At 69.9% G+C, this 54,941-nt stretch carries 59 protein-coding genes, 1 tRNA gene, 1 pseudogene and 1 riboswitch (1 of these 62 running past the window's edge); of the genes and pseudogenes, 32 read left to right on the forward strand and 29 right to left on the reverse strand.

Features of this window, described 5'->3' with window-relative positions:
• Positions 1-45 precede the first annotated feature (45 nt).
• The 4 genes from ACIBX3_RS55300 to ACIBX3_RS55315 form a co-directional block, all read right to left on the reverse strand.
• Positions 46-642 carry a hypothetical protein gene (locus tag ACIBX3_RS55300; RefSeq protein WP_397128873.1) on the reverse strand — a complete coding sequence of 199 codons (597 nt, stop codon included), beginning with the start codon at positions 640-642 and terminating at the stop codon, positions 46-48.
• Positions 643-677: 35 nt separating this feature from the next.
• The gene (locus tag ACIBX3_RS55305; protein ID WP_397128874.1) at positions 678-1,013 is read right to left on the reverse strand and encodes a hypothetical protein; all 336 of its coding nucleotides are present in this window, start codon (positions 1,011-1,013) and stop codon (positions 678-680) included.
• A 107-nt stretch (positions 1,014-1,120) separates the two neighbouring features.
• On the reverse strand, positions 1,121-1,531 hold the full coding sequence (locus ACIBX3_RS55310) for a hypothetical protein (protein WP_397128875.1): 411 nt from the start codon (positions 1,529-1,531) through the stop codon (positions 1,121-1,123).
• Positions 1,515-2,684 carry a hypothetical protein gene (locus ACIBX3_RS55315; protein WP_397128876.1) on the reverse strand — a complete coding sequence of 390 codons (1,170 nt, stop codon included), beginning with the start codon at positions 2,682-2,684 and terminating at the stop codon, positions 1,515-1,517. Before ACIBX3_RS55315 ends, ACIBX3_RS55310 begins: the two co-directional genes overlap by 17 nt.
• 417 nt (positions 2,685-3,101) lie before the next feature.
• Here ACIBX3_RS55315 and ACIBX3_RS55320 point away from each other — a divergent pair, with 417 nt between their 5' ends.
• The 4 genes from ACIBX3_RS55320 (at position 3,102) to ACIBX3_RS55335 (ending at position 6,074) form a co-directional block, all read left to right on the forward strand.
• A complete protein-coding gene (locus tag ACIBX3_RS55320) occupies positions 3,102-3,395 on the forward strand; it encodes a hypothetical protein (RefSeq protein ID WP_397128877.1) in 294 nt (97 codons plus the stop codon).
• Positions 3,396-3,755: 360 nt separating this feature from the next.
• A complete protein-coding gene (locus ACIBX3_RS55325) occupies positions 3,756-4,826 on the forward strand; it encodes a zinc ribbon domain-containing protein (protein WP_397128878.1) in 1,071 nt (356 codons plus the stop codon).
• Between the two features lie 18 nt (positions 4,827-4,844).
• Positions 4,845-5,546, forward strand: coding sequence for an HAD-IA family hydrolase (locus ACIBX3_RS55330; RefSeq protein WP_397128879.1), 702 nt, complete (start codon positions 4,845-4,847; stop codon positions 5,544-5,546).
• 42 nt (positions 5,547-5,588) lie between these two features.
• A complete protein-coding gene (locus ACIBX3_RS55335) occupies positions 5,589-6,074 on the forward strand; it encodes a chorismate mutase (RefSeq protein WP_397128880.1) in 486 nt (161 codons plus the stop codon).
• A gap of 149 nt (positions 6,075-6,223) precedes the next feature.
• Here the strand turns inward: ACIBX3_RS55335 and ACIBX3_RS55340 are convergent, their stop codons facing one another.
• Both ACIBX3_RS55340 and ACIBX3_RS55345 read right to left on the reverse strand, forming a co-directional pair.
• A complete protein-coding gene (locus ACIBX3_RS55340) occupies positions 6,224-6,457 on the reverse strand; it encodes a hypothetical protein (RefSeq protein ID WP_397128881.1) in 234 nt (77 codons plus the stop codon).
• Positions 6,458-6,550: 93 nt separating this feature from the next.
• Entirely contained in the window at positions 6,551-8,716 is a 2,166-nt protein-coding gene (locus tag ACIBX3_RS55345; RefSeq protein WP_397128882.1) for an MMPL family transporter, read from the reverse strand.
• A gap of 75 nt (positions 8,717-8,791) precedes the next feature.
• Between ACIBX3_RS55345 and ACIBX3_RS55350 the strand changes: the two genes are divergently transcribed.
• From ACIBX3_RS55350 to ACIBX3_RS55375, 6 genes are all read left to right on the forward strand, one after another.
• The gene (locus ACIBX3_RS55350; protein ID WP_397128883.1) at positions 8,792-9,460 is read left to right on the forward strand and encodes a response regulator transcription factor; all 669 of its coding nucleotides are present in this window, start codon (positions 8,792-8,794) and stop codon (positions 9,458-9,460) included.
• A 5-nt stretch (positions 9,461-9,465) separates the two neighbouring features.
• Positions 9,466-10,860: a sensor histidine kinase gene (locus ACIBX3_RS55355; RefSeq protein WP_397128970.1), complete on the forward strand. Its 1,395-nt coding sequence runs from the start codon at positions 9,466-9,468 to the stop codon at positions 10,858-10,860.
• A gap of 235 nt (positions 10,861-11,095) precedes the next feature.
• Positions 11,096-12,553, forward strand: coding sequence for an MDR family MFS transporter (locus ACIBX3_RS55360; protein WP_397128885.1), 1,458 nt, complete (start codon positions 11,096-11,098; stop codon positions 12,551-12,553).
• 197 nt (positions 12,554-12,750) lie between these two features.
• On the forward strand, positions 12,751-14,136 hold the full coding sequence (locus tag ACIBX3_RS55365) for a hypothetical protein (protein ID WP_397128886.1): 1,386 nt from the start codon (positions 12,751-12,753) through the stop codon (positions 14,134-14,136).
• A 78-nt stretch (positions 14,137-14,214) separates the two neighbouring features.
• Positions 14,215-15,474 carry an AAA family ATPase gene (locus ACIBX3_RS55370; protein WP_397128887.1) on the forward strand — a complete coding sequence of 420 codons (1,260 nt, stop codon included), beginning with the start codon at positions 14,215-14,217 and terminating at the stop codon, positions 15,472-15,474.
• Positions 15,471-16,712, forward strand: a complete 1,242-nt coding sequence (locus ACIBX3_RS55375) for a VWA-like domain-containing protein (protein ID WP_397128888.1) — start codon at positions 15,471-15,473, stop codon at positions 16,710-16,712. The genes ACIBX3_RS55370 and ACIBX3_RS55375 overlap by 4 nt, the downstream gene beginning before the upstream one ends.
• 24 nt (positions 16,713-16,736) lie before the next feature.
• Here the strand turns inward: ACIBX3_RS55375 and ACIBX3_RS55380 are convergent, their stop codons facing one another.
• Positions 16,737-16,928, reverse strand: coding sequence for a hypothetical protein (locus ACIBX3_RS55380; RefSeq protein WP_397128889.1), 192 nt, complete (start codon positions 16,926-16,928; stop codon positions 16,737-16,739).
• 114 nt (positions 16,929-17,042) lie between these two features.
• Positions 17,043-17,633 (reverse strand): TetR/AcrR family transcriptional regulator, encoded by a 591-nt coding sequence (locus ACIBX3_RS55385; protein WP_397128890.1) that lies wholly within the window; start codon positions 17,631-17,633, stop codon positions 17,043-17,045.
• Positions 17,634-17,771: 138 nt separating this feature from the next.
• Between ACIBX3_RS55385 and ACIBX3_RS55390 the strand changes: the two genes are divergently transcribed.
• The 3 genes from ACIBX3_RS55390 to ACIBX3_RS55400 are packed head-to-tail and all read left to right on the forward strand — an operon-like array spanning position 17,772 to position 19,383.
• Entirely contained in the window at positions 17,772-19,013 is a 1,242-nt protein-coding gene (locus ACIBX3_RS55390; protein ID WP_397128891.1) for a cytochrome P450, read from the forward strand.
• 14 nt (positions 19,014-19,027) lie between these two features.
• Complete coding sequence (locus ACIBX3_RS55395) at positions 19,028-19,225, forward strand: ferredoxin (RefSeq protein ID WP_397128892.1); 198 nt, start codon at positions 19,028-19,030, stop codon at positions 19,223-19,225.
• Entirely contained in the window at positions 19,222-19,383 is a 162-nt protein-coding gene (locus ACIBX3_RS55400; RefSeq protein WP_397128893.1) for an FAD-dependent oxidoreductase, read from the forward strand. Before ACIBX3_RS55395 ends, ACIBX3_RS55400 begins: the two co-directional genes overlap by 4 nt.
• Positions 19,384-19,454: 71 nt before the next feature.
• Here ACIBX3_RS55400 and ACIBX3_RS55405 read toward each other — a convergent pair whose 3' ends face one another.
• Positions 19,455-19,994 carry a hypothetical protein gene (locus ACIBX3_RS55405; protein ID WP_397128894.1) on the reverse strand — a complete coding sequence of 180 codons (540 nt, stop codon included), beginning with the start codon at positions 19,992-19,994 and terminating at the stop codon, positions 19,455-19,457.
• Positions 19,995-20,541: 547 nt separating this feature from the next.
• Here ACIBX3_RS55405 and ACIBX3_RS55410 point away from each other — a divergent pair.
• Both ACIBX3_RS55410 and ACIBX3_RS55415 read left to right on the forward strand, forming a co-directional pair.
• Positions 20,542-21,309: a PAS domain S-box protein gene (locus ACIBX3_RS55410; protein WP_397128895.1), complete on the forward strand. Its 768-nt coding sequence runs from the start codon at positions 20,542-20,544 to the stop codon at positions 21,307-21,309.
• On the forward strand, positions 21,293-21,754 hold the full coding sequence (locus tag ACIBX3_RS55415; protein ID WP_397128896.1) for a hypothetical protein: 462 nt from the start codon (positions 21,293-21,295) through the stop codon (positions 21,752-21,754). The genes ACIBX3_RS55410 and ACIBX3_RS55415 overlap by 17 nt, the downstream gene beginning before the upstream one ends.
• Positions 21,755-21,810: 56 nt before the next feature.
• Here ACIBX3_RS55415 and ACIBX3_RS55420 read toward each other — a convergent pair whose 3' ends face one another.
• From ACIBX3_RS55420 to ACIBX3_RS55430, 3 genes are all read right to left on the reverse strand, one after another.
• Positions 21,811-22,791 (reverse strand): LLM class flavin-dependent oxidoreductase, encoded by a 981-nt coding sequence (locus ACIBX3_RS55420; protein ID WP_397128897.1) that lies wholly within the window; start codon positions 22,789-22,791, stop codon positions 21,811-21,813.
• 108 nt (positions 22,792-22,899) lie between these two features.
• The gene (locus ACIBX3_RS55425) at positions 22,900-24,186 is read right to left on the reverse strand and encodes a glycoside hydrolase family 6 protein (protein ID WP_397128898.1); all 1,287 of its coding nucleotides are present in this window, start codon (positions 24,184-24,186) and stop codon (positions 22,900-22,902) included.
• Positions 24,187-24,324: 138 nt separating this feature from the next.
• On the reverse strand, positions 24,325-24,882 hold the full coding sequence (locus tag ACIBX3_RS55430) for a TetR/AcrR family transcriptional regulator (RefSeq protein WP_397128899.1): 558 nt from the start codon (positions 24,880-24,882) through the stop codon (positions 24,325-24,327).
• Positions 24,883-24,981: 99 nt separating this feature from the next.
• On the opposite strand from ACIBX3_RS55430, the gene ACIBX3_RS55435 reads away from it, so the two are divergent.
• From ACIBX3_RS55435 to ACIBX3_RS55455, 5 genes are all read left to right on the forward strand, one after another.
• On the forward strand, positions 24,982-26,787 hold the full coding sequence (locus ACIBX3_RS55435) for an MDR family MFS transporter (protein WP_397128900.1): 1,806 nt from the start codon (positions 24,982-24,984) through the stop codon (positions 26,785-26,787).
• Entirely contained in the window at positions 26,784-27,185 is a 402-nt protein-coding gene (locus ACIBX3_RS55440) for a hypothetical protein (protein ID WP_397128901.1), read from the forward strand. The genes ACIBX3_RS55435 and ACIBX3_RS55440 overlap by 4 nt, the downstream gene beginning before the upstream one ends.
• Complete coding sequence (locus ACIBX3_RS55445) at positions 27,182-27,418, forward strand: hypothetical protein (protein ID WP_397128902.1); 237 nt, start codon at positions 27,182-27,184, stop codon at positions 27,416-27,418. The genes ACIBX3_RS55440 and ACIBX3_RS55445 overlap by 4 nt, the downstream gene beginning before the upstream one ends.
• 93 nt (positions 27,419-27,511) lie before the next feature.
• Positions 27,512-28,231, forward strand: coding sequence for a M15 family metallopeptidase (locus ACIBX3_RS55450; protein WP_397128903.1), 720 nt, complete (start codon positions 27,512-27,514; stop codon positions 28,229-28,231).
• A gap of 12 nt (positions 28,232-28,243) precedes the next feature.
• Complete coding sequence (locus tag ACIBX3_RS55455) at positions 28,244-29,086, forward strand: NUDIX domain-containing protein (protein WP_397128904.1); 843 nt, start codon at positions 28,244-28,246, stop codon at positions 29,084-29,086.
• On the opposite strand, the gene ACIBX3_RS55460 is transcribed toward ACIBX3_RS55455, so the two are convergent.
• Positions 29,072-29,398 carry an STAS domain-containing protein gene (locus ACIBX3_RS55460; RefSeq protein WP_397128905.1) on the reverse strand — a complete coding sequence of 109 codons (327 nt, stop codon included), beginning with the start codon at positions 29,396-29,398 and terminating at the stop codon, positions 29,072-29,074. The genes ACIBX3_RS55455 and ACIBX3_RS55460 overlap by 15 nt on opposite strands.
• 50 nt (positions 29,399-29,448) lie before the next feature.
• Between ACIBX3_RS55460 and ACIBX3_RS55465 the strand changes: the two genes are divergently transcribed.
• Both ACIBX3_RS55465 and ACIBX3_RS55470 read left to right on the forward strand, forming a co-directional pair.
• A tRNA-Ser gene (locus ACIBX3_RS55465) sits at positions 29,449-29,538 on the forward strand.
• A gap of 202 nt (positions 29,539-29,740) precedes the next feature.
• Positions 29,741-30,202 carry a calmodulin-binding protein gene (locus ACIBX3_RS55470; protein WP_397128907.1) on the forward strand — a complete coding sequence of 154 codons (462 nt, stop codon included), beginning with the start codon at positions 29,741-29,743 and terminating at the stop codon, positions 30,200-30,202.
• Positions 30,203-30,226: 24 nt separating this feature from the next.
• Here ACIBX3_RS55470 and ACIBX3_RS55475 read toward each other — a convergent pair whose 3' ends face one another.
• Positions 30,227-32,107, reverse strand: coding sequence for an AAA family ATPase (locus ACIBX3_RS55475; RefSeq protein WP_397128909.1), 1,881 nt, complete (start codon positions 32,105-32,107; stop codon positions 30,227-30,229).
• A 114-nt stretch (positions 32,108-32,221) separates the two neighbouring features.
• On the opposite strand from ACIBX3_RS55475, the gene ACIBX3_RS55480 reads away from it, so the two are divergent.
• Both ACIBX3_RS55480 and ACIBX3_RS55485 read left to right on the forward strand, forming a co-directional pair.
• The gene (locus ACIBX3_RS55480) at positions 32,222-33,178 is read left to right on the forward strand and encodes an NAD(P)H-quinone oxidoreductase (protein ID WP_397128910.1); all 957 of its coding nucleotides are present in this window, start codon (positions 32,222-32,224) and stop codon (positions 33,176-33,178) included.
• A gap of 5 nt (positions 33,179-33,183) precedes the next feature.
• Positions 33,184-33,702, forward strand: coding sequence for a bacterial proteasome activator family protein (locus ACIBX3_RS55485; RefSeq protein ID WP_397128911.1), 519 nt, complete (start codon positions 33,184-33,186; stop codon positions 33,700-33,702).
• Here ACIBX3_RS55485 and ACIBX3_RS55490 read toward each other — a convergent pair.
• On the reverse strand, positions 33,699-34,544 hold the full coding sequence (locus ACIBX3_RS55490; protein ID WP_397128912.1) for an HAD family hydrolase: 846 nt from the start codon (positions 34,542-34,544) through the stop codon (positions 33,699-33,701). The genes ACIBX3_RS55485 and ACIBX3_RS55490 overlap by 4 nt on opposite strands.
• Before the next feature lie 175 nt (positions 34,545-34,719).
• On the opposite strand from ACIBX3_RS55490, the gene ACIBX3_RS55495 reads away from it, so the two are divergent.
• Positions 34,720-34,923 (forward strand): cold-shock protein, encoded by a 204-nt coding sequence (locus ACIBX3_RS55495; RefSeq protein ID WP_020542378.1) that lies wholly within the window; start codon positions 34,720-34,722, stop codon positions 34,921-34,923.
• A gap of 165 nt (positions 34,924-35,088) precedes the next feature.
• The gene (locus tag ACIBX3_RS55500; RefSeq protein ID WP_397128913.1) at positions 35,089-36,450 is read left to right on the forward strand and encodes a hypothetical protein; all 1,362 of its coding nucleotides are present in this window, start codon (positions 35,089-35,091) and stop codon (positions 36,448-36,450) included.
• Between the two features lies 1 nt (position 36,451).
• Here ACIBX3_RS55500 and serS read toward each other — a convergent pair whose 3' ends face one another.
• The 4 genes from serS to ACIBX3_RS55520 form a co-directional block, all read right to left on the reverse strand.
• A complete protein-coding gene (serS, locus tag ACIBX3_RS55505) occupies positions 36,452-37,711 on the reverse strand; it encodes a serine--tRNA ligase (protein ID WP_397128914.1) in 1,260 nt (419 codons plus the stop codon).
• A gap of 276 nt (positions 37,712-37,987) precedes the next feature.
• On the reverse strand, positions 37,988-38,908 hold the full coding sequence (pheA, locus tag ACIBX3_RS55510) for a prephenate dehydratase (protein ID WP_397128915.1): 921 nt from the start codon (positions 38,906-38,908) through the stop codon (positions 37,988-37,990).
• Between the two features lie 137 nt (positions 38,909-39,045).
• Positions 39,046-39,465 carry a DUF4446 family protein gene (locus ACIBX3_RS55515; protein ID WP_397128916.1) on the reverse strand — a complete coding sequence of 140 codons (420 nt, stop codon included), beginning with the start codon at positions 39,463-39,465 and terminating at the stop codon, positions 39,046-39,048.
• A gap of 22 nt (positions 39,466-39,487) precedes the next feature.
• On the reverse strand, positions 39,488-40,678 hold the full coding sequence (locus ACIBX3_RS55520) for a glycosyltransferase 87 family protein (RefSeq protein ID WP_397128917.1): 1,191 nt from the start codon (positions 40,676-40,678) through the stop codon (positions 39,488-39,490).
• A gap of 176 nt (positions 40,679-40,854) precedes the next feature.
• Between ACIBX3_RS55520 and ACIBX3_RS55525 the strand changes: the two genes are divergently transcribed.
• Positions 40,855-43,209 carry a hypothetical protein gene (locus tag ACIBX3_RS55525; protein ID WP_397128918.1) on the forward strand — a complete coding sequence of 785 codons (2,355 nt, stop codon included), beginning with the start codon at positions 40,855-40,857 and terminating at the stop codon, positions 43,207-43,209.
• A 259-nt stretch (positions 43,210-43,468) separates the two neighbouring features.
• Here ACIBX3_RS55525 and mptB read toward each other — a convergent pair.
• The 3 genes and pseudogenes from mptB to ACIBX3_RS55540 form a co-directional block, all read right to left on the reverse strand.
• Positions 43,469-44,572, reverse strand: a pseudogene (gene mptB / locus ACIBX3_RS55530) (polyprenol phosphomannose-dependent alpha 1,6 mannosyltransferase MptB); the annotation flags it as partial.
• 415 nt (positions 44,573-44,987) lie between these two features.
• On the reverse strand, positions 44,988-45,716 hold the full coding sequence (locus tag ACIBX3_RS55535) for a glycosyltransferase family 2 protein (RefSeq protein WP_397128919.1): 729 nt from the start codon (positions 45,714-45,716) through the stop codon (positions 44,988-44,990).
• 37 nt (positions 45,717-45,753) lie between these two features.
• Entirely contained in the window at positions 45,754-46,101 is a 348-nt protein-coding gene (locus ACIBX3_RS55540; protein WP_397128920.1) for an STAS domain-containing protein, read from the reverse strand.
• 310 nt (positions 46,102-46,411) lie between these two features.
• Between ACIBX3_RS55540 and ACIBX3_RS55545 the strand changes: the two genes are divergently transcribed.
• Positions 46,412-46,702 carry a hypothetical protein gene (locus ACIBX3_RS55545; RefSeq protein ID WP_397128921.1) on the forward strand — a complete coding sequence of 97 codons (291 nt, stop codon included), beginning with the start codon at positions 46,412-46,414 and terminating at the stop codon, positions 46,700-46,702.
• Here ACIBX3_RS55545 and ACIBX3_RS55550 read toward each other — a convergent pair.
• Both ACIBX3_RS55550 and ACIBX3_RS55555 read right to left on the reverse strand, forming a co-directional pair.
• Positions 46,692-47,810, reverse strand: a complete 1,119-nt coding sequence (locus ACIBX3_RS55550) for a sensor histidine kinase (RefSeq protein ID WP_397128922.1) — start codon at positions 47,808-47,810, stop codon at positions 46,692-46,694. The genes ACIBX3_RS55545 and ACIBX3_RS55550 overlap by 11 nt on opposite strands.
• Positions 47,810-48,508 carry a response regulator transcription factor gene (locus tag ACIBX3_RS55555; protein WP_397128923.1) on the reverse strand — a complete coding sequence of 233 codons (699 nt, stop codon included), beginning with the start codon at positions 48,506-48,508 and terminating at the stop codon, positions 47,810-47,812. The genes ACIBX3_RS55550 and ACIBX3_RS55555 overlap by 1 nt, the downstream gene beginning before the upstream one ends.
• 93 nt (positions 48,509-48,601) lie before the next feature.
• On the opposite strand from ACIBX3_RS55555, the gene ACIBX3_RS55560 reads away from it, so the two are divergent.
• The 3 genes from ACIBX3_RS55560 to ACIBX3_RS55570 all read left to right on the forward strand — a co-directional run bounded on the left by ACIBX3_RS55560 (position 48,602) and on the right by ACIBX3_RS55570 (position 49,691).
• On the forward strand, positions 48,602-48,775 hold the full coding sequence (locus ACIBX3_RS55560) for a hypothetical protein (RefSeq protein WP_397128924.1): 174 nt from the start codon (positions 48,602-48,604) through the stop codon (positions 48,773-48,775).
• Positions 48,772-48,972 carry a DUF6412 domain-containing protein gene (locus tag ACIBX3_RS55565; RefSeq protein WP_397128925.1) on the forward strand — a complete coding sequence of 67 codons (201 nt, stop codon included), beginning with the start codon at positions 48,772-48,774 and terminating at the stop codon, positions 48,970-48,972. The genes ACIBX3_RS55560 and ACIBX3_RS55565 overlap by 4 nt, the downstream gene beginning before the upstream one ends.
• A gap of 77 nt (positions 48,973-49,049) precedes the next feature.
• Positions 49,050-49,691 carry a YidC/Oxa1 family membrane protein insertase gene (locus ACIBX3_RS55570; RefSeq protein WP_397128926.1) on the forward strand — a complete coding sequence of 214 codons (642 nt, stop codon included), beginning with the start codon at positions 49,050-49,052 and terminating at the stop codon, positions 49,689-49,691.
• Here the strand turns inward: ACIBX3_RS55570 and ACIBX3_RS55575 are convergent.
• Together ACIBX3_RS55575 and ACIBX3_RS55580 are read right to left on the reverse strand one after the other, a co-directional pair.
• A complete protein-coding gene (locus ACIBX3_RS55575; protein WP_397128927.1) occupies positions 49,675-50,106 on the reverse strand; it encodes an ATP-binding protein in 432 nt (143 codons plus the stop codon). The two genes, ACIBX3_RS55570 and ACIBX3_RS55575, sit on opposite strands and share 17 nt — an antisense overlap.
• A gap of 142 nt (positions 50,107-50,248) precedes the next feature.
• Complete coding sequence (locus ACIBX3_RS55580; RefSeq protein ID WP_397128929.1) at positions 50,249-52,117, reverse strand: ATP-binding protein; 1,869 nt, start codon at positions 52,115-52,117, stop codon at positions 50,249-50,251.
• A 100-nt stretch (positions 52,118-52,217) separates the two neighbouring features.
• Here ACIBX3_RS55580 and ACIBX3_RS55585 point away from each other — a divergent pair, with 100 nt between their 5' ends.
• Positions 52,218-52,793, forward strand: a complete 576-nt coding sequence (locus ACIBX3_RS55585) for a methylated-DNA--[protein]-cysteine S-methyltransferase (RefSeq protein ID WP_397128930.1) — start codon at positions 52,218-52,220, stop codon at positions 52,791-52,793.
• Here ACIBX3_RS55585 and ACIBX3_RS55590 read toward each other — a convergent pair.
• The 3 genes from ACIBX3_RS55590 to ACIBX3_RS55600 form a co-directional block, all read right to left on the reverse strand.
• Complete coding sequence (locus ACIBX3_RS55590) at positions 52,756-54,090, reverse strand: purine-cytosine permease family protein (protein ID WP_397128931.1); 1,335 nt, start codon at positions 54,088-54,090, stop codon at positions 52,756-52,758. The two genes, ACIBX3_RS55585 and ACIBX3_RS55590, sit on opposite strands and share 38 nt — an antisense overlap.
• Positions 54,081-54,194, reverse strand: a riboswitch (TPP riboswitch). It overlaps the preceding gene by 10 nt.
• Before the next feature lie 59 nt (positions 54,195-54,253).
• A complete protein-coding gene (locus tag ACIBX3_RS55595; RefSeq protein ID WP_397128932.1) occupies positions 54,254-54,577 on the reverse strand; it encodes a rhodanese-like domain-containing protein in 324 nt (107 codons plus the stop codon).
• Positions 54,578-54,610: 33 nt separating this feature from the next.
• A protein-coding gene (locus tag ACIBX3_RS55600) for a winged helix-turn-helix transcriptional regulator (protein WP_397128933.1) crosses the window boundary here: on the reverse strand, positions 54,611-54,941 show its 3' portion. It continues 107 nt past the right edge of the window; 331 of the gene's 438 nt are visible here — the last part of the coding sequence; its start codon lies beyond the right edge, outside the window; its stop codon occupies positions 54,611-54,613.

Here is a 54,941-nt window from a genome sequence, read left to right on the forward strand (position 1 = left end):
CGTCCTCCAGGTCGATCTCCGTCGATGCCTGGATCACAGTACTCATCAGGTGCGTTCTCCTTGATCAGGAGTTACACCGAAGACCGTACAGTCCCCGTAACGGCTCCAAGGGCTTCCGGCAGCTGCGGCGTGGCGCGTGGTGGCTTGAGGGGTGTAGCCGAGCATCTTCGCGACGACTGGAGCTGGGGCTTGGAGCACGAGTTGGCGCAGGGCGGCTTCCCGGGCGGCGCCGCTGGAGAAGCCGAGTAACCGGAGTTGCTCTCGAATGGTGGCTGCGTTGAGGGGTTCTCGGACACTCTGACCGGGGAAGAGCCAGCGGGCGTCGGGGTTGGCTGCGGTGTTCATGTTCGTCCGGGCCTCGGCGAGTTGGAGAAGCAGGGTGGCGAAGGGCTCGGGAACCGGGCTGGGCGGGTTGCCGAGTCGGAGCCGCACTTCGGTGTCGGTGATGCTGATGTCGTCGAGGGTCAGGCGCATGATGCGTGTGATGGGCTGGGCATAGAGGAATACCAGGCATGCGGTGACCCGGACACGTAGCGGAATCTGATCATCGGTGGCGGCCCGGCGGATCAGCTCCAGGCGGCGGCGCTGGCTCAACGGCGCAGAGTTGCCGTGCGGCGGGACGGGCAGGTCGAGACGGCGCATGTGGCGGTTGGCGATGGCCCAGGTCAGGAAGGCTTTCAGTGCGGCGCTATGGGACTTGGGTGAGTGGCGTGCCAGGAGTCCAGGTCAGCCTGGCCGCACTGTCGTAGATCAAGGTCATGCTCGTCGAGCCAGGCTAGGAAAGCCTGGGCGTAGGTGAACTGTTCGCCGGCGAACCGGCGGGCGCTGGCGGGGAGGGGCTGGCGGGCGGCGCGAGCGCGCAGGGTGGGCAGGAGGTGCCAGGTGGCGAAGCGGCGCAGGAGCGGCTCGTGTGCGTGGCCGTCGAGATCGGCAAGGCGGTGGGTGAGCCAGGTCTCGGTGTGCAGGAGCTCGATCGACGTCGTGAGACAGGCACTGTCCAGCGAGGTGTTCACCGCGACCCTGCGCGGCGACGGCAGAGGGCCGGCTTCCCCCTCCGCTTGAGCCGGTGGCGGGACGCCAGATGTCGCTGATCTTGTCTCGATGGAAGGGTCGGAACTGCTCAGCGAGGTGGTCGCAGCGGTCTGACGGCGGAGGATTGGCTCTTGTCGAGTTCCTTGCGCAGGTTGTCGTTCTCCACCGTGAGGACGTGCAGGGCGCGGGCGAAGACATCACTGGCAGCACGGTAGCCGTCTCGTTCGGCACGCAACGCGGCGATCCTGTCGTTCAAGCTGGTGATCTGGATACGGAGCTTGCGCTCCCGGTCGGGGACGCCCCCGTGTGCCTTGGCCTGGGCATAGAACTGGTCCTTGAGGTCGGTGTGCTTCTGGGTGAGCTTGTTGCGTTTCAGCCCGGCCTCGGCCGCCAGGGTGACGATGTCGAGGTTGCCGGACGAGCGCAACGGGGTACCGGCCAGCAGCCGGTTCATCGCCGCGGCGATGGCGGCTCGCTCGTGCTCATCTGTCTGGCTCACGCGCGCCCTTCCTGGTGTCCTCCCGCGAGACCGTCACGATCCGCATCTGCTGGTGCCGGTCCACGATCGCGTTCAGCGCGCCGACCCGCTGCTTGAGACGTTCGCGCAGCGGGGTGGGCGTGAGCCGGTCGGCGATCTCCGCCTCCAGGCGCGCGATCTCCTGCTGCAGGGCGGCGACATGAGTGTCAGTGCGGGCGATGTTGGCGCAGGCCGGGTCGCACCGGTCGATGGACGGTGGCAGGTTCCGCTTGGCCCGGCCGGCCCGCTCGGGATGGCACAACGCCTTGGACGGGTCGTTATTGCACGTCAGGAACGCTTCAGGGTTGTCGTAGACGTGGAACTGCGGCTCATCCAGGAGCGCCTCGGCTTGCTTGGGCGTCAGGAACATGCTCTCGAAGCGGACGGAGGCGTCTCGGGCTGCTTTGATCATCCGGTGGGCGGCAGGCCCCGAGACTCCTTCACCGCCGGCGAGGCGTTCGGCCAGGCCGTCCAGATAGTCGGCCATGGCCCGGACGGTCTCGATGTCCAGCACTCGGCGCAGTCCCTGACGGGCTCGGCTGCTGTAGCCGTCGGTGATGCCGGAGGCGCGCAGGTGCCCGTATTGGGTGGCCAGCGCGATGCGGCCGGCGGGCAGGCGAGCGATGTGCCAGGCGATCGTGCGACGGAACCGGCCCACCACGATGTTGCCGTCGGGGTCGTCCGGGACGCGTTCGGCTGCCAGATCGAGGTCGTCGCCCAGCTGATTGACCCCGGAGATGAAATCGGCGATGCGCACATTGGCTTCGCGCGCGGTGAGCAAGCCTCCGGTACGGAACCTGCGTTCGCTCCGGCCGGGATGCCATGCGGTCCTGGCCGGGAACAACCAGCGTCCTTCCGCCAGGCGCTCCAAAATGCGGATGGCGGACACGACCGGGGGGATCACCGCCCACGGCAGAGCGCGGGGCGTGCCACCGGGGATGGTCTGGCCGCCTGCGTCACGGGCGCCTTTGAAGGTGTTGCCGTAGATCTTGTAGCGGATGGGGCCGCTGCCGCTGTCGCCGGGATCGGGACAGCAGCCGACCTGGAGCTCGAGACATTCGGCGATCCGCATCCCGCTGAGATAGAAGATCACGATCATCGCGGCAGTCGCCAGCCGCCGGACAAGATTGTGCACGTCGTAGTAGTCGATGGCGGCTCGCCAGGGGCGCGCGTGAACGCGTGCCTGGACAGCGATGTCCAGGGGCGTGCCCAGGGTGAGCGTGAAGTCTGCGCCACCTCGTTGCGCTTTGGCGAGCGCGTTTCTGACCTGGCCGGCAGCGGCCTGGGCCAGGCCCGCCAGATAGCGGTAGGCGGGTGTGGGCCGGCCGTAGAAGATGTAGCCGGGAAGTGGGCGCCCAGCCGCGGCGTAGGAGGCGATGAGCCTCTTGGCGCGCTGATGTCCCTCTGGTGTGTACCGGGGTGTGAGCTGCTGCCGAGCTCGAACTCACCCGCATACCAGCGGCGCAGATGCTCCCGATTGGCGCGGATGCGCACCAAGGCGGTGTTGAAGACCGCGGCCGCCTGGGCGCGGATGTCTTCCAGCTCCTGGTAGGTGAACGCGCTCGCCAGCGCAGGTGCCCTGACCGGGGCGGGCGGAACACTCCAGTTGATTGCCTGGACCTCCTACCTCCAGAAGGCCATCCCCACCGAGCAACTCAGCCGCATCGTGGCCATGAACGCCCTGATCGCCACTCTGCTGGTGCCCGTCGCGTACGCAGTCGCCGGCCCGGCCGCCGAGCTGATCGGCGTGCGGGTCGTCCTCGGAGGCTGCGCCGTGATCGTGCTCGGTGGTGCCATGATCGCCGCTTGCTCGCGTGACGTTCGGCAGTTGGTCACTGGCACATAGCCCATGCGACTGGCCTCGCACATGACGCTCCGCCGTGGACACCATGGGCGCGTACAACTGGGTGACACCCATGCCCGACCCCCCCGGGGACCAAGGTCCGACCAGCCGAAGACTGTGGGCGGGAGAAACCGCAACAGCGGCCGGACGCTCAATCCCTCCCGGGCGGGCTACGGGATGTGTTGCAGGGTGGAACCGTTCCAATAGAAGTGGGGGGCCTGGGTCCATGCCGCCGGGTAGTGAGGCAGTGGGATAGCCCCGGGAATGGTGGGACCAAGCAAGGGCGCGCCCGTTTGGCCGTTGATCCAGGTGGTGGCCACCGGCGTAGGCGTCCAGCTCGGCGTGGACTGAGGCCTGAACACCATGCTGTCGGCCGGAGCAGTTCGCCTGCATGAAGACGGCCGGATCACCGCCCTCGGCGCCGGCGCCCAGTTCCGCGCCGCCGGAGTGCTGGCCAAACAACACCGCCTCCGCAGACTTGGCGAGCATCTGCACGCCAAGACCGGCCGCTACCAGCGCCTGCTCGACGGGTGTGCACCCCATCCGGCCCTGGAGGCCAAGCAAGCACGGCTGGCCGAAGAATCCCGCCGCCTGTCGGCACGCCGCTCCCACCTCAACGACGCGCTGGCGTGGGCGGCCGCCCGCTGGGTGGTCGATCAGGCCATCGCCGCCAAAGCGACGGTCGTCTACATGGAAGATTTGCGCTCGCTGGAAGCGCGCGGGATGGGCCGCACCCTGAACACCCGCCTGTCGCAGCAGGTACGCGGCAAGATCGCCGGCCACATCCGGCACCTGGCCGCCGAGAGCGGCATCGCGGTGGTGGCCGTCCCGGCGCGCAACACCTCCAAGCATTGCCCGCACTGCCTGAGCGTGCTGCGGCACCGCAAGGCGCCGGACAGGCCCACGGTCGCGGGCTGGAAGTGGGCCTGGTGCCCGGGCTGTGGCTGGCAGGGCGATCGTGACCAGGGCGCCTGGCGCCGGATCGCCGCCCGCGGCCTGACCCACCAGGCCACGACCGTCACCGACCGGGCCAGCGGCGCCATGGCGATCGGCTCTGTCGTGGACCAGCTTGAAGCCCGGGCGGTCATCACCCCGCCCACCCCGAAGACCCGCCGGACGGATCGGTCGAAGACCGGACCCACCCGGCGCCGCACTCCACGCCCCGCGCCCAGGCGACGCAGGGCACCCTCCCCCACCCGGCCCACACGCCGGGCGGGCCAGCGTCCGGAGGGACACGCTCACACGGGCCGGACCGGGCTGCCCCGCGCCGCCCACCGGAACCAGGGCGTGACGACGATCAGCACACCCACCAAACGGCACCGGCCACGCGGGGCGGCGTTAGGCGCGGGTTTCCACCTGCACGCTCACGCCACCCCGCCACGGTGGGCACCACCCACGCCAGGCGCTACGCCTGACATGGGATCGCTAAACTGATCAGAGACGCTCTGATCCATGGCGATCAAGGCACTGCTGTTCGATGTCGATGGGGTGTTACTCGACTCCAGCGCAACGCACCGACGAATCTGGGATGCCTGGTCGGACATGCGCGGACTGGATAGAGACCTGGTGTGGAACCTCACCCACGCCCGCCGGCCTGAAGACACCGTCCGCGACGTCGCCCCTGGCCTCGATCCCGTCGCCGAGCGGAAGGTGTTGAACGAGCTGATGGCCAGGGAAGGCGATGCCTTCCCCGCAGCGCCTGGGGCTTCGAGCCTGCTGGGCAGGCTGGACAGACGTCCTTGGGCATTGGTTACTTCAGGCAGTCGAGCCCCCGTTCACCGGCGCTTCCGGCTTGCCTCGCTTCCGCTGCCCAGCGTGCAAGTCTTTGGGGAGGACGTTGAACAATCAAAGCCGCACCCAGAGGGCTATCTCAAGGCGGCCGAACTTCTCTTGGTCGATCCTGCCGACTGCATTGTGATCGAGGATGCGCCCCATGGAATCACGGCAGGGAAGGCAGCGGGATGCACAGTGATCGCTGTAACTACGACGCACGCACCTGACGACCTGTCCAATGCGGATGCCTGCTTCCCATCACTTGAGGAAGCAACTCCATATCTCCTGGAGGCGATCAGCGACGCAAGACGTGATCACAGCCTCGATGGTTGCAGTGCATTGAACGATCTGGAACGGCCAGAAAGGGATCTTTATTCGTAGCTTCCGGGTTCAAGGTCTAGGTGCCCGACCACTCTCCAGGAAGTGTCCCGCCTGCTCCCTCACGACGGCAAGCGCAGGAGCTACGTATCGCTTAATGAAACGATGGTAAGATCGCTCCTTCAAAGTTGCGACGGAATGAAATGGGAATATTTTATGGAAAACATCCATGGGCGGACCCGGGAATCCGGTGAAGCCGCAGCCGAAGATCTGTCTCTTCCGGACACGTTCGCCCGAAAAGAGCTCCAGCGGCTCCGCGGCAGCATTGATAACCTCGATGCCGCCCTGGTCCACCTTCTTGCAGAACGATTCAAGTGCACCAAGGAAGTCGGCCGCCTCAAAGCGGAATACCGGCTGCCGCCGGCGGATCCCGAGCGCGAGACGCAGCAGATACGGCGGTTGCGCAAACTCGCGGAGGAGTCGAAACTTGACCCGGTTTTCGCGGAAAGATTTTTGGGTTTCATCATTGAAGAGGTGGTTCGCCATCACGAGTTGATCGCCGACAGCATGTCGGCGGCTCACGAAGATTAGCCATCGACTCAGACGATGGGAGCCACCTCGGGAGCCACCCGAGCGAACGGTCACGAACTCCGGCAGACAGACCTGGACGAGACCAGTCCGCGTGACCTGCGCGCTGAAGGCTTTCGAACTCCGTCCACGGGCTCGCCCCTCGCTGAGATCTAGGCACGAGGCCCGGTGTGCAAGACAACGAACAGCCCCCGCGCGCGGGTGCCATCCGGCATGCGCCAGGAGCCGGCGACGTGGCCGGTCGCTCCCGGTGGAAGGAGAGAGCCGCCGGCCTCGGCCAATTCTGGTTCGGCCGCGCCGCCGAGGTGCCACGGCCGGGAGGGCAGCCAGGAAGTGAGCAGTTCCAGCTTGGTCGGCTTGAGGGCGGTGTGGTGGATGACGGCCATGCCGAGGATTCTCTTTTCCTACAGCGGGTACGACCTTCACATCTTCACACCTGGATCTTGCCAACAGGTGGCTCCCGCCTGCCGCGCCCCGGCCTACTCGGAGATCCGGTCAACCTCGGCCCGCGGTCCAGGCCTACGAACCGGGACTGGAACGTCCGGCCTTCGACCGGCGGGCACCCGTACGAGCAGGGCCAGCCAGCCGGGCAGCCACCAGTTCCATCGGCCCATCACTGCGACGAACGCCGGCAGCAGCAGCGCCCTGATCACGGTCGCGTCCAGGAGCACGCCCAGCCCGAGCCCCGTCGCGAACATCTTGATCTCCGGCTGCGGGGCCGCCGCCAGCGACCCGAACGCCAGGAACAGAATCAGCGCCGCGCTGGTGACAAGCCGTCCGGTCCGCCCCAGGCCCTCGACGACCGCCTCGACGGTGGAGCCGGTCCGGTCGTACGCCTCCCGCATCCTGGCCAGGATGAACACCTCGTAGTCCATCGACAGGCCATACAGGAACGCGAAGATCATGGCCGGGATGAACTCGGCGATGGAGCCCGTACCGGCCAGCCCCCAGATCGGCTCGGAGCCGTAGCCGTACTGCCAGACCAGCACCACCGCGCCCAGGGTGGCACCGAGGGAGAGCAAGTTGAGCACGATGGCCTTGACCGCCAGCAGCAGCGAGCGGAAAGCTCGTACGAGCAGCAGGAACGTCAGGACGGCGATGAGCGCGAGCATGGCGGGGAAGCCACCGTAGACCGCGGACACGAAGTCGAGGCTCTGCGGACCCTCGCCCGAGACCTGGGCACCTGCGGGCACGGCCGCGCGGACCCGGGCGATCGTGGCCCGGCCCGCCTCCGTGCCCGTCTCGTCCGTGGGGATGACGGTGATCAGCGACGTTCCGCCGCTCCGCCAGCCCTGCGGGGCCACCGCCGTGCGCACGCCGGGCAGCTCTGCCAGGCGCGCCGCCTCCGCGGCGGGATCGGCGCCGTGGGGAAGGATCACGTCGAGCGGGGTGAGCACCCCAGAGGGAATGCCCGCCCGCCGCAGCTCGGACAGCCCTTCGTAGGCGGGGCCGCTACGGGGCAGGGAGTCGCTTACCGGCTGGCCGAGCTGAAGCGAGAACGCCGCGCAGCCGAGCGCCGCGAGCAGCGCGCCGGACGCGACCAGCCCGGCCCAGCGGAACCGGACCACGCCCCGTGCCCAGGCCGACCACCGGCCGGGTCCGGCGGGGAGGCGGCGGCGTGGCCAGTCCAGCCGCGGCCCGCCCTTGGCCAGCAGGACCGGCAGCAGAGTCAGTACGGCGAGCACGCTGACGAGCGGCACGAGGATGCCGCCGTACCCGACACTGCGCAGGAACGGCACCGGGATGACCACCATGGCCAGCAGGCCGATGCCCACGGTGGCCCCGCTGACCACCACGGAGCGGCCCGCCGTCGCCATGGCGCGCTCGACGGCCGCCTCGCCCTCGTACCCGAGCGCGCGCTCCTCCCGCCAGCGGGTGATGAGCAGCAGCGAGTAGTCGATGGCCACGCCCAGCCCTACAAGGGAGACGATGAACTGCACGATCGTGTGCACGTCCGTCACGGCGGTCAGACCGTATACCGCCAGGAAAGTGACGGGGATCGACACGGCCGCCACCAGGATGGGCACCAGCGCGAGCACCGAGCCGAACACGAATCCGAGCACGATCAGCGCCCCCAGCCCGCCGATGAGCGTCTCCGCGAGCACGTCGAGGCCCTTCGCCTCGGCATCGGCCAGGGCCTCCATACCGGTGACGCGCAGCGTCGCGCCCCGCATCAACGCCGGTTGCAACGCCTTCTTGAGCGGCACGCTGAGGTCGGCGTTCATGCCGCGGGTGGGTTCGGTGAACACCAGCCCGTACGTGGTCCGCCCGCCGTCGCCGACGAACCGCGGGTCTGCCGTGTCGGCGTACGACACGACGCGCACGTCCATGGCCGAGGCGGCGGCCGAGAACAGTCTGCCGATCTCCGCGCGCTGTTGGGCCGCCGTGCTGCCCGGCGGCAACGTGACGACGACGACAAGGGGCGGATCGTCACCGCCGGTCCCGTAGAGCCGGTGAATGGCCTGGTTGGCCTCGTACCCGGGCTGCCCGGGCTGGGCGAAGTCCTCCGTCAGCCGCTCGTCCACAGCGACGGTCGCGAACGCCCCCGCCACCGCGACGGCCAGCCAGGCCAGCACCACCACCAGCTTGTGCCGCAGCACGAACCGTCCGAGCCGCGCGGTGAACCGGTCACCTTGATGAGTCATACGCCCAGTGCAGCAGCGCGTCCTTCAGTACCTCTGTGACAGGAATTCTTAAGAACTCCACGGCAGACTGGCCATGTGAGCGCTCGCATCCTGGTCGTGGATGACGACCCCCATCTCGCCGACCTCGTGGTCATGGCCATGCGTTACGAGGGCTTCGAAGCGGAGGCCGCGGGATCGGGGAGCGAGGCGATCGCCCGGGTGACCGGACACGCGCCGGACCTGCTCGTCCTGGACATCAGGTTGCCCGACGGCTCCGGGCTGGAGACCTGCCGGCGGCTGCGGCGGCTGGGGCATCGGTTCCCGATCATCTTCCTGACCGCGATGGGCCGTACCGAGGACAAGATCGCCGGTCTCCGGTCGGGCGGGGACGACTACCTGACCAAGCCGTTCAGCCTGGAGGAGCTGATCGCGCGGACCCACGTCGTCCTGCGCCGCACCATGCCCGCCGACCGGCTCTCCTACGCCGACCTGAAGATCGACGACGGCTCCCGCGAGGTCCGCCGCGACGGACGGCTGATCGAGCTGAGCCTGAAGGAGTACACGTTGCTGCGCTACCTGCTGGCCAACGCGGGGCGCGTGCTCACCAAACAGCAGATCCTCGACCATGTCTGGGAGTCCGGGGACGGGGGCAGCGAGGGCCTCGTCCACACGTACGTGAGCTACCTGCGCAGGAAGATCAGCGACCCGCCGCTCATCCACACCGTCCCCCGCGTCGGCTACGTGCTGCGTCTGCCGCGGCCGTGATCCGCATGCGGTCGCTGCGGGCACGCCTGACCCTCGCCGTGCTCGCCCTGTTGGTGACAGGGCTCGTGGGGGTGCCGCTGGTGACCTGGGGCATCACCAGAGATGCCGGCGCGCAACGCGCCCGCGGCCAACTCGACCGCTTCGCCGCGGCCGTCACTCCGCTCCTCGCCGAGGGCCGCTGGCCGGATGGGGAGACGGCCCGGTTGTTCTCCGCCGCGGCGAGCCCGTCCTTCCTCCAGGTATGGGACGCCCGCGGCAACGTGATCCGGACCGTTCTCCCCGCTGACGTGCACGCCGGCGGCACCTCGCCGCGCCGCCCGACCGCCGCCGACCCGTACGGGGTCGTCTACGTACGCGAGGACGCCGCTCCCGACCTGGGCGGCCCTTTCGCGAGCGAGGACCAGTGGTGGCTGCGCTACTCCTGGCTCCCCGACGGCCGGATCCTGGTCAGCGGCATCCGCACGGCCGAGTACGACGCCACCGCCAAGCGGCTGGCCGGCGTCTTCGCGGCCATCACCCTGCTCGCGCTCTGCGTGCTCGCCCTCGTCGCCTTCCGCGCGATCCGTCATGCGCTGCGCCCCCTCGACGACATCGCCGAGACCGCCCAGGCCATCGGCGGCGGCGATCTCACCAAGCGGGTCGAGCCGGCCGAGCCGCACACCGAGCCGGGCAGGCTCGGGCTGGCGCTGAACGCGATGCTCGGCCAGATCGAGGCCGCCTTCCGCGAGCGCACCGCCTCGGAGGAACGGCTGCGCCGCTTCATCGCCGACGCCTCGCATGAGCTGCGCACGCCCGTGGCCTCCATACGGGGGTACGCGGAGCTGTTCCGCCGCGGCGCCGCGAACCGCCCTGGCGACCTGGCCAAGACCATGGCCAGGATCGAGGCCGAGGCCGAGCACATGGGCGTCCTCGTTCACGAGCTCCTCCTGCTGGCCGACCTCGACGAGCGGCGCCCGCTCGAACGCAAGCCAGTCGACCTGGCAGATCTCGCCGCCGAGGCCGTCGCCGCCTCCGCGGCCGTGGACCTCGGCCGTTCTTTGACCCTCCAAGCGGCCGAACCCGTCCTCGTCCTGGGCGACCGCACGCGCCTGCGCCAGGCTCTGGACAACCTGCTGGCCAACGTACGCACGCACACCCCTGCGGGCACGGCGGCGACAGTGACCGTCCGGGTAGAGGGCGATGACGCGGTCGTCGAGGTGCGCGACGAAGGTCCCGGGCTGAGCACTGTGCAGGCAGCGCGGGCCTTCGAACGCTTCTATCGCGCCGACCCCACCCGCCGCTCCGGAACCGGCCTCGGGCTCGCCATCGTCGCGGCTGTCGCCGCCGCCCACGATGGGCACGCCCGCGCCCTGCCGTCCAGCTCGGGCGCCGCGTTCGAGCTGCGGCTGCCGCGCGGGTGACCACCGGCGTGGGGTGGCACGTACCCTGGTCATGCTCCTGTGCACGACCTGGAGATCGTCCGCCGCCGGTGAAAATCGGGTGACATTTCGCATCTCTTTCCGGAATGTTGGGCACGGTCGATGAGTTTTGTCGGTGGCGCAAGTCAGTCTTTGCATGACGACAACTTCTTCTGAGACCCAAGGCTGGGACGCCAGCCATGACCATGCCATGTCCGACAAACCCGATCGAGGTGCCGTGTCCAGCCCACAGCTCGACTCACCCGCCAAACCCGCGACCGCCGTTTCAGGTCGCACCCCGGCCGTGATCCGGCTGCTGGTGCTCGCCACATTCGTGGTCATTCTCAACGAGACGATCATGATCAACGCGATCCCGCGGCTGATGGGCGCGCTGCACATCACCGAGCAGACCGCGCAGTGGCTCTCGACCGCCTTCATGCTGACCATGGCCGCTGTCATCCCGATCACCGGATGGTTCCTGCAGCGGGTGTCCACCCGCAGCGCGTACTCCACCGCGATGGGTTTGTTCCTGCTCGGCACGGCGCTGGCCATTGTCGCCCCGTCGTTCGAGGTGCTGCTGGGCGCCCGCATCATCCAGGCGTCCGGCACGGCCGTGATGATGCCGCTGCTGATGACCACGCTGATGCAGGTGGTGCCCGAGGAAGACCGGGGCCGGGTGATGGGCAACGTCACCCTGGCCATCTCGGTCGCGCCCGCGATGGGCCCGACGGTCTCGGGTGTGATCCTCCAATTCGGGTCCTGGCGGCTGCTGTTCGCCGTGGTGCTCCCCATCGCCGCCCTGATCACATGGCGCGGCCTGAAGCAGCTCAAGAACGTGGGAGAGCCCCAGTTCAGCACCATCGACTGGTTGAGCGTGATGACCGCGGCCGCGGGTTTCGGCGGCCTGGTCTACGGGCTCAGCCTGTTCGAGGGCGGCGACGTCCGCGTCGCGGCCGCGATCGTGGCGGCCGGCCTGCTCGCCATCGTCGTCTTCGTCGTCCGCCAGCTGTCGTTGCAGAAGCGCGGCGTGCCGCTGTTGGACCTGCGTACCTTCCGCCACCGCACGTACACGGTCGCGCTGATCCTGATGTCGGTGTCCTTCATGGCGATGCTCGGCTCGATGATCTTGCTGCCGCTGTACCTCCAGAACGTCCGCGGGCTCACCGCTCTGGAGACCGGACTCCTCGTGATGCCGGGCGGCCTCGCGATGGGGCTGCTCGGTCCGACCGTCGGCCGCCTGTTCGACCGGTTCGGCGGCCGGGTTCTGGTCATCCCCGGCGCGATCGGGATCATGCTCGCGCTCGCCGGCTTCACCCAGGTCACGATGACCATGCCGTTCTGGCAGCTCCTCGGTCTGCACGCGCTGCTGATGGTGAGCCTGGCCGCGACCTTCACCCCGGTGTTCACTCTTGGGCTCGGAGCGGTTCCCCCGCATCTCTACTCCCACGGCAGCTCGATCCTGAGCACGCTGCAGCAGGTCGCCGCGGCCTTCGGCACCGCGCTCGTGATCACCGTGATGAGCGCGCGAGCCGATGTCCTGAGATCCGCGGGGGTCACGGAGCAGCTCGCCAACCTCGAGGGCATGCGGCTGGCCTTCATCATCGGCGCGGTGCTGTCCGTGGTCGTGGTCGTCACCGCTCTGCTCCTGCCGGCCCGAGCGGACAGCGCCGCCGAGCTCGAGGAAGCCGACCGATGAAACCGGCGTGACTGCGGTGGAGTGGACACTCTGATCCACAGCTTCCCGGGCAGTGCCTGCCCGGCAAGCTGTGGCTCCGAGTGCATCCGCAGCCACAGCGGAACTGCGTGGCGGATGCACTGGCGAAGTTGTACTCTGATCAAGATGAATACCTCATTCAGAAGATTGGGGGTCCTGTTCGCACAAGGTGAGTGCTGATGCACCACGCGACTGCGAACGGCGATTCCCGCCTTTCCCTCTGGCTGCACGCGCGCGAGTTCGCCGTGCCGCCCCCCATGATCAAGTCTGCGACCGCCCGCCGTGCCAACGGAGATTGGGCGGGGGCGTGTGCTGCGGCACACGTCGACGTCGATCTCAATCTGCGCCACGCGGCTCACGCCTACGGCCAGGAGTTCACCGCCCACCTCCGGGCCGATCTCCGCCATCTGGCTCCTGACCTGCTGCGCTGGCACATGCCGAGGATCGCGCCGGACGGGCTGATGCGTCCGGGCCTGACCGTCTCGCTAGCCCGGTACGACCCGGTGGGGCATGGCGGCGGCAACACGGTGCACCTCGTGGCCCGGACGCCGCCGGCCTGGGCGGATGCGGGTCAGCGGATCAGCCTGGCTCTGTGGGACGGGTCCCGATTCGGCGCCGGTCGACATCCGCATCCCCGTCCTCATCGGCGCTTCCGCCTCGATCTGCACCGCCATCTGTGGGATGTCCGCAGGGTCGGTGAGCTCCGGGTCCGTTCTGGGGCGGACCGGCCACCCGACGACGGACGTTCCGCTCCGAACCTGGATGTGCCGCTGGCACGTGGCTGCGCCGTGGACCGGTGGGCGGCCGAGGCGTGGCTGCTGCTCCGCGCGGAAGGGCGAACCGATGGTGCGGTCGCCGTGCGACTCGGGGGGCGGCGTCAACTGGTAGTGGATCTGGCTGCGGACGGGGACACCTCCGGACTCCCGGCGCTCCAGATCAGGACGGCTCCTTCGAGGGGTGACGCGTCCGCGCTGCCGGTGTTGCCCGATGCGGCGACGTGGGTGCTGCCCGACCTGGCGTTGCTTCGCGCCGGGCTGATCGAGGCCGACCGGCTGCACCCGCTCGTCGTACCAGCGCTCGTACCGGGCCATTCGCCGCCCGGCACACCGCGGAGCCCTGAAGGGGAAGGCGGTCCGCGCCTGGTCGAGTGCCGTGGCGCCCAGCACCGGATCGATCTCGTGAACGGGGTGCTGGTCCCGCTGGACCACGACCCGGCCGAGATCCGCCGCGAAGGGTTGCTGGCCGCGCTGACCGGCACCCCGTTGCCCTGCCTGCAGGTGATTGACGAGGACCACCGTGCCCCGGAGTGTCTCATCGACGTCCGCGCACGCCTGGACCACGGCGACACCGCCGGCGCTCTGGCCGCCGTCGAAGGTCTCCTCGGACCTGGTGCGCCGCTGCCCAGGGGCGCCCTGCGGGACGAATTGGAGACGGCGGCGCAGCGGCGCATCGACCACGGGCTGTTCCGGGCCGGCCTGACCGGCCTCGGGCAGGGCCCGGCCCCCCGGCCAGGCCACCGCTCCCGCGGCTACCGGGCGCGCCCGCGCAAGGCGACCTTCCGCTGACGCGGCAAGCCTCATTCTCCTCGCACTGTCCCACCACTTTCCTGTCCCGGCACAACCAGACCTCAAAGGTGATCCAGCATGCCCGCATCTTCTTCGTCCACCATCGGCGCGTCTTCCGGTCCGGCTCACGACTCCCGGCTGGACGTCGCCGCCGACCTCCTCGCCCTGCTCCACGACACCGCCACAGAGCCCCGCGTCGACACGCAGCTGGAGGCCCTGACCCTGGCCGTGGCGGCCGACCTGCCGGTGCTGCTGTGGGGAGAGCCGGGGATCGGCAAGACCGCGGCTCTGAAGCAGCTCGCCGCAGCCCTTGACCTGCCGCTGACCACGGTGATCGCCAGCGTGCACGAGCCGTCCGACTTCTCCGGCCTGCCCGTGGTCGGTGACGACCCAGCGGCGCAGGGCGTCCCGATGGCTCCGCCGGACTGGGCCGTGCGCCTGGCCCGGGCCGGCCGGGGGCTGCTCTTCCTGGACGAGTTGTCCACGGCGCCACCGGCCGTCCAGGCCGCTCTGCTCCGCCTCGTGCTGGAACGGCGGGTCGGCGCCCTGCGGCTACCGGCCGGCGTCCGGATCGTTGCGGCCGCCAATCCGCGGTCCTCCGCGGCCGACGGCTGGGAGCTGAGTCCGCCCTTGGCGAACCGGTTCGTTCATCTCCAGTGGATGCATGACCACGAGGTGGTGGTACGCGGACTCGGCGGGACCTGGCCGCGGGCGTCGCTGCCACGGCTCGACCCGGAGCGGCTGTCAGAGGCTGTAACGTTCGCCCGACGCGCGGTGTGCGGGCTCCTCGCCGCCCGCCCCGCCCTTGTGCATCGGCTGCCGAGCAACGAAGCCCGCCGGGGCGGTCCATGGCCGTCGCCCCGCAGCTGGGAGATGGCGCTGTGTCTGACGGCCTTCGCCACCGCGGCGAACACGCCCAAGGACGTGCTGTCCATGCTGGTCCGGGGCACGGTAGGGGACGGTCCAGGGCTGGAGCTGCTGGCCGCCATGGACCGGATGGACCTCCCGGACCCTGAGGCGCTGCTGGCCGACCCGTCGGCCGCCGACCTGCCCGAGCGGGGCGACCTGCGCCAGGCCGTGCTCGACGGCGTGGTCGAGGCGGTCCGGAGGCGGCCGGACAAGGCCCGCTGGGACGCGGCGTGGGCACTACTGGTGCGGGCGTTGGAGACCGGGGCCCCGGACCTGGTGGTCGTACCCGCGTCCACGCTCGCCGCGCTGCGCCGCGCGGATTGGGACGTCCCGGCGTCGATCGAGCAGCTCGCCGGGGCGGTGTCCTTGAGCAGGCAGGCGGACGAGGCCGCGGCGCGGGTCGCGGCCGGCGCGGGGACGAGCCGATGACACCCGGCGTAGCGGGGACACTGGACCTCGAGAAGCTCTTCGCCGCCCGGCTGCACGCCGCCCGGGTCCGGCCCTACCTGGCGACGGCGCTGTTCGCGCTGCACACGGTGGAGTCGCGGTTCGTGCCGACGATGGCCGTGGACCGGCACTGGCGGTGCTACGTCTCGCCGGCGTTCGTCGCCAGGACCCCCGTGGAGGAGCTGGCGGGGGTGTGGGTGCACGAGGTCTCCCACCTGCTGCGTGACCATCACGGCCGGAGCGACCGGGTCGCGTCGGAGCGGGGGCTGACCGGGCGGGGTGACCGGCTGCGGATGAACATCGCCGCGGACTGCGAGATCAACGACGACGTGTTCGGGGACGGGCTGTCCCGGCCCGAGGGCGCCGTCGAGCCGAGGACGCTGGGGCTGCCCGAGGGGGAGCTCATGGAGGACTACCTGCGCCAGTTCCGGCTCGGGCCGTACACGCAGGGGCTGGTCTGGCTTGACTGCGGCAGCGGCGCCGACGGACTGGACCGGGAGTGGGACCTCGGGCCGGAAGGTGCGAACGGGCTCAGCGCGCAGGAACGAGACGCGGTCCGATTCCGGGTCGCGCAGGGCATCACCGCCCGCCCCGGGGACGTCCCGAAGGGGTGGCGGCGGTGGGCGGAGGAGGCGTTCCATCCGCCACAGCCGTGGCGGGAACTGCTCGGCGCGGCGGTCCGCTCGGCGGCGTCCGGCCCCGGCGCGGGTGAGGACTACACCTACGGCCGGCCGTCGCGGCGCTCCGTCTGCCTGCCCGGCGTCATCCTGCCGAGCCTGCGGCGCAGGCCGCCTCGGGTCTCCGTGGTCATCGACACGTCCGGGTCGGTCAGCGACGCCGAACTGGGCAGCGCGCTTCTCGAGGTAGCCGCGATCGTCCGCGCCGTGGGCGGCCGGCGCGACCTGGTCAGCGTGCTGTCGTGCGATGCGGCGGCCCGCGTCGTGCAACCGCTGTGCCGCGCCGAGGGAATCGCGCTGGTGGGCGGTGGCGGGACGGACCTGCGTACGGGCTTCGCCAAGGCGCTGCGAGCAAGGACGCGGCCAGACGTCATCGTGATCCTGACCGACGGGCAGACCCCCTGGCCGGACGCGCGGCCATCGTGCCGGACAGTGGTGGGGTTGTTCGCACGGAGGAGGGCGGCCCGGTCGTGGGACGAGGACAATCCCGACTACGTGCCGGACGCGCCGCCCGAATGGGCGCGGGTGGTCGACATCGGCTGATCAGCCATCAGGCGGACATAGCCGTTACGGCGTGCTGGTGAGGCCGCCGAGCACCTGGTTGAGCTGCTCCTGGGTCAGCGGGCCGACAGGAAGTGGGTGGGCGGCTTCGGTACACAGGCCGTCCAGTATCAAGGCGACGCCGCGGCGCGCCGTCACGATGCGCTGAAGCCGGTCATCGTAGAACGCGAACCGCTCTGAGTTTCGTGGAAATGCCAACGGTCCCAGGGCAGGCACGACGGTGGTTTCGAGGCGGGCGAGCCGGCGTGCCCGCCGGCTCCGACGCCGAACTCGCGCGGGTGGTGACCACCGTCCCGTCGGCCATGTCCTGATTCAGGATCGCGTGGGGCGTCGTGGCGGGCGGAGCCCCAGGGCGCGCCGACCGGCTTCGACGAGTTGCGTGCGCAGGGCGTCCTCGTCGTTGCAGAGCAACGGCCCGGCCGCGGCGGCGATGCCGGCCAGCACCATGGCGGCGGTGACGCGCCCACCCTGGCCGGGGGCGACGTCGGCGAGTAGCGCGAACTGGCGGTCGACCAGCCGGCTGATGTCGGGCTGGGCGCGCAGCATCTCGATCGCTCCGGCATCGGTGGCCAGGACGGCGGTCACGGCTCGGTGCTCGACGGCGAGGTCGGCATAGCCGGTGAGCATGTGCTCGGCCCGCGCGTGGGGAGTGCGTTTGGTCTCGGCGGCTTCGATGACGACCCGCAATTGGGCGACCACCGGCTCGACCACCGCGGTGAGCAGCTCCTCACGAGTGCGGAAGTGGTGGTAGACGGCCGCCTTCGTGATGCCCAGCTCGTCGGCGATCATCTGCAGCGACGTGCCCGCGAAGCTGTGCCGGGTGAACAGGCGCACCGCGGCGTCGATGAGACGCTGCCGGGTATCGGGCGCGCTGGGCGCCTTCTGGACGGTTTTGGCCGCCACATCCACTCCTTCCTGCCGCATCCCTGCAGCATCGGGTCTCTCGATCTGACCACCCTAGCTTGCCGATCGGCAAGCACCAAACTAGCCGATCGGCAAGGCGGCGCACGTCGCCATCCGACACCGCAGCGAGGGAGACACATGGCCGACACACTGACCGACGCCACAGAGGAAGCGGCATCGCCGGTTCCCGGCTACCCCATGCCCAGGGACGCCGGCTGCCCGTTCCACCCGCCGGCGACCGTGCGGAAGCTGACGGCCGAAGAGCCCATCTCGAAGGTGCGGATCTGGGACGGCAGCACGCCCTGGTTCATCACCCGCCACGCCGACCAGCGGGCCCTGCTCACTGACCCGCGCATCAGCATCGACGAGACGCGGCCCGGGTTCCCGCACATGACCCGAGGCCGGGCGGAGGTGGCCAAGGTCACCCCGAAACTGATCACCAACACGGACGCACCAGAGCACACCCGGCTGCGCCGGATGGTCAACAGTCCGTTCACCGTCAAGCGCATCGAAGCCCTGCGGCCCGCGATCCAGAAGATCACCGACGATCTGATCGACGCCATGCTGGCCGGTCCGAAACCGGCCGACCTCGTCACCGCGCTGGGTCTGCCCGTGCCGACGCTGGTGATCAGCGAACTGCTCGGCGTACCGTACGCCGACCACGAGTTCTTCCACCACAACAGCACCGTCGCGCTGAGTCACGACTCCTCGGCGGAACAGGCGATGCGGGCCGGCGCCGCGCTGTCGGAGTACCTCGACGGCCTGATCGGCAAGAAGCTGGCCGATCCCGCCGACGACATGCTGTCGCAGCTGGCCGCCCGGATCAAGGCCGGCGAGATGACCCGCGCCGAGGCCGCCACCATGGGCGTGGCCGTGCTGATCGCCGGGCACGAGACGAGCGCGAGCATGATCCCCCTCGGCACGCTCGTGTTGCTCCAGAACCCCGACCAGCTCGCTCTGCTGCGCGACGCCGACGACCCGAAGGTTGTCGCCGCCGCGGTCGAAGAGCTCCTGCGCTACCTGACGATCGTGCACACCGGCGTCCGCCGGATCGCCGCCGAGGACATCGAGATCGGCGGCCAGACCATCCGGGCCGGAGACGGCATCATCTTCGACCTGTCCGCCGCGAACTGGGACGCCGGCATGTTCCCCGAACCCGACCGGGTCGACCTGGGCCGGGCCGCCCGTCAGCACCAGGCCTTCGGGTACGGCCCCCACCAGTGCCTCGGCCAGAACCTCGCCCGCGTCGAGCTCCAGGTCGTCTACAGCACCCTCTACCGCCGCATCCCGACCCTCCGCCTGGCCGTCCCCATGGACGAGATCCAGTTCGCCTTCGAAGGCATTGCCTACAGCCTCCGTTCTCTGCCCGTCACCTGGTGAAAGGAGCGACTCCCATGCGTGTAGAACTCGACGAGCCCAAGTGCGTCGCCTCCGGCCAGTGCGTCCTGGCCGCCCCGGAGGTGTTCGACCAGCGGGAGGATGACGGCGTCGCGATCCTGCTGGACGAGACGCCCGCCACCGACCTCCACGACCACGTGCGGGAGGCCGCGGCGATCTGCCCGGCCGCGGCCATCCGGCTGGTGGCCGGATGAGGCGGATCGTGGTCGTCGGCGCCTCGGCCGCCGGGCTCGCCGCGGCCGAGACCCTGCGCCGCGAGGGCTTCGACGGCACGATCGCCCTCATCGGCGACGAGCCACACCTCCCGTACGACCGGCCACCGCTGTCCAAGCAGCTCCTGGCCGCGCAGTAGGAGCCCGACCGGCTGATGCTGCGCGCGCCGGACGCCCTGAACGCACTCGGCTCCACTGCTCGGGTACTCGGTCAAGGAGTGCGGATGCGAGCGTACGAGAGCTCGAAGTCGACGTTCCAGGTCTCGCCGTTCTCCGACATCTCCCAGCGGGCCTCCATGGTGTCGCCGTCCTCGCTCAGTGTGCCGGTGAAACGCTGGTTGAAGCCCGGCGCGTCACGCCAGATCCGCCACTCGCCGTCCGCGAACGTCATCTGGTAGACGCGGTGCACGCCGCGGGCGTCGGCGTACAGCATCGTGAACTCGCCGGAGGCGTCGTCCAGGCCGATCACAGCGGTGGTGGAGGACGGGGTGTTCGCCTGCCAGTCCTTCGGTGCGGTGTCGCGGATGGGGTCCATGCCGAAGATCTGGCGCAGGTACGCACCTCCGTCCTGCCAGCTGAACTCCGTCCACCCGCTGCCCACGCCGGGCACCTTCGGTTGCACGGTCCAGCGGCCGACGAGTACGTCGAGGCGGGCGAGTGCGGGATGCCGTCGGCCATGTCCGCGTCCTTTCTCGTTTCCGGTGGTCGTGTCGTGCTCACCGTCCCAGCGGGCATATCTGACAAGATCCATGCCGTCAAGTGACGGGCCCGCTCCCAACCGGTCGCGCATATCCCTCGTGATCGCGTGCGGGGCGGTGGCATACTCCCCCGCGTGCCAGCCTGTGTCCCCCGCGAGGATGCCCGATATGTCGGCGGTGTGATACCGACGCTCCTCCTCTACTCGGCCGAACCCGTGGTGCAACTTCCCAGGTTCCGGATGGTTTCCGGCAGGCCGTCGACCTGTTCCGGCTGGGAGTTCATCCCTGGTGTGACCTTTTCCCTGCTGCAAGGGCCGGGGCGGTTCCGACTCATGGTGGAAGGGATCACTCACCGGGACGAGGCCGATGAGCGGTTCGCATGGTTGAGCGCCGTGGATCATGCGGGCGGGGCGGTTGTGGTGGTGGCCGACTCCTGCAGCGGCACATGTGAGTGGGTGGCGCTGGCCGATAGCGGGCGGGCACGCGGTGGGTACATGCCTGTCGTCCGGCATTCCGGATGATCATGAGTGACGTCCGCGTCTCCCGGCAAGCCAGGATTTACCCAACTCAAGGCTAACTATATGCATTAGTCTAAACACCGTGGGTAACGACGTCGTAGCACGGGCGACCCGCCGCATCGGGCGGCGGGGCGCGTCACTCGCATTCGTCGGGCTGCTCAGCCTGGTCGTCGCCGCTTCCTTGGCGTTCGCACCGGCCGACCAGCGCGCCACCCCCGGCTACACCATGCTGGCCTCGGTCGCCCCACTGACGGTCTGGGCGTTCGCCTGGTGCGTCATCGGCGGCCTGTGCCTGGTGCAGACGTTCATGCGATCCGACCGGATCGCCTTCGCCGCCGCCACGGCCCTGCTCCTGCTGTACGGCTTGGTCTACCTGGTCTCGACCTTCACCGGCGACAACCCGCGCGGCTGGGTCGGCGGGGCGGTCTGGCTGGCGTTCGGCGGCTGGATCGCGCTGATCGCCACCTGGCCGGAGGCCGTGAGCGTGGACCGGCTGCCGGGCACCGGGTCGGCGGCCGTCGTCGTCGCCGACGCGTCGGGGACCATCCTGTCGTGGAATCCCCAGGCCGCGACCTTGTTCGGCTGGAGCACGGACGAGGCAGTCGGGCGGCCGCTGACGGTACTGATGCCGGCCCGGTTCCGCGATCAGCACACCGCCGGGCTGGCCCGGGTGCGCTCCACCAGCGAATCGGAGCTGGCCGGGCGGATCATCCCGCTGGTGGGGCTGCGCCGCGACGGCAGCGAGTTCCCCATCGCGCTGACCGTCAACGCCTGGCACAGCGACGAAGGCATCACGTACACCGGCGTGATCCGGCCCATGGGAGGAGGCGGTGTTGTCCGGGCTGAGTGACATCCTCATCCAGCTCGCCGTGGGCGTGGTCCCCCTCGGCGTGGCGTACCTGGCCTTCAGGTCCGCCACCGACGCCAACAAGAAGACCCAGCAGACCGCGCTGATGCAGGCCGAGCGTCAGGCCGAGATAGAACGTTCCAAAGTGGACGCCGAGGCGTTCCTCCGGGCGAAGACGATCTACGAGGACGCGCTGAGCCAGATGGAGACGCATATGGGGCGGCTGCAGAGCCATTCCGCCCAGCTCAGCACCGACCTGACCAACGAGCAGAGCACCTCGACCGCGATGCGCGACCACATCAGGCGCCTCCAGGCGCAGATCCGGGCGCTGGAGCGGACGGTGATCGCCCTACGCACCCAGCTCGTCGCGGCCGGGCTCGCCCCGGCGCCGGTTTCGGAGACCACCGGTCCCTATGCGGTCGGCGGGCGGAGTGACGACACCCGGTAGACACCTCCCGAGCTGCGCACAACGGGGGCGCTCTCATCGGCCCGCTCCGTGCGTGACTAGAGCCCGTACGCCCGGGCCAGCAGCTCGGCCGAGCGCAGCCACACCTTCCGGTCGGGCGCGGAGAACACGACGATGAGCTCGTCGGCCTGGGCGTGCTCGGCGAACCGGTCGACGTACTCCTTGACCTCGCCCGGATCCCCGACGGCCGAGTACTTCGTCATCTGCAGGATCTGCTGCCCGGCCGGCGACTCGAGGATCAGGTCGGCCTCCTCCGGCGTGAACGTGCGCCCGCGCCCGAGGAACCTGCTCACTCTGAACCGCTTGGCCGCCAGGAACTGCTCCTGCGCCTCCTCCGCCGTGTCCGCCGCGATCACGTTGAGCGCGGCCATCACGTACGGCCGCTCCAGCTGCGCCGACGGCCGGAACTCGCGCCGGTAGAGCGCGACGGCCTCCTCCAGGGCGGTGGGGGCGAAGTGGGACGCGAACGCGTACGGCAGTCCGAGTGCGGCGGCCAACTGGGCCCCGAACAGGGAGGACCCGAGAATGTACAGCGGCACGTCGGTTCCTTTGCCGGGGGTCGCGTTCACGCCCGGGATCCGCGTCTCGCCCGTCAGGTAGCCCTGCAGTTCCAGCACGTCCTCCGGGAACGTGTCCGCGGCGGCCGGGCTGCGGCGCAGGGCCCGCATGGTCTGCTGGTCGCTGCCCGGCGCCCGGCCGAGCCCGAGGTCGATGCGCCCGGGATGGAGGGTTTCCAGGGTGCCGAACTGCTCGGCGATCGTCAGCGGGGAGTGGTTCGGGAGCATGACGCCGCCTGCTCCGAGGCGGATCGTCCGGGTATGGGCGGCCACGTGCGCGATGAGCACGCTGGTGGCCGAGGACGCGATGCTGTCCATGTTGTGGTGCTCGGCGTACCAGATGCGCTCATATCCGAGCTCCTCCGCGCGCTGGGCGAGGGCCACGCTGTGGGTGAAGCTGTCCCTCGCCGTCTCGCCCTCGCCGATGTGCGCCAGATCAAGGATGGACAGCGGCAGAGCCATGGGTACGCGCCTTTCGCAGAGCGGGCATTTGTGACCTGGCTCTTGGCAACAGCGGTGACGGCGCGGTTATTTCGCTCGGGCCCCCGGGCCGGGGCCCGAGCGAGGACATCAGGAGGCGGTGCAGGTCACCGGGGACGGGGTGCCGTTCTGGCCGCTCCAGTTGCCGGTGAAGCCGAACGTGGTGCTCGCGCCGGCGGCCAGGGCGCCGTTGTGCGTGACGTTCGTGACGGTGACGGACCCGCTGCCGGAGACGGTGCCGTTCCAGAGGTGGGAGATCGTCTGCCCGTTCGGGAACGTCCAGGCGACCTTCCATCCGGAGATGGACGACGAGCCGGCCTTCACGCTGACCTCGCCCTGGAAGCCACCCTGCCACTGGCCCGTCACCTTGTAGGTGGCGGTGCAACCGGCGGGACCAGCGGTCGGGGTGCTGGTACCCGTGGGCTGCGGGGCGGCGATGGCCAGGTCGTACGCCCGCTGCGGCACGAACTGGCCGGCCCCGGCGATGCACCCGTCCGCCTCGCCCGGCGGCTTCACCCAGAGAAAGGCGTCGATGGCCGCGTCACCGGTGTTCGTGGTGCTCCAGGTGCCGGTGGCGCGGCCGGGCGGGTCGCACCACTCGCTGCCCGACGGGCCGTTGCCGTTGCGGCTGGTGTCGATGACGGCCTTGAGCCTGGACACGCCGGTTGCCGCGATCACGCTCTTCGCGTACGACACCAGCCCCGGCGTCGAGCGGTAGTTGGAGGTGTTGACCGCGATGCCGTCGGCGCTGTTGACCACGTCCGCGCCGGTCAGCCTGGAGGCGGCCTCCGAGGCCGACAGCCAGGCGTCGTGCCCGATGTCGAAGTAGACCTTGGCCTGCGATCGGAGCTTCTTGCCCGCGTACGCCATGGAGGCCTTGACCTCGGCCTGCTCGGCGGCGTTCATGCAGTTGGACATGATCGCGAGGGCGTCCGGCTCCAGGATGATCGAGGCGGGCCGGCCGGCCAGGCCGAGCGCGATCTGGTCGATCCAGGCGCGATAGGACGCGTGGTCCGGGGCGCCACCGGCGCTCGGGCCGCCGCAGTCGCGGTTGGGCATGGCGTACACGACCATGATCGGAATCTTGCCGGCCGCCGCGGCGGCGCCGACGTACGCGTCGACCTGGCCGCGCACGGTGGAGGGGTTGTACGTGGCGAACCACCGGCCCTGCGGCACGGCGGCGATCCTGTCCCTGATCACGGGGGTGCGGCTGTCGTTGGGGTTCGCGGCCACCCACTTGGCGGCGTTGGTCTGGGGATCCACGTAGAAAGCGGAGTCAGCGGCCTGGGCGGTGGACGAGGAGAGGACGACCGCCCCCGCCGCGGCCGTGGCGGCCGCCGTGAGGAGCACCGCCAACATGGGCCTTCTGCGAGACATGCAATCACTCCGTAGGTCATGTGGGAGCGCTCCCACCAGCACTCCGGATGGTAGGGAGCCGGCACTGCCCGCTCAAAGACATCCGATCGCTGGCGGCCGCCTGTCCCCAGGTCGGGGCGGCCTCCAGCGGTGAAACTTTCACTCGGCCAGGCACGCCTCGAAGACCGCGGTCAGCCGGTCGATGTCGGCCGGCGTCGGCGTCTCCGGACCGAGACGGCGACGCATGGCGCCGACGCCGAGGAAGACCGCCGTCGCCATGCGGGCCCTGGCACGCGCCTCCGGGCCGCCGCCGAGCTGCGCCTCCAGCGGCTGGAGCACGGCCCCGATCAGGCGCTCGCGGGCCACCTCCCTGACCTCCGGGTGCTGGGCCGAGCGCTCCAGCGCACGGAGGATGGGGCTGTCCGGCGGATGTTTCATCCTCTCGGCGGCGTACTCGGCCAGTCGCCGCGGCAACCCCTCCCTGCCGCCCTCGAACAGCGCGCTGATGGTCGGCTCGCCCTCCAGCACCGCGCCGAAGAGCCCGGCCTTCGAGCCGAAATAGCGGCCGACCAGCGCGATGTTGGCGTCCGCCGCGGCGGCGATCATCCGGATGGTCACCTGTTCGTAGCCGTGCTCGCCGAACAGCGTGCGGGCGGCCTGCAGGATCCGCTCGCGGGTGGCCTCCTTGCCGCGGAGCCGGGTCACCTGGGCGTCCATGCCCCGAACTCTACTCAAGGCGCCCTCTACTTGCCGTGCGGCTAGTAAACATGCGTATACTCAAGTCGGATAAAGTTACACGAAGGGGATGATGGTGTCTTGGTAGCCCAGGCTCAGACCGCCTCCCCCGCGAAGCGGACCTACACCCACCGCGAAATCCTCGAGGTCATGTCCGGGCTGATGCTCGCGATGCTCACGTCGATGATCTCGACCTCGGTGGTGAGCACGGCTCTGCCGACGATCGTGGGAGAGCTCGGCGGTCAGGACCAGTACTCATGGGTGGCGTCGGCCACGATGCTGACGATGACGGTGTCCACGCCGTTGTGGGGCAAGCTGTCCGACCTGTTCGGGCGCAAGTTGCTCTTCCAGGCGGCGCTGGGATTGTTCGTCGCGGCCTCGCTGGTGGCCGGTCTGTCGCAGAACATGGGGCAGCTCATCGCGGCGCGAGCCGTACAGGGCCTGGGTGCGGGTGGTTTGTCGGCACTGTCACAGGTGATCCTGGGGGACATCGTCTCGCCCCGCGAGCGCGGCCGGTACTCCGGCTACATGGGCGCCGTCTTCGGGATCTCCACGGTCGCGGGACCGCTGCTCGGCGGGTTCATCGTGGACACCGACTGGCTCGGCTGGCGGTGGTGCTTCTACGTCGTGGTGCCGTTCGCGGTGGTGGCGTCCCTCGTGGTCCAGAAGGTGCTGCGGCTGCCGAGCGTCAAGCGGAACACCTCGATCGACATCTGGGGCGCGACGACGATCACGGCCAGCGCGAGCGCGCTGATGCTGCTGCTGACGCTGGGCGGCAACGAGTTCGAGTGGAACTCGTTCTGGACCTACTTCCTGGCCGCCGTCAGCCTGCTCACGCTGGCCCTCGCGGTGGTGGCCGAGCGGACCGCGGGCAACCCGATCCTGCCGCCGCGGCTGTTCCGCAACCGTACGTTCGTGCTGACCAGCATCGCCTCGCTGTTCGTCGGCATGGCGTTGTTCGGCGCGATGATCTACCTGCCGCAGTACCTGCAGATCGTCAAAGGCCTCAGCCCGACGGAATCCGGCCTGATGACGCTGCCCATGGTGGTGGCGCTGTTCCTGGCCGGCGTGATCTCCGGCAAGATCGTCACCAGGACCGGCCGGTGGAAGATCTTCCCCGTCGCGGGCCTGCTGATCGTGGCCGTCGGACTGTTCCTGCTGTCACGGCTGCATGTCGACTCCAGCGAGTGGCTCATCGGCTTCGACGTGGCCGTCCTCGGCCTCGGACTGGGCCTGTCCATGCAGTTGCTCATCCTGGCCGCCCAGAACGGCTCCGATGTACGCGACATGGCCTCCACCACGGCAGGCGTGTCGTTCTTCCGCTCACTCGGCGGCGCCGTCGGCGTGGCGGCCTTCGGCGCGATCCTCACGAACCGGCTCAAGGACGAGATGGCCGAGATGCTCAGGGCCGCGGGCATCACGCTGCCGGGCGGCTCGGACGTCCGGCTCGGCAGCCCGAGCGACATCCAGCAGTTGCCCGGGCCGATCAAGCACATCGTGCTGGAGTCGTTCACGCGCGGTCTCGAGACCGTTTTCATGGTGGGCGTGCCGGTCGCGGTCATCGGCTTCGTGGCCGCGATCCTCCTCAAGGAGCTGCCGCTGCGCGGCTCCACGGTGACCCCGCCGGCGGCCAAGCCGCTCGGCAAGGACGACCTCGTCCTGGCCGGGCTGCTGCTGGAGCTCGTGGCCCAGCGCGTCGAGCGGGCGGACGGCGAGAGGTCCGCGCTGCTCACGGCGGTCGCCAGGATGGCACCGCCGGACGACCGCTCCGAGCGCGAGCGCGCCAGATCGGTCGCGCGTACCGTGCTGCGGCCCGCCTCGCGTGCCCTGATCGCGCAGGCCGCGCCACCGCAGAAGGACCTCGTGACAAGAGGAGTCTCGCAATGATTCGTAAATTCGTGGGCGCCGTCGCGGCGGCACTGGCGACGCTGGCCGGGCTGTGGCTGATGATCGCACCCCTCGCCCTCGGGACCCAGCCCGAGAACGCCGGCTGGACCGACGCCACCACGTCGGAGTTCTTCACCGGCCTCGGCGTGGCCGTCGTGGGGCTCGTGGGCCTGGTCGCGTTCGCACTGGCCCTTCACGAGGAGCTGGTGTCGCGGGGCCTGGTAGCCGTACGGCGGCGGGCCGAGCCGGAGCCCGAGCCCGTGCCGGCCGCGCCCCAGACGTCGTCCGCCGAGCTGGCGGCCCTGCTGGCCCCGCTGGTCGAGGCGCTGCGTGAGGACCTGAACAACGACACGGGCGAGCACCGCCGCAACGGCAAGGCGATTCAGGAGATCAGATGAAAGGCAAGCTGGGCGTGTCCGCCCTGATCCTGCTGTTCCTCGGCGGCCTGTGGCTGATCGCCGCCCCCTTCGCCGTCGGCTACCAGCCCCGGGGCGCCGCGTATGTCGACGCGACGGTCAACGACCTGTGGCTCGGCGGCTCGATCGCCGCACTCTCGTTCGTCTCCCTCGTGATCTACGCCGCCGACGCCCTGCGCGAGCTGGCCAGGCGCGGCAGGCACTCGGACGGCTGAACGTGCCGTGCTCGGAGGTGGCACGGAACCACGGGCTCGCCGTACTGCGCGAATAGCCCCCTGACCTGGCGAGACCTCGCATATGGTGGCTAGATGAAACGTACTGCCGCCATGGCGTTCGTGGTGCTCGCGTCCGTTTCGTGCGGCACGGCGGAGCCGGCTCCGCCCGCCCGCGGGCCCGTGACGTCCGCTCCCGTATACGAGAAGCCCGATTCACCGACGGCCGCGCCGAGCACGACGGCGCCGCCCGCGTTCAAGGCCAAGGTCTCGAACGTCTCCCGCGACCGGCTGCCGTACTCGTGGCGGCCCGGTTGCCCGGTCCACTACCGGGACCTGCGGCTGGTCACGCTGTCGTACTGGGGGTTCGACGGCAAGCAGCACACCGGTGAGCTGGTCGTGCGGGAGACGGTGACCGACGACATCGTCACCGTGTTCAGGAAGTTGTACGGGTGGCGTTGGCCGGTCAAGCAGATGAAGCTGGTGGACGCGTACAAAGCAGACGACTTCGCCTCGATCGAAGCGAACAACACCTCGGCCTTCAACTGCCGCCGGGCGACCGGGTCAAGTAGCTGGTCGAAGCACGCGTACGGGGAAGCGATTGACATCAATCCCCGCGAGAACCCATATGTCACCGCAAGTGGCAGCACAGCACACCAAAATGCCAAGAAGTTCACCAAGCGCCCGATGAAGGGCAAAGGTGTCATTAATCCTGGCGACAAGGTGGTGAAAGCCTTCGCCCAGGTGGACTGGGAGTGGGGCGGCTACTGGTCCGGCGCCAAGGACTACCAGCATTTCTCCAAGAGCGGAGGCTGAGACAATCCTCCCATGGCGGTAATGGACGGTGACGGCTGGACCGAGTGCGCCCAAGGCCACCGGCATTGGGGGCTGCATGGAGCGTCGGGGCTCCTCCTCGTCCACCACGACGAGCTCGGGGTGCCATATGTGCTCATGCAGAAACGGGTCTGGTGGAGTCACCACGGCGGCACCTGGGGGCTGCCCGGCGGCGCGCGCGACAGCCACGAGGACGCTGTCAGCAGCGCGCTGCGCGAGGCCCACGAGGAGGCCGCGCTCGATGGCGATGGTCTGCGGGTGCAGGGCGTCTACGTCGACGACCACGGCGGGTGGACGTTCGAGACGGTGATCGCCGAGTCGGCCGAGCTGCTGGCCGCGGCGCCGGCCAACCTCGAGAGCACCGAGCTGCGCTGGCTGGCCCTGCCCGAGGTGGGAGACCGGAAGCTGCATCCGGGCTTCGCCGCGACGTGGGGCGAGGTCCAGCGGGCGCTCAGGCCGGAGACGATCGTGCTGGACGTGGCCAACATCGTCGGCGCGCGGGCCGAGCACGGCTGGTGGCGCGACCGGCTGGCGGCCGCGACCCGGCTGCTCGAGGACGTGGCGGGGCTCAGGCTCGAGCATCCGATCCTGGCGCAGTGGTTCCCGAGGGTGGTCGCGGTCGTGGAGGGCGCGGCCAAGGGCGTGCCCTCCGTTCCCGGCATCGAGGTGGTCGCGGCCACGGGCAGCGGTGACGACACGATCGTCGCGGTGGTGCGCGCGGCCAGGCCGTGGGAGCGGGTCGTCGTGGTGACCGCGGACCGGGCGCTGCGGGGACGGGTCAGCGAGCTGGGAGCCGAGACCGTGGGCCCGAGGTGGCTGCTGTCACAACTCCGCTAGGGCCACGCCGTCGAAGGCCGCCTTGAGCCCCGTCACGTCGAGCACCCGCTGCAGCACGCCGTGCACACCGACCAGGCGGAGTGAACCGGAGTGCGCGGCCACCCGCCGCTGATGCGTCACCAGCACCCACAGACCGCTCGAATCGCAGAACTCCAGCCGTGTCGCGTCCACGACGATCTCCACGAGCCCCTTGGCGAAGAGCTTCGCCAGGGCTTCCGCGAGCAACGGCGCGGTGATCTTGTCGAGGTCACCCGCGAGGCGCACGAGCGTGCCCGGGTCTCCGCGCTCAACGTCGACGTCGAGATCCGCCACCTCCTGAACGTACACCGCCGTCACCGCAGCCGCTATCGTGGTTTCCGCATGGAGGGTTCGCATAGTGGACGAGTGCAGCCGCCTTGAAAGCGGCCAGGTCAGCGATGGCCTCATGGGTTCGAATCCCATACCCTCCGCCAAGCTTCAGGGCGTCTGAGCGGCCCTGCGTAAAAGCCTTGTTCCAGCCGGCACCTGCGGCCCGCCGTGCTGGGCTCCCAGCACGTGGGTGCCGGCCCAGGCGAACGGATTCGTGGCCAGCGCGCCAGTCTCACAATGAGTGGTTATTCGACTACCCTCCGTATCGATGAGTGACGTATCTCCATCGACACACCGGAGGCAACCATGCCAGGCATCGCCCGCAAGATCGGCATTTCACTCGCCGCGACGGCGCTCGCCATCGTGACGGCGGCCGCTCCAGCCACGGCTACGAGATCGGGCAGCACCGCACGGCAGGCCGCGCCGGTGGCGTACTTCACGATGACCGACATAACGAGGCAGCAGTTCGTCATCGAGCTCACCGACCCGGCCAAGATCCAGCACGCCCGGGCTCTGATCCGCGGCGAAACCCCGTCGCGGCCCCACGTCGTCGGCAGGATCCAGAAGAGCCCCGCCCCGTACAACCCGGGCTGGAGTTACCACTACCGGCCCGAGACCATCGACTTCTTCGACGTGGCCATCGAGGTGTGCGACGCCACCATCCCGTACGTCGAGGACCACCTGGACGAAGCGGGCGGCGCGTTCCTGCCCGGGCTCGTGTGGTGCCCCTGGACCTCCCGGCTGGTGAGTGAAGTGTCCGGGTCGTAACCGGTACGACCCCCTACCCTCCGCTCATTCCCGGATGCCCGCGAACCCGTCGCCCACGCAGGCGGCGAGCTGGAGGTAGGCGTCCCTGGTGGTCTCCTGCAGCCGGTCCAGGTCGATCTCCGCGCCCTCCTCCAGATGCGGGTCGTACGGCACCCGGATCACGGCGCGGCATCTGGCGGCGAAGTGGGCCTCCAGCTTCTTGATGTCGACCGCCGACTTCGACCGCGGCCGGACGCTGCACAGCACCACGGTCGCGTTCTTCACCAGGTCGCCGTAGTGGTGGGCCTCCAGCCAGTCGAGCGTGGCCGAGGCCGCCCTGGCACCGTCCACGGATGCGGAGCTGACCAGGACGATCTGGTCGGCGAGCCCCAGCACGCCGCCCATGGCCGAGTGGAGCAGGCCGGTGCCGCAGTCGGTGATGCAGATCGAGTAGAAGTTCTCCAGCACCTGGGAGACGGCCTGGTAGTCGGAGCCGCTGAACGCCTCGGAGACCGACGGGTCGCGGTCGGAGGCCAGCACCTCCAGCCGTGAGGGCGCCTGCGAGGTGAACGCCCTGATGTCGACGTACCGCTTGACCTGTTCGCGCTCGTTGAGCAGGTCGCGCACGGTGGCCGAGGTCTCCAGGACCAGCTTGTCGGACAGGGTGCCGCGATCGGGGTTGGCGTCCACGGCGATGACCCGGTCACCGCGCATCTGGGCGAGCGTGGCGCCGAGCCCGACCGTGGTGGTGGTCTTGCCCACGCCGCCCTTCAGACTCAGCACGGCCACGCGGTGGTGTCCCGTGGTCACCGGGGTGCGGGCCCTGGCCACGAGTTCGCGGCGGCGGCGCACCTCCGGCGGCTCGCCCGGCTTGATCCAGCCGCCCGACGCCTTGTAGACCAGGCGGCGCCAGCCCTTGGAAGGGGCGTTACGCCGTCCGCGCAGCAGAGACTCCGGGTCGAGGCTGTCGGCGGTCGGCCGGCCCGTCGCCGGCGGCCGCGGCGGGGCCGTGAACACGGGCACGGGGGCCGGGCGGCGGCGCGGCCGGGGAGGCGGCGTGGGGATCTCGCGCTCGGCGGGCCGCCATTCCTGCTGCTCCGTCCACTGGGGGCGGTCCTGCTTCTGCGGCTGGGGGCGGTCCTGCTTCTGCGGAGGCTGCGGCGGCTCGGGGCGCCGCTCGACCGGCTCCGCCCGCTGCTCGACCGGCTGGGGCCGCTGCTGGACCGGCTCGGGGCGCTGGGTGGGCTCGTCCTCAGGAGGCGATTCGGCCCACTTCGGGCGCTCGTTCCTGGGGAGGGTGTCTTCCCAGGCCTCCCGGTGGTCTTCTTCGGGAGCGGGGTCCTCGGCGCGGGCTTGCTCAGGGGCGCCCGGGGCCTTCTCGGCCGCCCAGGACGGAACCTCCTCGGCAGGCTTCGACCAGTCGGACGACGGCTCCTTGACCGGCCTTGTCCAGTCGGACGGCGGCCACGCGGTGTCCTCTTCCCGAGCCTGCTCGGGCGTGTCCGTCTCGGCCGGCGGCGGCGTGAACGACAGCGAATAGCTGTCGGTGTCGTCGGGGCGCGGCAGCGGCTTGAGCGGGGCGTGGAACGGGTCGTCCGCTCTGGGGCCGGGCGGCGGGCTCTTGGGCTCTTCCCTGGTGGCCGCCGTGCCGAGCCACTCCGCGGCCTCGCTCTCGGCCTCAGGGAGGTCCTCGGCCGCCGCGGGACCGTACACCGAGTCGACGGCCGCGCGGAACAGCGGCGGCGTCGGCGTGTCATGCTGCGTCGGGACGAGCTGCCATGGGTCCTTGGGGTACGGCGAGGAGACCGGCTCATCGGCAGAAGCAGTCGAGGCGCTGACGGAGACCGGAGCCTCTTCCGTCTCCTTGATCGCATCCAGCCAGGCCAGCTGCTCCTCGAGAGATTCTTCTCGATCGTGTCTTGCCACCGTGTTCCCCCTTGGGTGGGTCTAAAGGGGTAGCAAATACCTTGCAGGTTAACGCCCCAGGTTCCCGTGCAGCCCGGCAACCCACAACTTCTTTGCCCGGCTACCGTGGTTCGCATGCGAGCCATTGAGATCGCCGAGCCCGGCGGACCAGAGGTGCTGGAGTGGCGCGAGGTGCCGGAGCCGCGTGTCGAGCGCGGAGACGTGCTCATCGACGTGGCCGCCTCCGCGGTGAATCGTGCCGATGTCCTGCAACGCAACGGATTCTACGACCCGCCGCCCGGCACGCCGGCGTATCCGGGGCTGGAGGTGTCCGGCGTGGTGGCCTCGGTCGGCGCGGACGTCGAGCACTTCAAGGCGGGCGACGAGGTGTGCGCGCTGCTCGCCGGCGGCGGTTACGCTGAGCGCGTAGCCGTGCCGTGGCAGCAGGTGATGCCGGTGCCGGACGGGATGTCGCTGCCCATCGCGGCGGCACTGCCGGAGGCGGTCTGCACGGTCTGGTCCAACGTCTTCATGGTCGGGCGGCTGCGCAGAGGCGAGACGCTGCTGGTGCACGGCGGCGCCAGCGGGATCGGAACGTTCGCCGTCCAGCTCGCCAAGGCCCTCGGCTCGTACGTGGTCGCGACCGTCGGCACGGCGGAGAAGGCCGAGCGCGTCCGGCAACTCGGCGCCGACGAGGTCGTCAACTACCGCGAGGAGGACTTCGCCGAGAAGGTCAAGGCCGACGTCATCCTCGACATCATGGGCGCCAGATATCTGGCGGGCAACGTCCGGGCCCTCCGCCCCGGCGGCCGGCTCGTGGTCATCGGGCTGCAGGGCGGCCGCAAGGCCGAGCTCGACCTCGGCGCGCTGCTCACCAAGCGTGCCTCCGTCCACGGCACCACGCTGCGGGCGCGGCCGGTGGAGGAGAAGGGCGTCATCGTCCGCAGCGTCGTCGACAATGTGTGGCCGCTGGTCACCGCGGGTGCGGTCCGTCCCGTGGTGTACGCCGAAGTCCCCATGGCGGAGGCGGCCGAAGCACACCGTATGTTGGATTCCGGGGAGCACGTCGGCAAGATCCTGCTAGTACGGTGAGTGTTATGAATGCTGAGGACAACAACACCCCCCACATCGTGGTGGTGGGCCCCGACTTCCAAGGAGGTCAGGGCGATAACGGCGAAGAGGACCGCTCGGTCACCAACCTGGTCGAGCAGCCCGCCAAGGTGATGCGTATCGGCAGCATGATCAGGCAGCTCTTGGAGGAGGTGCGCGCGGCTCCTCTCGACGAGGCCAGCCGTAAGCGGTTGAAGGAGATCCACGCGTCCTCCATCAAGGAGCTCGAGGACGGCCTGGCACCTGAGCTGGTCGATGAGCTGGAGCGGTTGTCTCTCCCGTTCACCGAGGACAACGGCGCGCCACCGAGCGAGGCCGAGCTGCGCATCGCGCATGCCCAGCTGGTCGGCTGGCTGGAGGGGTTGTTCCACGGCATCCAGACCACGCTGTTCGCGCAGCAGATGGCCGCGCGTGCCCAGCTGGAGCAGATGCGCAGGGCGCTGCCGGGTGTGCCGCACGGCGACGAGCACCAGCGGCCGCCGGGCGGCTCGGGGCCCTACCTCTAAAAGAGCTTCTCCAGGACCTGCGCGACGCCGTCGTCGTTGTTCGCGGCGGTCACGTGATCGACCGCCGCCAGCACGTCGGGGTGCGCGTTCGCGACCGCGTACGACGTGCCTGCCCAGCTCAGCATGGGCAGGTCGTTCGGCATGTCACCGAACGCGATCGCCTGCGCGGGCTTGATCTCGTGCTGCGCCGCGAACGCCGCCAGGGCGGTCGCCTTCGTCACGCCCTGCGCGCTCATCTCGATCAGGCCCCTGCCGCTGGAGTGCGTGGCGGTCACCAGGTGGCCGACGAGCTCGTGCACGATGGGCTGGAGTTCGTCCGCGCGCATGCGCGGGTGCAGGGCCAGCAGCTTGGCGCATGGGCGTCCTGTCACCGAGTCGACACATACCGCTCCCGCACCCTTACGGTCCAGGCCACCGAGCAGGAAATCGGACTCATGCGCAAAACCAGCTTCATACTCGACCGAAAATACGAGACCGGACACGTTCGCTCTTAGCTGAGCGACGACTTCCTCTAGTACGTCGACCGCGATGAGGTGAGATTCCACTATCCGTTCGGTATGCAGGTCGTAGGTCAGTGCGCCATTCGCACAGATCGCAAGCCCATGGTGACGTACCGCACTCGCCACCCCGCCCATCCACCGCGGCGGCCGCCCTGTCACGAACACGAGCAAGGCGCCCGATTGCTCCACTCTCGCGAAGGCCGCGACCGTACGGGGCGAGACGGTTCCGTCCATGCGCAGCGCGGTGCCGTCGAGGTCGGTGGCCACTAGACGGGGCGCGGGAAGGCTCTGCATAACAGGTTCCAGTTTGCCCGGTGATGCCTCCTGACAGAAATCTTCCATGCGACGGGAACACCAACGCGCCAGAATGGTGTTAGATGTGGAAGCGTTGTATTAGCTGATCCCGTAGTGAAAACCAGCATGACTTTGTCTGAGCCACCCCGGGTGCTTGCTGTACGACACACCGGGACCCACGAGGTGTGGGTCCCATAGATTCACATCCTGAGGGAGAGCTTTTATGGCTCAGGGAACCGTCAAGTGGTTCAACGCCGAGAAGGGCTTCGGCTTCATCGCCCCGGACGGCGGTGCGCCGGACGTGTTCGTTCACTTCTCCGAGATCGTCGGCAGTGGCTACCGGAGCCTCGAAGACGGCCAGCGGGTCGAGTTCGAGATCACGCAGGGCCAGAAGGGGCCGCAGGCCTCTCAGGTCCGCTCCATCTGACCTGTAGTTAGCAAGGAAGACCGGGGTTCGTTTCCAGCGGGCCTCGGTCTTTTGCATGTGTCGGGTTGGTCACGGGGTGGGCCCGTCCCGAACCTCCGGCCGCTCCATCCCGTCGACCTCTACATGAGGTACGCGTGGTTATGTCATCCCGTGACCGTTGCCGGGGTGATCGTGCTCTTGGTCAACGACCACCTGCTCAAGCAGGCCTGGCCCGGGTTCGTGACGGGCAAGCTCAGCGACGTGGCCGGCCTCGTCGTGGCGCCCGCGCTGCTGGCCCTCCTCTTCTGGCGGCGGGCCGACCTGGCCGCCACGGTGCTCACGGGAGTGCTGTTCGCGCTCGTGAAAACGACGGAGACGGGCGCTGAGGCCGCCTCCCAAGCCTGGACCCTCGTGGCGGGCCCGTCGCGCGTCCTGGCCGATCCCACGGACCTGCTGGCCCTGCCCGCGCTCGCCCTGGCGTGGTGGGTACGGCAGCGCACCCTCACTTCCCGATCCACTCGATGGCGGATCATCGTCACCATGCCGCTGGCCGTCCTGGCGGTGACCGCCACCGCCGCCGCCCCTCCGCCGCCCTCGGCCGCCTCCGTCCGGGCGGAGGGTGACTGGGTCATCGTTTACACCGACGACCTCACCATGTGGAAGTCCGGGGACGGCGGGGCCACCTGGTCGGAGGGCGGTCTTCCCTTCGAGAACATCCCGTCAGACGTTCGGGCCGAGGTCGAGAAGATCCAACCGCCACTGTCCGCCGCGTGCGTGCCCTATGAGGCGACGCGTTGCTACCGGCTGGTGCCCGGCCGGATGGCCGTGGACCAGTCCGACGACGGCGGCAAGACCTGGCGTTCCTCGTGGTCGCCGTCCGAGGACGATCTCGAACGCATCGAACGGCAGCACGGCGACGCGTCTGGACTGCGCTCGACGGCTCTGGACGTGCAGGACCGGCCCGTCGGGCACGTCGTGGTCGTGGCGAACGGCGTGGACGGCATCCTGGTCCGCGACGAGTCGGGGACGTGGCGGCGCGTGGGCTGGCCGAACCAGGCCGGGGCCAAGGAGGTGGACCTCGATCCCGAGATCGACGTGGCGCTGTTCCTGGCCGCGTGCATGCTGTTCGGCGGCATCGGCGGCGGACTGCGCCGCAATTACGGCCGCTACACGGGCTTCGCGGCCGTCACCTGCGGCGGCTTCTACCTCGCCCTGCTCGGCTGGGACAGCGTGCTGCCCGTCTCCGGCACGCAGCTCCTGTTGTTCCTCATCGGCTCGATGGTGACTCTGGCGGGCGCTCTGGGGGCGTTCGTCCTGATGTTCACCGGGCAGGCGCGGCCCGCGCCCGTGGCCGCCGGAATGCTGGGGGCGCCGCTGGTCTACGCGAGCGTCTACGCGCCCTTCTACGGCTGGTCGGTCGGCGTCCCCGGGCCCTACTGGGTCGCCGTCGTGCTCGCCGTGCTGCTGACCGGCCTCGTGCTGCTGGGGAGCATCGTCTTCATCAGGCGCGACGCCCGGCGCATGAACGCCGGGCGCGCGGCTGAGTGACTTACTTGGGGGGCGTGAGCACGTCGAGACCCACGTACGGGCGCAGCGCCTGGGGGACCACCACGGAGCCGTCGGCCTGCTGGTGGTTCTCCAGGATCGCCACGATCCAGCGGGTGGTGGCCAGTGTGCCGTTGAGCGTGGCCAGGTGGCGCGGCTTGCCGTCCTTGTCGCGGTAGCGGGTGCCGAGCCGGCGGGCCTGGAACTCGGTGCAGTTGGACGTCGAGGTCAGCTCGCGGTAGCGGCCCTGGGTGGGGACCCACGCTTCGCAGTCGAACTTGCGCGCGGCCGACATGCCGAGGTCGCCCGCCGCCGTGTCGATGATGCGGTACGGGACCTCGATCTTGGCCAGCATCTCCTTCTCCCAGGCGAGCAGGCGCTGATGCTCCTCGTGGGCGTCCTCGGGGCGCACGTACGAGAACATCTCGACCTTGTCGAACTGGTGGACCCGGATGATGCCCCTGGTGTCCTTGCCGTAGGAGCCGGCCTCGCGGCGGAAGCACGACGACCAGCCCGCGTAACGCAGCGGCAACTCGCCCGCGTCGATGATCTCCTGGGCATGGTAGCCGGCCAGCGACACCTCCGAGGTGCCGACCAGGTAGAGGTCGTCCTCGGGAAGCCGGTAGATCTCCTTGTCGTGGGCCACGTGGAAGCCGGTGCCCTGCATGGTCTCCGGCTTCACCAGCACCGGCGTGATCATCGGCGTGAACCCGGCCTCGATCGCCTGCTGCATGGCCATGTTGAGCAGGCCCAGCTGCAGGCGCGCACCGACGCCCTTGAGGAAGAAGAACCGCGAGCCGGACACCTTGGCGCCCCGCTCCATGTCGATGGCGCCGAGCGCCTCGCCCAGCTCCAGGTGGTCCTTGGGCTCGAAGTCGAACGCGCGCGGCTCACCGTGGGTCTCCAGGACGACATAGTCGTCCTCGCCGCCGGGCGGCGCCCCCTCGACGATGTTGGGAACCGTCTGGACGAGCTCGTCGAGCTCGGCCCCGAGCTTCTCCGCCTCCGCCTCGGCCGCCTTGACCTGGCTCGCGAGGTCCTTGGCCCGCTGGAGCAGCGCGGCCCTCTCCTCGCCCTGCGCCTTGGAGACCGACTTGCCCATGCTCTTCTGCTCGGCGCGCAGCGACTCGAACGAGGTCAGCGCGGATCGGCGGCGCTCATCGAGGTCGAGCAGCGTGTCGACGACGGCGTCGTTCTCACCGCGGGCACGCTGCGACGCCCGTAGCCGGTCGGGGTCCTCACGAAGGGTACGCAGGTCAATCACAAGGAAAGGCTACCGGCGCTCGGCGGCGGCCCGCCCCCGGATTAACTCTGACCGCGCCCGCACCGGAATCCGGCCACGTCACGAACCCGCCATCCGCCGGACCGCGGTCCGCCCGCCCGGCGATTCGCCATGCGCCGACCGGAGATCCCCGCCCAAGCCGAAACGCACCTTGCGGCAGGCCTTACCCCGCCCTCCGCACAGCCCCCGGAACCCGCGGACTTCGGGCAAGGCCGGACCCGGGCGAGGCGTCGAGCCGGGCGATGGGTCAGGGGCTGCTCACACCTGGCCGGCGCGGACGCGGGCCAGCCACTCGCCCGCCTCGCCGAACTCCGCGTCGGTCGTCCCGCGCTTGACCTGCGGCGCCATGCCGTCGGCCCGCGGGTAGCTGCCCAGGAAGCGCACGTCACCGCAGATGCGGTGCAGCCCGGAGATGGCCTCGCCGACCCGGGCGTCGGCCACGTGACCCTCGAAGTCGAAGTGGAAGAAGTAGCGCCCGATGCCGTCGCCGGTCGGCCGCGACTCGATGCGGGTCAGGTTGACCCCGCGTACGGAGAACTCGGTCAGCATCTCCAGCAGCGCGCCCGGGTGGTCGTCCGCCAGGAAGACGACCAGCGTGGTGCGGTCGGAGCCGGTCGGCTCGGGCAGCGGGCCGGGCCGGCTCACCCTGACGAACCTGGTCACGGTGTCCGACCTGTCGCCGATGTCGGCGGCCAGCTCCACCAGCCCGTAGTGCTCACCGGCGATGCGCGCGGCGATGGCGGCGTCGTACGGGGAACCCGGCAGCGACACCTCCTGGGCCGCGGCCGCCGTCGAGGGCGCGGCCACCACGACCGCGTCGGGCAGCTCACGGGAGATGAAGCCGCGGCACTGGGTGATGGCCGCCGGATGCGTGTAGACCCGCTTGATGTGCGGAATCTCGGTGTCCGGCCGGACCAGCAGCGAGAACTGCACGGGCAGCAGCAGCTCGGCCGTGATCAGCAACGGCTCGCCCCAGGCGAACTCGTCGAGCGTCGTGGTGATCGCGCCCTCGATGGAGTTTTCCAGCGGGACCACGGCCCCGTCGGCCTCTCCCGTGCGGGGGGCGTTGAGCGCCGCGCCGACCGTGGCACAGGGCAGCCGCTCGGCGGTGGGGTCGAGGAGCCGCAGGGCCTCTTCGGTGAAGGTCCCTTCCGGTCCGAGATAGGCGAGCCTGGGCATGCACCCAGGGTATCCGCAGGTAGGCGATATGCGCGCGGTCTTTCGACACAGTGCGATGTCGTGCCTCCGCCGCCCGGTGAGACGGGTTCCCGCCCCGAACTGCGACTCCGGGGCGGGACGCCGCCGGCCTGAAGTCCTTACAGCGGCCCCGACGCCCGGGACGGCACCAGCGGCCCCAGCCCCAGGCGGGCGGCACGCACCGCCTCTTCCTCCTCCGGCGACAGCGGTTGCTGCCCCTTCCCTCCGACCACGGGCCGCACGTAAGTGCGGGTCTCGCTCTGACCGTTGATCGAGGTCAGCACGATGCCGTCGCCCAGCCCGTTGATCATCGCGATCGAGAACGACAGCCGCCCGGACATCTCGGAGAGGGCGTCGTACCGGCAGACGGCCACGTCCCTGATGGCCTTGAGATCGCCCATGCCTTCGCTCGCCTGCCGGGCCAGCGTCCGCTGGCAGTCCTCCACCGCGGCCCTGGCCTGCCGGAGCGCCAGATAACCGATCATTACGCCACTGATCCCGGCGACGACGCCCACGATGACCCAGGTGGTAACGAGCACGACACAGAGGGTAATGGCTTGGTCAGGTGATCTCCCGCCGTTTCGGCAACCAGGACACCAACAACCACACCAAAGCCAGGGCCCCCAGCCCGAACCCGTTCTGGACGATCTTCCCCAGCACCACGCTGACGCCGGGAATGTCCGCGGCCTTCAGCGAGACCCCCCACCATGGGATCGGCACCACGTAGTACAACCACACCCCCGCGGCCACCCGCAACCTGACCGGGTCCCGCCCGTCGCCGACGATCGCGCCGAGCACCACGACCACCCACGCCAGGTGGTGGATCCACGCGACGGGAGAGAGCAGCACGGCCATCAGGCCGACGAGGGCGACGGCGGTGAGCGAATCCCCCGTCCTGTACGCGTCGCGGGCGCCGCGGAACCCGTACCAGCCGACCGCCGCCACGATGGCCAGCCAGATCACGGAGGTCAGCGTCTCGGGCATGTAGAGGCGGATCAGCATGCCGCGGATCGACTGGTTGGTGGTGGCCGCGTTCGAGCCCAGTCGTTGGGGGTCGAGCAGCGCCGAGAACCAGAAGTCGGCCGCGTCCTGCGGGATCACCGCGAACGGCAGCAACGTGAGGATCGCCGCCGCGAACGACGCCATGAAGAACGTCCGCCACTGCTTCGTGATCAGCAGGTAGACGAGGAAGACCCCGGGCGTGAGCTTCACCGCCGTGGCCAGCCCGATCAGGAACCCCCGAGGCCACCACGGCCGCCTGGCCAGGCAGTCCGCCACGCACAGCGCGACGAGCATGATGTCCACCTGGCCGAACCGCACCTGGTCCCGGATCGGCATCAGGTACGTGCACAGCACCATGAGCAGCGCGAACACCCACGGCACGTACTTCCGCAACGCCGGTCTGAACGAGAACGCGACGGTCACGGCCAGCGCCACGAAGATCCCGGCCGTCCACACCCACTGAGCGGTGTCCCAGGACATCTTCGCCAGGACCACGGCCAGCATCGCGGCGATGGGCGGGTACGTGAAGGGCAGGAGCTGGGGCGCGGGCGTGAAGAAGTCGTAGACCGGTCGCCCTTCGAGCAGCATCTGCCCGCCGGTGCGGTAAACGTCCAGGTCGACCAGACGTTGATCGTCCGGGTTCGTGAGCCACGTGTGAACCAGTGGCGTCACGGCCGCCGCGACGACGAGCGCCACGATCGCCCACGCCCACCACTGTCGCCGGATCACCCGCACCTCGCCACTTCTCACGGTGGGGCACGTTACCGTGGCGTTGTCGATCGAGGGACAGCCACTGGGGGTTTCCGTCCATGCCAAACGACGCCACGCCTGGCCCGCGCGACGGGCGATACGGGGCGCGTCGCGTACGGCGTCCACGGCCGCGCCTCCCCTTCGGCCGCGCCGCGAGGGGTCCTCTCACCCTCCTCTTGCTCCTCAGCACGGCCCTCACGGCGCCGCTCGCCCCGGTCGCCGCACATGCGGCCCAGGGACAGGCGGCCGACGGCCCGCTCACGCAAGTGGCGGCATTCCAGGAGCGCGCGGTACGGCCATGGACCGCGTCCCCCGCCGCGCCGAGTGCCGCGGCTGAGGCTCAGACGGCCCAGGCCGGGGATGAGCAACGAGCTCAGGGGCGGGTGGCGCTCATCGGCGTGCCCGGGCTCGAATGGAGCGACCTCGACCAGGCCCGAACACCCACCCTGTGGAAGCTCGTCGCCCGAGGCGCCTCCGCTTCCCTCTCGACCCGGGCCGTGCCGCCGCCTGATCGTGGCATCACCTGCCCCATCGCCGGCTGGCTGACCCTGTCCGCCGGCCAGCGGGCCGGTACGGAGGGCAAGGGCTGCCCCGCGCCCGCCGCTCCCCCGTCCACGGACACAGGCGCCACCGTCCCCGCCTGGTCGGCGCTGTCCGCCTACCAGTCTGAGACCGGCTACGCCGCCGGCCTCGGCACTCTGGGGCAAATGGTGGCTGACGGTGGAGGGAAGGTCGCCGCCATCGGGCCGGGGGCGGCGATCGCCGGGGCCGACAGATCCGGAAATGTCGCTAAATATGCCCCCAGTCTCGAGGCCTTGGGCGACCCGGCCCCGTACAACCTGATCGTCTTCGAGGCCGCCGACCTCGCGAACGCCTGGGCCCGCCAACCCCTCGACGAGTACGGCGTCCCCACCCCGCTGCCCGCAGCGGCCCGGCAGGCCGCCGTGGCCCAGGCGGACCAGCAGATCGGCGCCCTGGTCGGCAAGCTGTCACCCGGCACAACCATGCTTGTGGCCGGCATCTCCGACGTGACCCCGAACGCCCACCTCCACGTGGCGATCGCCGCCGGCCCCTCCCCGAGCGGCCAGGCGTACCCGCACGGCTATCTGACCGCCACCTCCACCCGCCAGGACGCCCTGGTCACCATCACCGACCTCACCGCCACCACCATCCAGCTCCTGGGCTTGACCGCGCCGCGCGAGGTGGTCGGCCGCCCTTGGCAACCGGGCGGTCCCGCCCCCGCCACCCCGGCGGGCACGGTGACCGAACTGGCGGACGGTGATCTGGCCAGCCAGGTGCTCCGTGAGGTGCGCGGCCCGTTCTTCACCGTCCTGGTGACGGTCCAGCTCCTCTTCTACGCCTGGGCCGCCCTGGCCCTGCGCCGCCGCCGCTCCACGGACGGCACCAAGGACGCCGCGGCCTCCGCCGGCACCGACCTGGTCGCGAGCACGTCCAAGCTTCTGCGCGCCGTCCAGGTCGTCGCGGTGGTCAGCGGAGCCATCGCCGTCTCCACGTTCCTGGCGCAGCTCGTGCCCTGGTGGACCCTGCCGGTGCCGATGTTGTCGGTGATCGTGACCATCCTCGCCATCGCCGGGCTGATCACCGCCGTCGCCTTCGCCGGACCCTGGCGCGCTCACGTGCTCGGCCCGCTCACCACCGTCGCCGCGATCACCTCGCTCGCTCTCCTCATCGACGTCATGACCGGCTCCAAACTGCAGGTGAACGCCGTGACCGGCTACGAGCCCGTGACCGGCGGGCGGTTCTACGGCTTCAGCAACATCGCCTTCGCCGTCTACGCCACGGGCACCGTCCTCGGGCTGGCCGGGGTGGCGCAATGGCTCCTGAGCCGGGGCGTGTCCAGGCTCGTGGTGGTGGCGGCGTGCACGGTGTACGGGGGTTTCGCGGTCTTCGCGGACGGGTGGCCGTCATGGGGAGCGGACTTCGGCGGGGTGCCGGCGTTCGTGATCGGGCTGGCGGTCTTCCTCATCCTGCTCTCGGGCAAGCGGGTCTCGGTGCTGAGGCTCCTGCTCGTCGGCCTGGTGGGGGTTGTGCTCGTCGGCGCCCTGTCGGTGTCCGACTGGTTGCGGCCCGAGTCCCAGCGGACCCATCTGGGCACGTTCGTGCAGCAGGTCATCGACGGTCAGGCGTGGACCGTCGTGGGCCGCAAGTTCAGCGCCATGATCGGCGTAACGGTCGGCAACTGGTCACTGACCCTCCTCTCGCTGGTGGCGCTGGCCTTCCTGTTCCTCGTGCTGGCCCGCCCCTCGCGCTGGGGCGCCTCGGCCCTCGGCCAGGCGTACACGCTGGCCCCGACGCTCAGGGCGGGCCTGTTCGGAGCCCTGACATGCGCGTTCGTCGGTTTCCTGATGAACGACTCCGGCATCGCCATCCCGGCTATGGCGCTAACGGTGGCGGTCCCGCTGACGCTGGCGGCCTGCGTCCGGGCCCTGCAGCTCGCCACGCCCACACCGCCAGAGCCACCGTCAGGGCGAGCAGCACCCACGCGATCTGAGGCCGGACCGCGGTCCTGAGCCACTCCAGGTCCGCGGGCTGATTCTCGACCCGGGCGGGGAGGTAGGCGAGGGAGAGAGCCAGCAGGTGGACGACCACGAACCCGTCCACCGCGGACGCTGCCACGAGTGCCAGCATCCCGAGCGCCAGCCCGTCATACCAGGGCAGGATGTACGGCGTCGCAAACACGTACGCCACCACCAGTGCCGCCGCCACGACCGGCGCGTCCATGCCGTGCGAGCCGTGCCGCGGGCCGGCCCAGCCGGTGCGGGAGGCCCAGCGCAACAGGCACCAGGCGAGGAGCACGAGCACCAGCAGGGAGCCGATCTGGATCTCGCCCCGGTACGCGCTGCCGGTGCCCACGATCGACTGGAGCCAGCCCTGGACGAGCTTCCAGAACGAGGCATGCGAGATCGACTTGCTGGTGCGCGTCACCGGCGCGATCGCCTCCGGGCCGACGAACGCGTAGCCGGCCACCACCAGCGCGAGAGCGCAACCCGCCATGAGCGCCAGGCGGGCGGGGCGGCGACGCAGCTCCCACGCCGGGCCGAGGGCCACGAGACCGGCATTGATCTTGATCGCCACTCCCAGGCCGAGCAGCGCGCCCGAGCCCACGGGTCGGCTCCTCGCGAGGAGTGCGGCGACCATGCAGGCGACGGCCAGGGTGTCGACGTGCATGCCCGCGACCAGGTGGTAGAGCAGGAGCGGGTTGGCCGTCCACAGCAGTGCCGCCCGCAGGCGCCTGCCCGGATCGTCCCTGGTGAACCGGTCGATGAGGAGGCCGGTCGCGATGAAGGCCGCGGCGTTGAACAGGGCCAGCACGAAGATCGTCAACCGGAGCGAGTCGCCGCCGACCCAGCTGGCGGCCGCTTGCAGCGCCGTCGCGACCGGCCCGTAGACGCTCGGCTCCTCCCGCCACGGCTCCTCGACCGCGCCGGCGATGGGGTCGCCGGGCAGGTCGGTCGCGCCGTGCGTGTACGGGCTGAGGCCCAGCGTCACCATGCGGCCGTACGCGGCGTAGTTGAGGTGGTCGCCGGAGCCGGAGGGCGGCAGGAACGCGAGGATCCCGGCGGCCAGACAGCCGATGAGCACCAGCAGGCGCGCGGCCGGCAACCCCCGCCGGACCACGGCCGGGGCCGCTCGCCACGCCGCCTCCTGACGGCCGGTCTCGTGCTCGGGCCCGGTTGGGACCCGGCTCCCGACCGGGATCGGGACACCGGCGCCGGCCGTGAACGAGGTGCGGAGGGCGAGCAGGGCTGTCAGGAGACCGAGGCCGCCGAGGACGAGCGCGACCGCCGCGAGGGCGATGGTGAGGTGGGGGCCGGGGTGGGCGTCAAGAGAGTACGGCGGGTGCCAGGAGGGGCCCTGCAAGGCGGGGACCATGGGCGACGGGCCCAGGAGTCCGATGGTGATCGTCAGCAGGATCGAGGCGACGATCGCCCCCGTGGCCGCTCTCGCGAGCAGGTCTCGTGCCTTGTCGTGCCGTGTCTCCGGAGTCACCCGCAAATTCCAGCACACCCGCCGGACGCCTTCTTCCGGACGGCGGCTCCCTGTGGATAACCGACCGGCGCGGACACCGCACCCGAGGCGTGGTCCTGTTCGGCGCGCGCGGCGGTCCCGCCCATGCCAACACCCTCGCTCCGGAACCGCCTTTCCGGCCCCAGGTTCAGGCCGGCGGTCCCGCACAGCGGCCGCTCAAGGGCATGGCCGACCGGGGAGTCGATCGAATGGGCGTCACCCTCTGCCCGGGCCAGGAAGCCTTCACAAGGCGACGGCCGGCGGCCCGCGCGGAAGATGGTCAGCGTTTGGGGCGAAGTTTGTCCAGCTTTTGCTCGACAAAAGGGTCTCGGATCGCCAGGGCACGCGCCACGTCCCGGAATTGGATCGCGCGGTGGAGCTGCGCGCGCCAATCCGTCCCCGTGGCCCGATGGGCCATGTCGACCTCGACCTCCGTCACGCGATAGCCCTTGCGGACCAGGTCGATCGTCATCGCCGTCTCCACGCCGAACCCGTGCGCCAGCGGCCGGGCCGCCTCGAAAGCAGCCCTGGTCAGGCAGCGCTGGCCGTTGAGCGGCTGGCTGAACTCCAGGCCGGTGGCCCGGCGGATGCCCTCCCTGGACAGACGCACGACTAAGCCGTGGCCGCCGAGCTTCACCCTGGTGGTGAACACGGCGATGGTCACGTCCGCCTCGGCCGCGCGTACGGGCCCGATGAGCGGCGCCGCGGCGCCGGCCGTCGCACCCAGGTCGGCGTCGAGGAAGAGCAGGTGCCGTGAGGTGGCGTCCTCGTCCAGGAGGCGTACGGCCTCCGCGCCGGTCTCCATCGCCGCGGCCTTGCCCCGGTTGCGGCTGTGCCGCACCACCCGGGCGCCCGCGGCGCGCGCCACCCTGCCGGTCTGGTCCCGCGAGCCGTCGTCCACGACCACGACGAGGTCGACCCCGGGCAGGGCCGCGGCGGCCTTGACGGTGGCCGCGATGCGGTCGGCCTCGTTGGCCGCCGGGATGATGACCGCGGTGTCACCGGTCACGGACGGTCACCCCCGACATCGCCGCGTACGGCACCCGTCACGATCCCTCGGTGATGAGGAACTCCTGCGGCACCTCGTCGTGCACGGTGAAGACCGAGTCCAGCCCGGTGACCTGCAGGATCTTGCGTACGGCGGGACGCGGGGCGGCCACTTCCAGTGATCCGCCCTTCTCTTTCATCCGTTTGAGCGCCGACAGCAGCACGTTCATCCCCGTGGAGTCGCAGAAATCCACGGCGGACATGTCGATGACCACCCGGCTGGGCCCGTCCTGCAGCAGCCGAGTGAACTCGGACTGCAGGTGGGGCGCCGTATAGAGGTCGATTTCCCCGGTGACGGCAACGAGTGCGCACCCGGCATGTGATCGAGTCGAGACCTTGAGCTCCACATGGGCAGGCTAGCGGCGAGAAGGCTTCCGGTCACGTTGTCACGCCGATACGGCAACCACAGGTTTTTGTCCTCCGTTTGGCCTCCATGGAAACGGAGAGTACGCGAAGCTTGACAGCGTGACACCAACACAGTCGCCATCGCATCGAGAAGGAGGGACCAGGGCACGGTTCGCGGGCCCCGCATCGATGAAATCCGACAATTCCGAAGATCCTCAGCGTCAAGGGCTCCGAGAACACCTGGAGTCCATCCTCATCCGCACAGAAAAGGCCACCTCATGGCATGACGAAGCAGGACGGCTCCGTGGTCTGGTGAACCACGAGGGCTACGTCCCCATCCGCACCCGGCTGGCGACCGAGGACCTCGAATTCCTCGCCGGCGCCCGCGGCGATCTGCTCAGGTTCTCCGAGCTCGGGCTCAGGTTGCTCGATCTCCACCAGCCGAGGGACGCCGGTGGCATCACCAGTGACGCCGCGCATCCGATCCGGCGGTGCCGGAGCTGCATGTGGCGCTGGCCCTGCCCGACATTTCGGGCGATGGTGGAGTCGCTCGGCGCGCATGGGGACACGGACGAGACGAAACAACCGGCGATCAGCCCCTGACCAGGGGGAGCCGGATCTCGAACCGGCACCCCGGCCCGTCGTTGACCACCTCGATCATCCCGTCGTGCGCCTCCACGATGCCCTGCGCGATGGCCAGTCCGAGCCCCGCGCCGCCGTCAGCGGTGGGAGTCCGCGCCGCCTCCCCCCGGAAGGCCACCTCGAACACCCGAGGCAGATCCTCCTCGGGAATCCCCCCGCAACAGTCCGTCACGGACAGACACGCCATCCCCTCGTCCACCTCGGCCCGCAGCACCACGGTCCGGTCCGACGGCGTGTGCCGGATGGCGTTGACCACGAGGTTCCCGAGCGCCCGCCCCAACGCCCCGGCGTCGGCCTCGACCGGCACGGCGTCCGCCGCCTCGGCCGTGAGCATCACGCCCTTGGCCCTGGCGAGCGGCTCGGCGCCCGCCAGCGTGTCGGCGACGAGGTCGGCCAGCCCGATGCGGGCGCGTGAGAGCCGCAGGGCCCCGGCGTGGATGCGCGACAGCTCGAACAGGTCGTCCACCATCGACGAGAGCCGCTCAACCTCCAGCTTGATCTGCCGGTGGTAGCGGGCCGTCGTCCGGGGGTCGGACACCACCCCGTCCTCCAGCGCCTCGGCCATGGCCCGCATCCCGGCCAGCGGCGTGCGCAGGTCGTGGCTCACCCAGGCGACGAGCTCGCGCCGCGCCTCTTCCAGTGCCCGCTCCCGCGCGTACGCCTCCTCCAGGGTGTTGGCGATCTCCTGCAACTCGGCGGGCAGGCCCTGAGGGGCCGTGAACGGCATGTGCCGTACGGCCGCGACCAGCCGTCTGCTCTCCCGGACGACCCGCTTGGCCAGGACGAACGCCACCCCCAGCCCCACCAGCCCGCCGACGGCGACCACGCTCAGCACGAAGTTCCTGACGTCCCCTTCGAGGAGCATCTTCATGATGATCCCCACGATGCCGGCCAGCGTGGCGGCGATGGCGACCACCACGACCACGGCCAGCATCACGCCGATGGACCGGGTACGCAGCCGATACATCACCCCGATGCCAGCCAGCGCGACCAGCAGCCCGAGCCCGGCGGCGACGGCCACGACCATCGGCAGCTGCGAGGCGGGCTGCGGCATCAGGAACAGCGCCATCAGGAATCGCCGTCCAACGGCTCGTACCGGTAGCCGACGCCCCACACCGTGACGATCCTGCGCGGAGCGGTCGGATCGGGCTCGATCTTCTCCCGCAGCCGCCGCACGTGCACGGTCACCGTGGACGAGTCGCCGAACGACCACCCCCACACCTGGTTCAGCAGCGCCGATCGGCTGAACGCCTGGCGCGGGTTGCGCATGAGGTAGGCCAGCAGGTCGAACTCCCTGGCCGTCAGCATCACCTCGTCACCGCGCAGCCGTACCTCGTGGGCCCCGACGTCGACGAGCAGGTCCCCGTCGCGCAGCACCCCCGTGCCCCCCGTGACGGAGGCGCCGCGCGCCCGCCGCAGCACCGACTGCACGCGCAGCGCCAGCTCGCGCGGGCTGAACGGCTTGGTCACGTAGTCGTCGGCCCCCGTCTCCAGACCGACCACCCGATCGATCTCCTCGCCGAGCGCAGTGAGCATGATCACCGGCACCGGCCAGCGCTCCCTGAGCTTCTTGCACACCTGCAGCCCGTCGACCTTGGGCAGCATCAGGTCGAGCACCATGAGGTCCGGCGGGTGCGCCAGCGCGCGGCGCAGCGCCTCGGCGCCGTCGCCCACACACTCGACCTCATGTCCGTCGCGCTCCAGATAGCGGGCAACGACCTCGGAGACGGTCGGATCGTCATCGACCACCAGGATGCGCGTGTTCACTACTTCACGGTACGGCCGGACGACGCCGAAGCGTGATGACGTCATAGGTTCGTAAGCCTCGCGGATCATGCTCGCAGGACGTACGGTGGCTGCATGGGTAGAGTCGTGATGCTCGTCATAGGGACCTTGCTGGGTCTCTTCGTGGTGTTCAACTTCCTGCTGCCGCTGCTGGCAGGGTTGCTCAAGGTCGCGCTGATCATCGGTGTGGTCGCTCTGGGCGTCTTCATCGCGGTCACCGTCGTCGGGAAGTCGTCCCGCTCACAGTGACGCTGTTCCTGTTTGATCCGTGGCTGGTCGGGATCACCATGATGGCGATCCTGCTGCTGGCCGCGTGGGCCGCCACGTTGCTGCCCATCGTCAGCGGGGAGCCGTCGGGCTTTCCGCTGACTTACGCGCGCCGTACGGCGTTCCAGCGCCTGCGCGACCCCGACGCGGCCGGACGCCCGCGTCCACGAGCCCCTTAGCTCGGCCCCGCTTCCTCCATGCAAGCGGGGCTCCCGATCAGTGAGCCCTGATCCACCTCCTGTCGAGGAAAGGGCTCATGATCGATTCTCTTGTCACGTTCGTCATCGGCATGTCCGGGGGCAGCGCCGCGCTCGCGATCGTGCTGTTCACGGTGGCGGTACGACTCGCGCTGCTGCCGCTCAACGTCCGCCAGGCCCGTACGGTGAAGATCCGCGAACGCCTCGCGCCCAAGCTTCGCGAGCTGCGCAAACGCTACGCGCGCAACCCGGAGCGGCTGAGCAGGGAGACGAGTGCGTTGTTCGCCAAGGAGGGCAGCTCGCCGTTCGCCGGGATCCTGCCGATGCTGGCGCAGTTGCCGTTCATGTGGCTGATGTATCGGATGGCCACGCATCCGACCGCGCTGGCCGGTCACGACCTGTTCGGGGCGCCGCTGGGACAGCAGGTGGCCGGGGTCATCGCTAATTACGGTCTGATCAGCGCACCAGTTTCGGTCTTCCTCCTGGTCATTCTGCTGGTCACAGCGGTGGCGTGGCTGTCCGCAAAACAAATCAAGGTCACCGAGGAGCAGCCGGAACTGATGAGGAAGATCGTGCGGCTCCTGCCGTACGGCTCCGTGCTGGCCACGCTGGTGCTGCCGCTGGCGGCCGGGCTCTACCTGCTGGTTTCCACGGCCTGGGCGACCGGCGAGCGCGCCGTGCTCGCTAGCCGGCCTCTCTGAGGGCCGCCACCTGCCCGTTCAACGACGTTGGGGGGGCGGGCAGGATGGCCCACACTGTGGTCGTGTCACCGTCGTGGCGCACTCCCCAGCTCTCCGCCACGTATTCCACGATGCCGAGCCCCCGGCCCCCGAGCGAGGACAGGGTCGGGCGGCCCGCTCGCGGCTCCGTGGCCGCACCCCCGTCGCTCACCGCCACCTCTATGTGATCGTCACTCCGCAGCCAGGCCACCCTTACCATGCCGGACGGGAGTGGATGCGCGTGCCGGAGCGCGTTGCTCAGCAACTCGCTCACCACGAGCACGGCATCGTCGATCGCAGCGGAAAAGACCCCGCTTTCCTGCAGGTCAATGCTCAGGCGCTGGCGGGCAACGGCGACGCTGGACGGCGCGTACGGAAGCAGTACCACGCTTGACACACCCACCTCCCCGTTCCCTGTGCCCCCCGCGGGAACACTCCCCGGTACGACCGAAATGCCCCGTTACTCGATCCCAGAAACCGCATCTCGATCACAGCTTGTACACATTGGACGATAGATCAGCGCAACTGTGACCACCTCGTTACCGCATCGGTGTGTCGGATCCGATAGTGAAAGCACGCCTCAGAACAAGCCGCATTCTCGTGCCCCCTCCCGGTCTCGGATGAGCGCTCACATCGCCCCCCTGTGCTCTGGCGAGGCTGCGGACGATGTAGAGACCGAGCCCCACTCCACCAAACCGCCTCCGGTCGCCGCTGTCCACCTGGACGAACCGCTCGAAGATCCGCTCCCGGTCAGGCGGGGCGATGCCGACGCCCTCGTCGTCCACGACCACGACGACGTTGTCGTCCTCGGTCCAGGCCTCGACGCTGATCAGTCCGCCCTTCGGCGAGTACTTGAACGCGTTCTCCAGCAGCTGCCCCAGGACGATGTCCGTGGCCAGCGCGTCGCCGAGCACGTGCGGCAGCCCGTCGTCCATCACGACCTCCACCCGGTGCGCGTCGGACAGCACGGGCAACCCGAGCGTGGCCGCGTGGATGCGTTCGGCCAGGTCGAACTTCTCGATCCGCACCTTGAGCTCATCCGCCCCCGCCCGGGCGCCGAGCAGCAGGTGGTCCATGAGCTGCCCGAGCGATCTGGCCCGCTCGGCGATCGTGTGCACGGCCGAGCGGCGCTCGAGGTCGCTCAGCTTGTCCCAGCGGGAGTCCAGCGTGCTGGCGAACCCCCGAACGATCGTGATCGGCGTCCGCAGCTCATGGCTGGTCGTGGCCAGGAACAGGTCCTTGGCCTCCTCCAGTTCCTTGGCCGTGGTCACGTCGCGGAAGTCGACCACGACCTCGCCCGTCTCCTCGATCTGCGCGCTCACCACGTCCAGCCAGCGCCCGCTCTCCATCTGGAACGTGAGCTTCTCCCCCGGCTTGGGCAACGGGAACGGCGGCGGCCCGCCGATGACGGCCGCGGAGGGGAACGCGGTGATCTCGGCGGCCGCCGGATTCCACCGCACCACGCGTCCGGACTCGTCGAGCACGGCGATCCCGTCGGCGCTGGCGTCGAACACGGCCCGCTCGTGCGCCCGCTGCCGCACCGCGTCCTGGTAGGCCACCGCGTTGCCGACGGCGATGCCCGCGTGCCCGGCCAGCAGCTCCAGCAGCTCCAGTTCGAGGTGCCCCGGCGTGCGCCGGGCGAACAACGCGTAGAGAGCGCCGTACGGCCGCCCCCCGACTGCGGCCAGCCCCAGCGCGACCGTGTGCAGCCCGTCCAGCCGCGCCCACACCAGGTCGTCCAGCCCACTGGACTCCAGCAGCACGGTCTTGCCGGTGCGTAAGAGCCGGTCCACGAGGCTGGTCCCCAGGTCGGTGATGGTCCCCCGGATGGTCTCCGGCAACTGGTACGTACTCACCAGCCGCAGCCTGTCCCCTTCGATCAGCACGAACCCGCCCGCGTCCGCCCCGGTCAGCTCGGTGAGGCTGGCCGAGATCCGGTCGAGCACGGCCGACAGCTCCAGGTCGGAGTTGATGTCGCCGACCACGTCGGTCAGCCGGCGCACGAGCCTGGCCCTGCGCGCCATGCGGTTCTTCGCGACCTCGTCGGTCCTGGCCAGGTGGTGGACGCAGACGTAACCGGCCACGGCGTTGCCCAGCCGCAGCGCGCTGATGTCGACCCGCAGATCGAGGACGCTGCCGTCGCTGTGCAGGCGTTTGGTGCGCAACGACACCTGGCCGCCGGTGCGTACGCGTTCGAGCACGGCGTTGAGCTCGGCGGTCAGCTCCGCCGGCACGATCGGCGCCCGGCGCCCGAGCATCTGTTCGGCAGGCCACCCGAAGAGCCGTTCTGCGGCGCCGTTCCAGACCAGAACACTCTGGTCCCTGTCGAGCGCCACGACGGCGTTGGGCGAGCTGGCGAGCACCGCACGGGCGATCTCATCGTCACTACCGGCCCATTCGTCCCCCACACCTCCATAGTGCACGTGGCGCGGTGGGTCCGTCGGGCGATCCGTCCGATACGCTGCGGTCACGGTGATTTCTCTGGGCGACCCGGCGAGGGGTGGAGGCATGACGAGCGGCGATCTCGATGCCCTGCTACGTGTGACCTCCAACACATACCGGGGCGAGAGGCCGCCGGACGTCGCCTTCGGCACATACGACGGCGCGGTGGGCCGGCTGGTGCTGGCCGTGACCGGCAAGGGCATCGCGGCCTGCTCCTTCGAGCCGGAGAACGACGTCTTCGAGCTGGTCACCCGGCATGTGGGCACGTTCATCGGCCCGAATCCGCGCCGGCTGGACCCGGTGCGCAGGGAGTTGGACGCGTACTTCTCCGGCCGCCTGCGCGCGTTCGCCACGCCGGTCGACCTGACGCTGGCCACGACCTTCGCGCGTACGGTGCTGCAGAAGACGATGGCGGTCCCGTACGGCACGACCACGACGCTGGAGGAGATCGGCGTGAGCATCGGCCGGCCGCGCGCGCTGCGGGCGATCGGCAACGCGCTGGCCTCCAACCCCGTCTGCGTGATCGTGCCGTGCCACCGGGTGGTGCGCGAGGACGGCGCGCTCGGCGACTACGCGGGCGGCGCGGCCGCCAAGCAGCACCTGCTCAACGTCGAGCGACGCGCCGCAGCAGCAGGCCGATGAGCAGCGTCACCAGACCGGCCACCAAGGCCCCGCCCAATGCGCCGTTCATCCACGGCTCCCGGGTGAAGCCGATGGCCGTGCGGACGTCCGCCCAGAACGCGTCCCAGGCGGGGACGGTCGGCGACGAGGTCGTCAGCCAGTAGGCCACGAAACCCAGAACCCAGGGCACCAGCATCGACCAGCGCGCGGGTGCGTTCTGGGCGGTGTTCCAGCGGTCGCCGCGGGCGAAGACGAAGTAGTCCACGGCGAGCACCGCGAACATCGGCACGAACACCGCCCCGATCACGCTGAGGAACGCGCCGTAGGAATTGACGTCCACGACCAGCGCGATCGCGATGGTGATCACACCGATGGCGGTCGAGAAGACCCGCCGGTCCACGCGCGGCATGAGGTTCTGCAGTGACATGGTGGTCGAGTAGACGTTGGCGAAAGACTGGTCGGTCTCGCGCAGCACCAGGATGGAGAAGAACAGCACGCCCAGCGGCGCCGCCACGAAGGGGGCGAACACCGCCGTGCCGTCGGCGGCCACCGCGTCCGCTCCGGCGATGGCGACCGCGTACACGCCGAGTCCGAGGCAGGCGACCTGGGCCAGCGTGTAGCCGCCGACCACGCCCGCGAAGGCGGCCTTGCTGGACCTGGAGTGGCGGGCGAAGTCGGCGGCCATCGGCACCCACGACACCGACAGCGCGATGACGAAGTCCACGGCTGCGGGGAAGGCGGTCCACGTCCCGCCGCTGTGCGCCGGGGCCTCGGACACCAGGAACCAGGTGAACCAGACCATGGACACGATCACGCCGATGGTGACGTACCGCCGCAGCACGCGCACGGAACCGAGCGGCCAGATCGTCAGCGCGGTGGTGAGCGCCCCCGCCACGATCACCCACACCGCGTACGGCACCCCGCCGAAGATCGCACCGGCGGCCTCGGCGATCACCCAGAGCTCGAAGGCGCCCCAGCCGAGCATCTGAACGATGTTCAGCACCGTGGGCACGTACGACGTCTTGGCCCCGAACAACCCGCGCAGCAGCACCATCGAGGGCTGCCCCGTCTGGGTCCCGGGGATGGCGGCCAGGCCCACCATGGACGTGCCGATCAGACTGCCGATCACGGTGGCGGTGAGCGCGGCGGCCACGCTGAGCGGCGCGTCGCCGAGGGGGTTGATCAGGTAGAGGGCGAAGGAGAAACCCAGGAGACTGACGCCGAGGTTGGCCCAGAGCGCGCCCTGGTCGAGGACGCCGAGCGTCTTCGGTGGCGTGCCCTCGAGGGTCAGCGGAACTTCGTCGGCGACATGCGTCATCGCACACTCCCTACGCCGGCATTACCCGGACAGGTTCAGGCGGTCGGCAGCGGATGGATAACTGCCCTCTCAGCCCGGCACCCCGAGCTCCCGCGACAATGTGAAGTTGGCGCCCTCATGATGCCGCAATGACCGTCAAATCGCCATAGTGGGCGAATTACAGTCAGGCGACGAACGGCTCCTGTCCGGTCTCGCTGACCATCGGGCGGTGCGCGGCCTCCCACGACTGCATGCCGCCCCCGACGTTGACCGCGTCCCGCCCCAGGCGGTTGAGCCAGGCCGCCACCTGCAGCGACCGCCCGCCCACCCGGCAGACGACGTAGACCGTCCGGTCGCCGGGCACCTCGCCGACCCGATCCTGGATCTGGGTCATGGGGATGTGCACGGCGGCAGGGGCGTGACCGGCCAGCCATTCGTCCTGCTCACGGACGTCGAGCAGGTAGACGTCATCCGGAACGGCACTGGCCTCGATCTCAGGAACGGTCATACCTCCATTGTCTCGCGGCGAGGGAGTGCCTCCTCACGGAGTGAGGTCCTGAACACGCGAGTCGTACGTGGCACGCGCCTCGGCGATCTCCTGCTGGTGCTCCTCGGTCCAGGTGACCAGGGCCTTGATGGTCTGGTGCAGGGTACGGCCGAGCGGCGTCAGCGCGTAGTCGACCCTGGGCGGCACGACGGGATGGACCGTGCGGGAGACCAGGCCGTCGCGCTCCAGGTGGCGCAGGGTCACGCTGAGCATGCGCTGGCTGACGCCGTCGATCTCGCGGCGCAGCTGGCTGAAGCGCAGGCTCTGACAGTCGAGCAACGCGATGACCAGCAGCGACCACTTGTCCGCGATGCGGTCGAGTATC

It is taken from the genome of Nonomuraea sp. NPDC049480, assembly GCF_044465905.1.
In the GTDB taxonomy this organism is placed as follows: Bacteria; Actinomycetota; Actinomycetes; order Streptosporangiales; family Streptosporangiaceae; genus Nonomuraea.

Coding starts and splice junctions, on each gene's coding strand:
- ACIBX3_RS55550 (WP_397128922.1), bottom strand. CDS start 47,810: ATGGCGCTGTTCCTGATGCCGCAGCCCGCCTCGCAGCTGCCGATGGTC.
- ACIBX3_RS55480 (WP_397128910.1), top strand. CDS start 32,222: ATGCGAGCCATTGAGATCGCCGAGCCCGGCGGACCAGAGGTGCTGGAG.
- ACIBX3_RS55395 (WP_397128892.1), top strand. CDS start 19,028: ATGCGTGTAGAACTCGACGAGCCCAAGTGCGTCGCCTCCGGCCAGTGC.
- ACIBX3_RS55355 (WP_397128970.1), top strand. CDS start 9,466: ATGCGGTCGCTGCGGGCACGCCTGACCCTCGCCGTGCTCGCCCTGTTG.
- ACIBX3_RS55340 (WP_397128881.1), bottom strand. CDS start 6,457: ATGGCCGTCATCCACCACACCGCCCTCAAGCCGACCAAGCTGGAACTG.
- ACIBX3_RS55300 (WP_397128873.1), bottom strand. CDS start 642: ATGCGCCGTCTCGACCTGCCCGTCCCGCCGCACGGCAACTCTGCGCCG.
- ACIBX3_RS55405 (WP_397128894.1), bottom strand. CDS start 19,994: ATGGATCTTGTCAGATATGCCCGCTGGGACGGTGAGCACGACACGACC.
- ACIBX3_RS55450 (WP_397128903.1), top strand. CDS start 27,512: ATGAAACGTACTGCCGCCATGGCGTTCGTGGTGCTCGCGTCCGTTTCG.
- ACIBX3_RS55400 (WP_397128893.1), top strand. CDS start 19,222: ATGAGGCGGATCGTGGTCGTCGGCGCCTCGGCCGCCGGGCTCGCCGCG.
- ACIBX3_RS55365 (WP_397128886.1), top strand. CDS start 12,751: ATGCACCACGCGACTGCGAACGGCGATTCCCGCCTTTCCCTCTGGCTG.
- ACIBX3_RS55440 (WP_397128901.1), top strand. CDS start 26,784: ATGATTCGTAAATTCGTGGGCGCCGTCGCGGCGGCACTGGCGACGCTG.
- ACIBX3_RS55590 (WP_397128931.1), bottom strand. CDS start 54,090: ATGACGCATGTCGCCGACGAAGTTCCGCTGACCCTCGAGGGCACGCCA.
- ACIBX3_RS55370 (WP_397128887.1), top strand. CDS start 14,215: ATGCCCGCATCTTCTTCGTCCACCATCGGCGCGTCTTCCGGTCCGGCT.
- ACIBX3_RS55495 (WP_020542378.1), top strand. CDS start 34,720: ATGGCTCAGGGAACCGTCAAGTGGTTCAACGCCGAGAAGGGCTTCGGC.
- ACIBX3_RS55420 (WP_397128897.1), bottom strand. CDS start 22,791: ATGGCTCTGCCGCTGTCCATCCTTGATCTGGCGCACATCGGCGAGGGC.
- ACIBX3_RS55560 (WP_397128924.1), top strand. CDS start 48,602: ATGGGTAGAGTCGTGATGCTCGTCATAGGGACCTTGCTGGGTCTCTTC.
- ACIBX3_RS55570 (WP_397128926.1), top strand. CDS start 49,050: ATGATCGATTCTCTTGTCACGTTCGTCATCGGCATGTCCGGGGGCAGC.
- ACIBX3_RS55585 (WP_397128930.1), top strand. CDS start 52,218: ATGACGAGCGGCGATCTCGATGCCCTGCTACGTGTGACCTCCAACACA.
- ACIBX3_RS55455 (WP_397128904.1), top strand. CDS start 28,244: ATGGCGGTAATGGACGGTGACGGCTGGACCGAGTGCGCCCAAGGCCAC.
- ACIBX3_RS55430 (WP_397128899.1), bottom strand. CDS start 24,882: ATGGACGCCCAGGTGACCCGGCTCCGCGGCAAGGAGGCCACCCGCGAG.
- ACIBX3_RS55390 (WP_397128891.1), top strand. CDS start 17,772: ATGGCCGACACACTGACCGACGCCACAGAGGAAGCGGCATCGCCGGTT.
- ACIBX3_RS55425 (WP_397128898.1), bottom strand. CDS start 24,186: ATGTCTCGCAGAAGGCCCATGTTGGCGGTGCTCCTCACGGCGGCCGCC.
- ACIBX3_RS55375 (WP_397128888.1), top strand. CDS start 15,471: ATGACACCCGGCGTAGCGGGGACACTGGACCTCGAGAAGCTCTTCGCC.
- ACIBX3_RS55470 (WP_397128907.1), top strand. CDS start 29,741: ATGCCAGGCATCGCCCGCAAGATCGGCATTTCACTCGCCGCGACGGCG.
- ACIBX3_RS55595 (WP_397128932.1), bottom strand. CDS start 54,577: ATGACCGTTCCTGAGATCGAGGCCAGTGCCGTTCCGGATGACGTCTAC.
- pheA (WP_397128915.1), bottom strand. CDS start 38,908: ATGCCCAGGCTCGCCTATCTCGGACCGGAAGGGACCTTCACCGAAGAG.
- ACIBX3_RS55345 (WP_397128882.1), bottom strand. CDS start 8,716: ATGACTCATCAAGGTGACCGGTTCACCGCGCGGCTCGGACGGTTCGTG.
- ACIBX3_RS55445 (WP_397128902.1), top strand. CDS start 27,182: ATGAAAGGCAAGCTGGGCGTGTCCGCCCTGATCCTGCTGTTCCTCGGC.
- ACIBX3_RS55325 (WP_397128878.1), top strand. CDS start 3,756: ATGCTGTCGGCCGGAGCAGTTCGCCTGCATGAAGACGGCCGGATCACC.
- ACIBX3_RS55490 (WP_397128912.1), bottom strand. CDS start 34,544: ATGGAAGATTTCTGTCAGGAGGCATCACCGGGCAAACTGGAACCTGTT.
- ACIBX3_RS55485 (WP_397128911.1), top strand. CDS start 33,184: ATGAATGCTGAGGACAACAACACCCCCCACATCGTGGTGGTGGGCCCC.
- ACIBX3_RS55330 (WP_397128879.1), top strand. CDS start 4,845: ATGGCGATCAAGGCACTGCTGTTCGATGTCGATGGGGTGTTACTCGAC.